Source organism: Trichocoleus desertorum AS-A10, assembly GCF_039962155.1.
Lineage (GTDB): Bacteria > Cyanobacteriota > Cyanobacteriia > FACHB-46 > FACHB-46 > Trichocoleus.
Window position 1 is genome coordinate 173,015 of sequence record NZ_JAMPKN010000004.1, and the last position, 57,671, is coordinate 230,685.

The window sequence follows — 57,671 nt, forward strand, 5'->3', positions numbered from 1 at the left end:
TTCTGTCGTGGTTTGGAAGGGTCGTCGCTCCACAATATTGCGGGCAATCCGGCGCGACAGCCGTTCTTCGCCATAGTTATAGAAGATATTCGCTAGTTCTACCTCATCCCCAAAATTAATCAACTCAGCGGCGGTGAGGTCTTGGCGTTGGTCCATCCGCATGTCGAGACTGGCTTCGTGACGAAAACTGAACCCCCGGTCGGGAATATCAAACTGGGCCGAACTTACGCCTAAATCGGCAATGATGCCGTCAAATCGTAGTTTTCCGGGGTCGTAAGTGGCGAAGTTGCGATGGTAGAACTGGACGCGATCGCCAAACTCAGCCAAATTTGCCTGCGCGGCGGCGATCGCTTGTTCGTCCTGATCTAGGGCTGTGACTTGCACATCCGGTGAGGCTTCTAGGATTAAGCGACTGTGCCCGCCGCCACCCACGGTCACATCTAAATAATGGCCGCCCGCTCGGACTTCCAAGCCTGCAATCAGTTCTCGGCTCAGCACTGAGACATGGACAAAGGCTGGGGTGTCCGAGTTGAGCAGTTCTTGGGAGTCCGTGGTCATGCTGGGTCCTTACCGTCGATAGATCGCTGTGGGCGCTACTTGGCGTAATTTCTTTTCTCTATTTTTGGTGTGCTTGTTCAGCAGCAGGATGTAAGTCTGCTTAGGAAATTCCATGCCATCGGCAATCTGATCAATAAATTTTTGATCGACCTGATCGCTGTTGGTCTCCCAAAACCGCTGCTGGCGCTTCACCGCCAATACATAAAAAGCTTCTTCGGGAAAGTAATGCATCACTTTCCGCACCAAGTATGCCTCTTTCAATTGATCATACCGAGCGAACTGCGTTACCAGAGATTTAATCGCCTCCGCTGAGAAATCATGGGCTTGAAATTCGTCGCTGGCTTGTACAGAAGAACGCTCTCGTCGGGCCAACATCAAGGTTTCGTAGTGCTGTTCCGCCCGTTTCTGATAAATCTGAATTTGCTCTGTTTGCCCTTGGTGGGACAAAAAATTCAGAATCAGTTCGTATCCTGATGAGGCCCAGTCGAAGCGAGCCGCGATCGCCTTTTCGATGTGCTCAATGCCTGCTGCTTCTTGCTGCTCTAGCAACACTTGCCCGAGGGTGTAATGAGCAGCAGCATGCTCAGGGTCCATCGTCAGCACTGCTTCTAACAGAGGAATTGCAGCGGCTGAGTCCCGAACTTCTAAAGTTAATCTGGCTCGCTCCCAAGCTGCTTCTAGCGTCAAAGGCTGACTTTGGGCTTGGGTTTCTAGAACTTGCAACTGTTTCTGGCATTCCTGAAGGTGGGCATATCGCTGCCGCCAAGAAGTTGCCATCTGCTCCTGCCATTGGCGATCGAAATGAGCCGTGAGCTGAGTTAAGGTTGACCCCAACAGCACTCTGGCAGCACTGACCGATACAGGCTGGGGTAGTGTCAGGGGGTGATCAGGTGAGAGCGAGACACCTAGGGCAGAAAGGCGATCGCTGAGGCAAGGATGGGTATCGGCATAATCGGTTTTGCAGGCTAGGGCATGGTTGAGCCATTGCTTAGCAGTTGCAGGCTCCGCAGGCTGGCGTAGGGCTGTGGTCAAGTTGGTAAAGGCGGTGGCGGGTGGCTCAATCTGCTGCTCTACCTGTTGGTAAATTTTAGGCCAATAGGCACTTTCCAAGAATTGAGCTTGAATATTCACGTTAATCAGGGCAGCGGCAGCATGATTCGCTCCTGCTAACTCGGCGGCACAGCGATCGGCTTCATATTCGTTATTGCGGGCGAGGACAAACGAATAAGCATTAAAGAACGGCGCATGCCAGTTAAAAAATCGTTCAAACAGGAACCAAGAACCCTGCTGTTCGCTGTGCTGTAGTCGCTCAAATAGTTGGGCATAGGTTTTACGAACACGGTAGATCCAACCTGAGAAGCGACTGTGATTTCCGGAGAGGTGACCCAGTTCGTGAGCCAGTACTGCCCGGAATTGCTCTAGGGAAAGGGCTTGCAGCAGCGGCAGACCCAACAGCAAGTAATTTTTTTGCCAACCCAACATGCCGAGGCGAGGAACTTGCGCGACAGCCGCGTTGAATTCCTCGGTCACTAACACATGATGAAAACGGGGAGCTTGTAGTTTTGTGGTGAGTTCGTCTAGCAGCGCGAACAGTTGGGGAGCCTGCTGTCGAGACAGAGGTAAGCCTGTAGGTGGTGGAAAGGTGACCCAGAGCGATCGCAGCGCAATTAAAGCGGGAATTAATACCAGAATTGCCAGCTTGATCATGGCGGTATGAATACGACCGCTGAAAAACATGAACCAAGCGATCGCCGCAAACACAGCCAATAGCCCAGCAATTACAGCAAAGATATAGACATATCCCAGCACTGCCAACAAACCCACTCGCATTCTGTAAGTGGCAGGCTGCTGGCGAGCCAATTTTTCTAAACGCTGGATCAACGCTTCAAACTTTTCTTCTGTCCAAGCCATAGCCCCTCCTTCGCCTCAGCAACTGAAGACTGTAATTGGAAATCCTCCATCAGATTTCCCAGCCAACTCTTCAATTCAAGTAGGCGGATTTACTGAATTGGTCGTGCATTGATACTGCTGAATGAGGCTGCGATCGCCTTGACCCATCAATCGTGCTTGATAGTGATAGTTCACAAAATCAATCGGGCTAGCTGAATCACAGCCAATTTTGGGAGCCGCAACTCTCTATAATTAAGAAAATGCAATAAATTGAGTACATAACAGACCGTGCCCATCCGCCACGCTTAGTGACGAGTTGTAGCGACGATTCGGAGAAAAATTTCTTCGTGATGCGCTGCTGACTTGCCATTAACCACAAACCACTGATAGGTGCGGTTGCCGAAACGACGTAAAGGGGAGACTGCTCACCGATGGCAAAGATTGAAACCCGCACAGAACCCATGGTTTTGAACATGGGGCCTCACCATCCCTCCATGCATGGTGTGTTGAGGTTGGTTGTTACCCTGGACGGGGAAGATGTGGTGGACTGCGAGCCAGTGATTGGCTACTTGCACCGTGGCATGGAAAAAATTGCCGAGAACCGTACCAACATCATGTACGTCCCTTACGTCAGCCGTTGGGACTATGCAGCCGGGATGTTTAATGAAGCGGTGACGGTGAATGCTCCCGAAAAGCTGGCCGATATTGCCGTGCCTAAGCGGGCCAGTTATATCCGCGTGATCATGCTGGAGCTGAACCGTATTGCTAACCACTTGCTGTGGCTTGGCCCATTCCTAGCAGACGTAGGAGCACAGACTCCCTTCTTCTACATCTTCCGCGAACGGGAAATGATTTATGACCTGTGGGAGGCCGCGACTGGTTACCGCATGGTCAATAACAACTACTTCCGCATTGGTGGAGTTGCTGCTGACTTGCCCTACGGTTGGGTAGACAAGTGCGAAGACTTCTGCGACTACTTCCTACCTAAAGTGGATGAGTACGAGCGCCTGATCACCGACAACCCCATTTTCCGCCGCCGGGTTGAAGGCTTGGGCACCATTAGCCGCCAAGAAGCGATTAACTGGGGTCTTTCTGGCCCCATGCTGCGGGCTTCTGGCGTGAAATGGGACTTGCGTAAGGTTGATCACTACGAGTGCTACGACGACTTTGACTGGGATGTGCAGTGGGAAACCGCAGGCGATTGCTTTGCCCGCTACATCGTGCGGATTCGGGAGATGCGTGAATCGGTCAAGATTATTCGTCAGGCGATCGCGGGATTGCCAGGTGGCCCTTACGAAAATCTAGAAGCCAAGCGGATGTCTGCGGGTCCCAAATCTGAGTGGAACGAGTTTGACTACCAATTCATTGGTAAGAAGATTGCTCCCACCTTTAAGATCCCCTCGGGCGAACACTACGTCCGAGTCGAGAGCGGTAAAGGCGAATTGGGGATTTACATCGTTGGGGACGACACGGTTTTCCCTTGGCGTTGGAAAATTCGGGCGGCTGACTTCAATAACCTACAAATTTTCCCCCACATTGTCCGCGGTGTGAAGGTTGCGGATATTGTGGCAATTTTGGGTAGCATCGACATCATTATGGGATCGGTCGATCGCTAAATCTCCAGTCATACATTAGTTTCTACGCTGTAATCCGGCGATCGCATGGGGTGGGTGAAAAACCTGCTCCATTTTTTTGTGGCTTTTCCTGTCGCTAGTTCAAGTCAAGGTTCAGTAATGTTCCATAGGTTCACCTCGCTGGGTGAGGCGATCGCTCCCGTAAAAGTCATAGAACTTAAGTATTAATTCTTAGTTCAGCACTCAATTTCAACAGCTCTATGGTTCTGAATCAACGCTACGAGTTGGAGCTGTTAGCCAAGCAAGATTGGTTGCGATTTGGACAGCGTTGGTGCCGTTGACCCATTGAGCCGATTCCCCCAACCCTGGCTTTAGGGAGGTTTTTGACTAATTATGGTCAAGCTTGAAACCAAAACCGAACCCATGATTCTCAACATGGGGCCACATCATCCCACCACCCACGGCTGCTTTCGCTTAGTCGTAACCCTGGATGGCGAAGAGGTGGTAGATTGCGAACCCGTGATTGGTTATCTGCATCGCGGCATGGAAAAGATTGCTGAGAACCGTACCAACCTCATGTACGTGCCCTACGTCAGTCGTTGGGACTATGGGGCGGGCATGTTTAATGAAGCCGTGACGGTGAATGCACCCGAAAAGCTGGCAGATATCCCAGTGCCCAAGCGCGCCAGCTATATCCGGGTGATCATGCTGGAACTGAACCGCATTGCCAATCACTTACTGTGGCTGGGGACGTTCGCGCATGATTTAGGATTAGGTACCCAACCGATTTGGATTTTTCGCGAGCGAGAAATGATTTATGACCTGTGGGAAGCCGCGACTGGTTACCGCATGGTCAACAACAACTACTTCCGCATCGGCGGAGTGGCCGCTGACTTACCCTACGGTTGGATAGATAAGTGCCAAGACTTTTGTGATTATCTGGGGCCACGCTTGGAAGAGTACGAGCGGGTCGTAACCAACAACCCAATCTTCCGCCACCGGGTTGAAGGTGTGGGCACGATTGGTCGAGCCGAAGCGTTGAACTGGGGACTTTCTGGCCCCATGTTACGAGCGACTGGCGTGAAATGGGATCTCCGCAGAGTTGACCATTATGAGTGTTATGACGACTTTGACTGGGACGTGCAGTGGGCGACAGAAGGAGATTGCTTTGCTCGCTACCGCGTCCGTTTAGGGGAAATGCGCGAGTCGATCAAAATCTTGCGCCAAGCGATCGCGGGATTACCCGGTGGCCCTTACGAAAACCTAGAAGCCCAAAGAATCACTGCAGGCCCAAAATCTCAATGGAATGAGTTTGACTACCAATTCATTGGCAAGAAAATTGCTCCCACCTTTAAAGTTCCTGCCGGAGAACACTATGTCCGAGTCGAGAGCGGTAAAGGTGAATTGGGTGTCTATTTAATTGGGGATGATAGCGTTTTCCCTTGGCGTTGGAAAATTCGCGCCGCTGATTTCAACAATCTGCAAATCTTGCCTCACTTACTACGTGGAGTCAAAATCGCTGACATTATGGCAATTTTGGGCAGCATCGACATCATTATGGGTTCAGTCGATCGCTAATTCATGTGACTCACTGCATCAGAAAATGTTGATGGTTCCTATAGTGGCTTCTAGGAGAGTTTTTTAGCTTGGCCGCAGAAACATCTCCTAATCTCAGGAAAACGCATTTTCGTAGCAGAGGCAGTCATGAATTCGATTGGATACCGTTTGGAGCAGTACACAATCAAACGCCCTCAAGAAGTTTTGATTGTCCATGCCGAAGTTGAAGGAGAACCAGACGAAATTACGATTTTTAAGGGCTTTTCTAGTTCCCTCGTGCGCCCTACCGCTTTTGATCCCGAAGTGCCGATGTTGCCAGAAGGGGCCAAAGTTATGGCGATCGATCGCCTAAAAAGCCCTTATACTCCGCAGTCCCCAGTTTATTTAGCCCAAGGGCTAACTTGGGAGCAGATGCAGGTTTTGTTATCCCAGGTAGGCGTTTAGCTTGCTACTTTACGTAAAGATAACTAGTTAAGTTTAAGAATCGGTGAATTACTTACGGATTTTCCGTAATTCCTCCGAAGTAGGGTGAAGATACGCTCTAACCTCTTTCTGTGCCTCAAGGCCTATGCAGGTTCAAAACCCCAGTTCTCCTCATAGCTACGAAATCGCGGTGCCTCAGCCGCATCTATCCAAGCGATCGCTCACTTCCGAAGCAAGTTTTCAGAGGGTGAAGCAGTGGGTGCATGGCGCGAGCATTCGTCGCAAAATTGGTTCTGGCTATGCAGTCGCGATCGGGGTAGCCCTGCTAGGCACAACTGCTGGGTTAACCGTGGGGGACTACTACCAAAATCAAGCGCAGAAACAACTCACTCGCGCTGTAAAGCAAGAGCAACTGCTGAGTGAGCTGCAACGCAATGTACTGCATATGCGCTTGCACCACCACGAGTTTGTGCCGCTCCTAGAGAAACCCGCACTGTTTGAGGCTAAGCACGATCATTTCCTCAGCCATATTGATAAAACTCAGAAGATTCTGCCAAGCCTGCAATCTGTAGCTGCAACTGAGAATTCACCTACTCTCACCCAATTTTTGCAATCCAGTCAGGGGATCGTGCGTGACTACTTCCAGCAAATGGAGGTGTTTCTGAGGGAGACAAATCCCCAAGAGCTTTCAACTACAGAACTCAAAGCTAAGCAGGCTTGGTTGCTTCAGTTTTCTACTAGCGAAGCTTCGCTCAAGTTTGATGGTCTTTTAGATAACTTAGTTCAACTGATTGAAAGCAACCGTCAGGAACAGCAGCGGGCAGAAGTGGCTTTAGCCGATGCCAAAACCCTGCGGACTGAAATCATTGCCCTAAGCATGGTGCTTTCCGTTAGCATTGCGGCTATTTTGGCAGTTTTGACGAGTCGGGCGATCGCTCGCCCCCTAGAATCTGTCACCAAGGTAGCTCAGCGAGCCACTAAGGAATCGAACTTTGAGTTACAAGCGCCCATTACCACCCAAGATGAAGTCGGCTTGTTAGCAGCGGCCTTGAATGGGTTGATGCAGTGCGTCACCGAGCATACCCACGAACTGCAAACTGTACATCAAACGCTAGAGAAACGAGTAGAAGAACGCACAGCAGAGCTTTGGCGCAAGAATGAACAGTTGGCAGAGGCTCACGACCACCTGCAACAGTTGAATGGCGAGCTGGTATCTCAAGCTCATGAGCTACATCAAGCCCTGCAAGAGCTACGTCAAACCCAAGCTCAGTTGATTCAAACCGAGAAAATGTCGAGCTTGGGCCAAATGGTGGCAGGATTTGCCCACGAAATCAATAATCCCATTACTTTCGTGGCAGCCAACCTCAACTATGCCAACACCTATATGACGCAATTGATCAGCCTGGTGCAGCTTTATCAGCAACAATATCCTCATCCTCCTGCGGTTCTCGAAGCGCAAATTGCTGACTTAGATGTTGGTTTTGTCGTAGATGACTTGCCTAAAGTTTTGGCTTCGATGCAAGCGGGAACCGATCGGATTCGCCAACTCGTTCTATCGCTGCGCAACTTTTCACGCCTAGATGAAGCAGAGATGAAGCCAGTGGATATCCATGAAGGCATCGACAACACACTGTTAATTCTGAATCATCGGCTGGCTCCAGAGATTTCAATTGTCAAGCAATACAGCGAGCTGCCCTTAGTTGAGTGCTATCCAGCGCAGCTCAATCAAGTGTTCATGCATCTGCTAAACAATGCGATTGATGCACTGTTATCTAATGCACTGCTATCGCCATCAAATCAGGCGAGGAAGCAGATTACTATTGAAACTGAGGTACTGAAATTTAATCAAATAAAAATCTGTATTGCAGATAACGGTCCAGGTATTTCCAGCGAGTTCAGTAGCAAACTATTTGATCCGTTCTTTACCACCAAACCCGTGGGACAAGGCACAGGATTAGGCTTAGCGATTTGCTACCAAATTATAGAAAAGCATCACGGCAAAATTGAGGTCGCCTCTGAGATAGGGCAAGGCGCGAAGTTTATGATTACCTTGCCAATTCAAGCGATTTCTTCTGCTAATTCAGCGGCATTGCCAGCGAAGGAATTTGTTGAGGTGATCTAAATCAAGCTAGGGACGACCCAAGCGGCTCCTCAATGACTTTGCAGATGCAGGTTACAACCCTAATCCAAGTGGCGATCGCGTTTTAGATCGTGCTTGCACTAGCTAATATGACACATACAGCAAAGCCGTCTATTCCTTGATTTAGGGTAATAGTAATGTTCAAACTTTACTATTTGACTAAAAAATATTTTTCTCCGGAAATGCACTCGGTAGCGCGTTACTTAAACGTATAAACTGAATATTTTGAAAAATCCTACAGATTCATAGCTGGACTGTACACTTTATGCTCTTGGCAGTAGAGCAGCCTCTGAGGGAAAGTGCTATTCTCCACTGTGAGTGTGTTGTGAGTGGAGTGCTTAAATTTATGGTCACATCCCCTGCCCGGACGCAACGTCCTAGCTTAGCTTCGATTTCGATTTCAACGGTACAGTCTGCCCCTTCTGGACCCACAATTCAAAAACAACCGCTTCAACTCAACCTACCAGCTACTCCGCTATTTGGTACTGATGGGATTCGAGGCCATGCGGGTGATTTGTTGAGTGCTCCTTTAGCGCTACAAGTGGGTTTTTGGGCAGGTCTTGTATTGCAATCTCACACGACTGGATCAGGCCCAATTATTTTAGGTCAAGATTCCAGAAATTCTAGCGATATGTTAGCGATGGCGCTCTCTGCGGGCTTGACCGCTGCTGGCCTAGAAGTTTGGAATTTAGGGCTGTGCCCTACTCCCAGTGTTGCTTATCTGGCTCAAACCACCGGAGCGCTGGGTGGTGTGATGATTTCAGCCAGCCACAATCCTCCAGAAGATAACGGCATCAAGTTTTTTGGCCCGGATGGAGCCAAGCTACCCCTAGCAGTCCAAGCTCAAATCGAGGCAGCGCTCCGGGGTAATGCGGTAGATGTGAAGCCGCAACTCCAAGGTGGCGATCGCTGGGGACAGCACTACCATCGGCCAGAACTATTGAGCAAGTATGTGGAGTCGCTACACAAGCCACTACTTCCAGCCGTGAACTTGCAAGGCATGCGGATTGTCTTGGATCTCGCTTGGGGTGCAGCCGCGAACTTAGCGCCTGAGGTATTTACGGCGATGGGTGCTGAGGTGATTTGTCTCCACGACAGTCCAGACGGCGATCGCATTAACGTTAACTGCGGTTCCACCCATCTTGACCCGCTACGGGCAGCAGTGAAGCAGCATAACGCTCATATCGGCTTTGCCTTTGATGGTGATGCCGACCGAGTGCTGGCCGTGGATGCTCAAGGCCGCACTGTGGATGGAGATTACATTCTATATTTCTGGGGCCAAACGCTACGTCAAGCGCAAGAGTTACCCGGCGACACCATCGTTTCGACGGTAATGGCAAACTTGGGCTTCGAGCGGGCTTGGGAAAAACAGGGCGGTAAACTGCTGCGTACTGCGGTGGGGGATCAATATGTCCACGCCGAAATGCTGCGCCAAGATGCCATGTTAGGCGGCGAGCAATCGGGGCACATTCTTTGTCGGCACTATAGCGTCAGTGGGGATGGCCTCCTAACTGCTTTACACCTAGCAGCTCTAGTGCGAGGGGCAGGTACTTCTTTGGCGGATTTAGTCGATCAAAGCTTCCAAACTTATCCCCAGCTACTCAAGAATGTGCGAGTTGAGGATCGCGATCGCCGTTTGAACTGGCAAAACTGTGATGGTTTGCAGAATGCGATCGCTCAAGCCGAAGCTCATATGGGAGACCAAGGCCGAATTTTAGTTCGAGCCTCTGGAACCGAGCCTGTGATTCGAGTCATGGTAGAAGCGGCTAGTGCCGAGTTGGCAACCCACTGGGCAGATAATCTAGTTCTAGCCGTACAAGAGCATTTGACTTAGCACTACTCAGAGTTTATTTTTTGGCAGCACCGATAGCAGCTCGATAGTTTGCTAGGAAATAGAGGGTTGTTGAAGACAGCGAAAGCTACTACAGCAACCCTCTATTCTTAGATTTGCCGAGTCTGATCTTGACAAAGGCTTTTTTGCATGCAGAGATCACATCGATGTTAAATTTTTCCAAGGTTAATAGGGTCAGTTGTTTAAAGCCTTCTTAAAGCCAAGACAAACAGTCGCCGGATCAGAAGCCTAGATGCCACAATTGGTAGGCCCCTCTCCCTACTGCTGATGCCGATACCCTAGCTGTTTCTCAACTTTATTTGGGGTTCTCGCAGAAAGAATCTACGCAATTGGTACAACCCTTTAAATGCCTCTGAAACTACTGCTAGTTTCTCCGCCAGAAAATGCCACTAATTGATTGACCTAATTAGTTGTGGCTCCGCGTCGAGGCTCCGAGTCAAAGTTAAGGAGAGGATCAGCCTCATAGTTTTGCTATGCCCAAATCAAAACTGAAGTCAAAGCAAAAAGCTCTCAATGACGAAGCCCCGCCGCTAACGATGAAGGAGCGGTTGGCTCAGAAACGAAAAGCTGCCCAAGCCCGGAAAGAACTCGTTAACTACACAATTTTTGCCCTTTTACTGTGTGCAGTTGCGGGCTTATGTTTCGGTGTAATTAATGAAGATCCGAAGCCAGGAATTGGCTTAACTGTGGGTCTGCTTTGCCTCAGCCTGTCATTTAAGTATCCGCGTCAGGCAATGTGGGGATTTCTCATCTACCTGCCCTTTGGCGGAACGATCACCTATGCGATTGGCAATAGCCCTTTGCTCCAGTTGGCTAAGGACGCTTTCTTTATCCCAGCTCTCATTGGCACTATTCAGTACTGTCGGCGCGAGCGTCTGCCTTTTCTAATTCCTAAGCAGCTCATGCCAGCATTGGGAATTTTGTTTGCCTATTGTTTACTAGTTCTAGCTTTTATTAACGGCTCTCAACAGATGGCGGCTAATGGAGCTGAGCAGCCATTTGCAATGGGAATTTTGGGCCTCAAGGTTTTGATGGGCTATATCCCTTTAATCGTCTGTGCTTATTACTTAATCCGAGACAAAAAAGATCTCCATTTCCTCCTGCGCCTGCATGTTGTGTTGATTTTGGCATGTTGCGGTCTTGCCTTCATTCAATACACTTTCCTCAAGACAGGCCGTTGTGCTGGAACGGTAGCCTCGGGAGCATCTCTCTTCAAAGCCTCTCTAGACGCAAGATGCTTAGTCGGTGGTTCTCTGCTATATAGCCCTGAGCATGGGCAGATCCGCCTACCTGGAACTTTTGTTGCCCCGTGGCAGTGGGGTTGGTTTCTCATTTCCAGCGGGTTTATCAGCTTTGCTGCGGCCTTCAGCGATCCCTCATTTGTTTGGCGAAATGCTGGGTTGTCAGCAATGGCAGCAACCTTCATTATGTCTACTTTATCGGGCCAAAGAATTGCGTTAGCACTGGTGCCAGTGACCACAGTGATTCTGCTAATCCTTACGGGACAAGTCACTAACCTCAAACGCTTTATTCCCATAGGCGCAGGCTTAGGTCTGATTTTGAGCGTTGCGATGGCAGCCAATCCAGAGGTTGTCCAAGAGCGGATTACTAGTTTTCAAGGACGATGGGAAGCTTCACCCCCTCAAGCCTTCATCATGCAGCAGTTTGAATATGCCGCAGAGCGATCTGGTTTTTTAGGCAAGGGTTTGGGGCGAGCCACGAATGCGGCCCGCTCTTTGGGCAACTCAGAACTCATTGAAACCTACTACCCTAAATTACTTTACGAAATTGGGCCGCTGGGAGTGCTGGCTTTTTTGGTAGTAGCGATCAGCTTGACCATTATTACATTTAAGGCTTATCGCTCTGTGCGCGATCGCAGTTTGAGAAGTTATGGAGCTAGTTTCTGGGTTTTCATCTTATTCATTAGCTTCAATACTTACTACTACCCCTTAGATGTAGACCCAGTGGCTGTTTACTACTGGTTTTTTGCTGGCGTGATTTTGAAGTTGCCAGAATTAGATCGCCAGGAAAAATTACTCAAAGAAGCCTCGGAGGATTTGGTTAGTAAGAAGAAAGGTAGGCGAGCGAAAAAAGCAGCAGCAACTTTATAAGGAACTCAACCGCCGTGAATTGTGAAACTAAAGTGGTTAGAAAGAGATTAGATTGGATTGACCAAACCAAGGGAATTGCAATCTTAGCAGTTATCTTATTCCACTTTTTTCAAAACTACCCTGAGCGCTTTGATTTAGTCGTCGCTTTAGATCGAAATGGGGCTCGCTTCGGATACGCTGCGGTTGATATTTTTTTTGTCATGGCTGGGTTTAATACCAGCTATGCTTTAGCCTCAGCTTTAAAGACAGCTAATTTAACTGAGATATCAGTAGATTGGAAATTGTGGTTAAAGAAGCGAATCTCTCGGCTGTATCCTACTTATTTTCTGGCGGTTGTATCTAGTTTGATGCTCTATCAGTGGTTCGGCCACTTAAAAATCAACTCGATTCAGAACTTTATCCTGAGCTGTATTGGCTTGGCAGGTTATGAGTTTCAATCGATTAACCCTGGTTTTTGGTTTTTTACAGTCATCCTAGAAGCTTATTTGAGCATTCCTCTAATCTTCTATTTTTGTCGGGGTCAGACAGTCAAGATTTTGGAGTTAGGGATTTTAGTTGCTGCCCTAACCAAGGCTCTTTGTTGGGTTCTACCTCAAAGTTCACCGAGTTTCTGGTTTTTGTTGCAAAATAACTTCTTAGGTAGCTACTTTTTTCAACTTTGCCTTGGTTTGTACTGGGGATTTGTTTACTTTGAGAAGCAATCCTTTAGGAGAATTGATTGGCTAGCAGCTATTGGCACTTTTGCGCTTGGTGTTGTAATTTGTGCCGGAATGGTTTTGAGCCAAGTCAGCATCATTTATATGTTTGGGTTTGATGTGCTGCTTTCGCCAATTCTATTCTTGGGACTTTGTGCCCTTCTCCAATTCTTGAGCCAATGGCGATCGCTACAGTGGGGCATGAGCGTTCTTTCGTTACTGGGACTTTACTCATATCAACTATATTTAATTCATCAACCGCTTTTTGTGGTGGCTTTGCGTAGACTCAATCAGTTGCTTGATTTGCCCCCTTATCTTCAACTCGGCTTCTCTGTTTTAGTAGTAGGTTTATTACTTACTATTTATGGATTCTTATTTGTCAAAACAGAAGTTGTTATTCGCAAACAGACTGGAAAATTAGTGAGTAGTCAAGCTTAGATGACCAACCAAACTGAAACTGCAATGAAAAATTCAGATGTTATGGCTTGGCCTTTAATCTCGGTGATTGTTCCCACCTATTGTCGTGAGGAGGCTTTGCGAGACACCCTAGTGGATGTCATGGCGCAGGACTACCCTAACTTTGAAGTGTTGGTGGTAGACCAAACTCGTACCCACGAGCCTGCGACTGAAGCCTACTTGGAGCAACTAGCCACAGCAGGCAAGATTCAGTGGTTCCGGGTGGATTGGGCCAGCTTGCCCGGAGCGCGAAACTACGCCGTGCGGCGCTCTACGGGTGACATTATTTTGTTCATTGATGACGATGTGCAGCTTACGCCTGGTTTTCTAGCAACGCATGCCCGCAACTATGTGGAACAGCCAGATGTGGGGGCTGTGGCGGGTCGTGTCTTCGATCGCATGAAGCTGACTGAGTCGAAGAAAACTCGCGTCATTGAATATTTGCCCCCCGAAGCGATGGACCCAGGAATAGCCTGGTATCACATTGATTTGGTTCACACGATTAAACCTCAGCAAGTGTTGACCGCGAGAGGCTGTAATATGTCCTTTCGGCGGGAGTTATTTGAGCAGCATGGCCTGCACTTTGATGAGCGCTTTCGAGGTAGCGCTGTGCGAGAGGAGTCTGACTTTTGCTTGCATATTCGCCAAACGGGCTATCACATTTGGTACGACCCAGAAGCTCATCTGGTGCATTTAGGAGAAGAAACGGGAGGTTGTCACGATATCAGCACGCGATCGCTGCAATATCAACTCACTTTCTACCACAATCACTTCTTGCTAGGGCTGAAGAATCTCACCCCACGCCAAGCTCTACGGTTGTTTGCTCGCCTATTCGACTGTCACGTTTTAGGTCGGCCACCTTGCCACAAGAGCGGCTCTCCCCTAAAGATCCTGAGTCGCGCGGGGTTCTATTTCTTAGGATTCCTGAGTGCTGTTTGGACTTTGATTAAATCTATCTGGGATGATGGTCAAACCTATACACGCTTGGATCAGAACGTTAAAGTGACACAGGCACCCGTGGCCAGCCAATCGTTAGATGAACAAGCTACAGCTGTTAGCTCCATGAAGTCTTAGCAGATGTAGTTCAGACTAAAAGGTAAAGGTAGGGTTCAACGAGTAAATTCTAAACAGCCATGAGAATTTTAGTAGCTAGCCATACCTATATCGTTGATCTCAATTGTGAGAAGTTGCGATCGCTGGCCCGATTGGAGCCAGATGTTGAGGTAACAATTGTGGTGCCTCAACGGTGGCGGCCTGGAGGCGTGCAAAATACCATTATTGAAACTCAGCCTCGCCAAGAAGGTCCGTTCCGGATTGTCCCGGTTTCTAATTTGAGCCAAAACAATCAAGGGCTGCTTTGTTTTGGGCAAGATTTGGTGACCTTGCTACGCCAGTTTCGACCCCAGATTATTCAAGTAGAGCAGGGATCAAAGGCGATCGGCTATAGCCAACTGATTACGCTAAACCGTCTGCTAGGCCTAAAAGCTAAAAACCTATTTTTTACTTGGTGGAATCTACCTTACAGCCTCAAGTTTCCCATCTCCGCCATTGAAGCTTATAACTTGCGCCATACCGATGGGTTGGTGGCTGGAAATCAGGATGGCGTGGAAATCTTGCAGCAGCATGGTTACAAAGGCCCTGCCCGTGTGATGCCGCAATTGGGAGTAGATGAAACTTTATTTCGACCCCAACTTCAGCCAGAACTAGCGGCTCAGCTTGGCATTCAACCGTCTGAGTTTGTGGTGGGCTTTGTCGGGCGCTTTGTGGAAGAAAAAGGGCTGCTAACCCTAGGGAAAGCCTTAGCAGGTTTGCACGATCGCCCCTGGAAATGGATGCTCTTGGGCCGAGGTCCACTAAAAGATACTCTCTTAAACTGGGCGCAGCAAGAAGGCTTAGCAGATCGGTTGATTTGGGTGGAGAGTGTCCCGCACGATCAGGTGCAGCGGTACATCAATTTAATGAGCACCTTGGTGCTGCCTTCGGAAACCACCTATCAATTCAAAACCTTAACCTCAGTGGGCTGGAAAGAGCAATTTGGCCATGTGCTGATTGAGGCGATGGCTTGCCAAGTTCCGGTGATTGGGTCGGATTCTGGGGAAATTCCCTATGTGATTGGGGATGCGGGCTTAGTCTTTCCAGAAGGAAATGCTGAAGCGTTGCAAGATTGCTTGCGGCAGTTGATGGAGCAACCGGAGTTGGCAACCAACTTGGCGAAGCGAGGGTACGAACGAGTTCTTAACCAGTACACTAACCAAGCTCTGGCTAGCCAGTTATTGAGCTTTTACAAGGAGTTGCTTGTCGCGTGAACCAGCCTCTGCGGGTTTTGCAAATTGTGCCTTCTATTTCGCTGGTATATGGTGGGCCGAGCCAGATGGTGTTGGGTTTATCCGGTGCCCTAGCCGCTCAGGGTGTAGAGGTGACGATCCTGACTACGGATTCCAATGGGGATGCAGGCCAAGCCCCGTTAGAAGTGCCCCTCGATCGCCCTGTAGAACAAGATGGCTATCAAATCCGCTACTTTCGTTGCTCACCCTTCCGCCGCTACAAATTCTCTTTGGACTTGCTGCAATGGCTGGCTAAACAGGCTCACTCCTTCGACTTGGCCCATATTCACGCCTTGTTTTCTCCGGTGAGTACAGCAGCAGCTACGATCGCGCGATCGCAAAAATTACCATATTTATTGCGTCCGCTGGGAACTCTTGATCCCGCTGATCTACGCAAGAAAAAGCAGCTAAAGCAGATTTATGCAGCGTTGCTAGAGCGGCCTAATTTGGCTGGGGCTGCGGCAATACATTTCACCAGTGACCAAGAAGCCAAAATTTCCGAGCGTTTTGGGCTGACCACGAAAGATTTAGTCATGCCGCTGGGTGTGAGCTTGCCAGAGTTGTCTGCTCACCCCGAAGCGATTCGCGCTCAGTTAGGCATTCCTAGCGATCGCCCCCTAGTTTTATTTATGTCGCGAATTGACCCCAAAAAAGGGTTGGATCTGCTGTTACCTGCTTTAGAAAATCTATTAGCAGAAAAAATAGAATTTCATTTTGTCCTGGCGGGGGGAAACCCCCAAGACCCAGATTATGAAGCGGCAATTCGGAACCAAATTCAAGCTTCCTCGCTCGCTCCCCACACGACGGTAACTGGGTTCGCCTCTGGGGAAACGAAAGCTGCCTTGCTGCAAAGTGCTGATTTGTTTGTGCTGCCGTCTTACTACGAAAACTTTGGCATTGCGGTGGCGGAAGCGATGGCAATGGGCACGCCTGTGGTGATTTCAGACCAAGTGCATATCTGTGGGGAAGTGCGGCAGGCAGAGGCAGGCTGGGTCGGGCCTTGTGAGGTAGCAGCTTTAACTCATTTGCTCAAGGATGCTTTGAAGGATGTGTCTGAGCGCCAACGTCGAGGTCAACGAGCAAAAACCTATGCTTTGCAGCACTATAGCTGGCCTGCGATCGCTCAACAAATGGTTCAGTCTTACCAAAAAATTTTGGCGACAACCGCACGCTAGTTTTTGCTGAAATAGCTCGTGAATGGATTGCGCAGGCTTAAAAGTAGCGCATCAAGTCTGAGAAGCTATAGCAACTGATGATCAGCAATAAGACGGCAGTGACCTGGGTAATCCGAGGTTGCGAGGAAGGGATGAGGGCTTCCCGGACTAAAGTGGAGATGGCTGCTCCAATGGCAAAACTCAAACTTAGGACTAAATAAGGCCAGCCTTTCGTGAGGCCCCAGACCACATCGCTGGCCCCCCATACGAGTAGGAGGGCGATCGCTAACAGGAGCATCAATAATTCCACAAATTGGGGTGGGTTACTGCTACTCGCCAGTGCTAGGGTGTCCCACCAGGATTGCCAGCGTCTCATCTCGCCACCACTTTAATCACTACAGCTCATTATGGCTTGAACCTGTTTTGGGTTAAGCGTTTCAGAACTGACCGTAGGATAGTCCAACTGTTTTGATTTGGCTACCTGCCTTGGGGTGGGAGTTATTTATGTTGCTTTGCGTAGGTTCTCCGGCAGAACCAAGAGCTTGGGGGCACTCGCCCCCAAACCCCCGCTGAAGGACGGCTGCGTCCTCCAGACCTCCTCCAGAAGGGGTTTTAGCTGCTTGGTGTCGTGCTAGGTCGCTGTATAAATACTTTATTGCTCTCTTTCGCCCTCCAATGCTGAGGAAAATTTCCTCTCTGCTTCCTCCAGCATTGGGGGGCTAGGGGGATAAGTATTCATTTGTGCTGAAAGTTTCCTATGGGACTGGTTTTGTAAGCAAGCTATGGCTTCGTCTAGCTCTACTTGGGGGAAATTTTGGTAAAAACGGCTGACGCTGGAGAATTCTGCGGGAGTGGCTAAGAGGATCAGGCGATCGCACCATTGGTGAAGCCAATTTACCAGTTCTAGGGGGGCGACTGGGGCGCAAATCCAGATTTGGGCGGGTTGCTGTTGGCGGAGGGCTTGAGTGGCGACGGCGATGGTCATGCCTGTAGCGATGCCGTCGTCTACTAAAATGGCGATTGTTCCTTTGGGTTCGACCTGGGGACGGATGGGGCCAAATTGAGTCAGTTGCAGTTGAGCTTTCTCTAGCGTCGCTTGCAAGGCGGCCTGATAAATTTTGGTGCGATGAAGATGCCAAGGTCGAGGCTGGGTCCACAAGATTTCTCCTGTGGCGGCAACGGCTCCAATGGCTAGCTCTGGGTCTTCAGGGCGAGTGATTTTCTTGGCAATGACTACGTCAAGGGGACAGTTGAGTTTCTCGGCGATCGCAGCAGCGACTGGAATTCCACCACGAGGTAGGCCGTAAACGATCGGTTGAGCGGTGGCAAGCGTGGGCCAATCTAGTTCGGTTGCCGCTGTTTTCAATCGGGTGAATTCCTCGAAAACTGCCAGGGCTAGTTCATGGCCAACTGCTTCGCGATCGCGAAATAGCGGAGAAGGTAACATTCATCCCTCCAGCGCTCGGCAATAGTGTTGTCACTATCTTGGCTGATGTAACCCGTTATCTACAAGTGATCCAAATAATACTAAAGCTGGACATTCCACCTAGCGACAGCTCTCAAGCGTGAGGAATTGGTTCTAGAATTTATAAATCTTAAGTGAATTGAGTTTGCTTACAAATTTTTTTCCATCCTGATACTTTGGGATAGGAAAATTCTGATACATCTGCCGTCAAGATTCATGTCCAGCGAAGAACAAATTAGCCTTTTTGATGTTTCAGGTCTTCCCGCATCTCCTGCACCTGCGGACTTTGACCCAGACTTGATTCCCACGAGTGCAAAGGTACCCATTCCAGCGGGCACCTACAGCGCGATGGAGCAAATGGCTGTCCATTGCAACCAGTGCCAACGCTGCGATTTAGGTGCTAGCCGTACCCATGCAGTGGTGGGGCGAGGAAATCTGCAAGCGCCCATCATGATCATTGGTGAAGGCCCCGGACAAAATGAGGATGAAACAGGTTTGCCTTTTGTCGGGCGGGCTGGACAACTTCTAGAAAAGATTTTGGAATCGGTGCGCTTGACCACGGAGGCAGATGTCTACATTTGCAATATGGTCAAGTGTCGTCCTCCTGGCAACCGCACTCCAACACCAGATGAAACAGAAGCTTGTCGCCCTTACCTGATGGAGCAAATCCGGATGGTAGATCCCAAAATTATTTTGTTGACGGGTGCTACAGCGGTGCGGGGGGTCACAGGGGATAAACGCGGCATCACTAAGATTCGCGGTCAATGGCTAGAGTGGGAAGGCCATCTTTGTATGCCGATTTTGCACCCGGCTTATCTATTGCGCAATCCATCGCGGGAACCGGGAAGCCCAAAGTGGCAAATGTGGCAGGATATTCAAGTGGTACGGACGAAGCTGGATGAGATTAGAGGCGTTTCTGCGCCGATTAGTCCACAGTCAGGAGATTAGTTTAGAGGGGTCGAATTCGTCCAGCACGGCAGTCTCGCAGCCAAGTGCGGATGGCTTGGCCTGTGACTCCTTGAGTGCTATTTTCTGGGGGTGAAGGCGGACGGGTGGCAGGATAGGGACCAAAGTGAGAAAACATCATGGCTAATCGCCAGCCACTCACGGTTTGGGTTAGAAAAACCCAATGATAACCTTGCAACTGAATGATTTTTCCAGCTGTGTACTGGCGCTCCAGAGTAGTGAAGAAGACCTGGTGGACTCCTTCTGCTTCTGGTGAAGACGCTGACTGGTCAACGCCAGGCCCTAAAGCTAAGGGTTCAAAATCTGGGGGGCTGGTGAGGAGCACATAGGGAGCGGAGGTAGTAGAGCGATCGCGCCGGAAGAGCCGCTGGTGGACTCGGTTCATATAGCCGGGTAAATCGCGCAGGAGCAAGGCCACTACAGGTTGAAATTCACTCGGACAAGCAGCCAGCCCAGGGAGCGTAATGGGAGACGAGGGACGCTGCTCTACAGGAAAACTCGGAGGTTTGTCAGTCGCGATCGCCCCTAGCTGAAAATTCAACCCGCAAAGAATCAGGATTCCTAACTTAGCGACGCTCCATGACCGCATCTACGGATCTCCTCACGCTAGGCCACAACTGCCAATTCATCAGAAATTCGAGCAAAGGCGGCTTCTGGGTCAGGAGCAGCCGTAATCGGACGACCAATCACTAGGTAACTGGCTCCTGCCTGTAAAGCTGCGGCTGGGGTCATGGCTCTTTTCTGATCCCCTGCTTCTGCCCAAGTCGGACGCACCCCAGGACAAACCAAGAGGAAGTTGTCACCACAAGTTTGTCGCAGTTGTTCAGCCTCCTGAGGAGAACAAACTGCTCCTGCCAAGCCGCTTTCCTGAGCTAGGAGAGCCATCTGTAAGGCATATTCTGGCAGCTCTAAAGGCACTTTCAGCTCAAAAGCTAACATCCGGGATGAAAGGCTGGTCAAGAGCGTGACTGCAATCAATTTCGGCGCAGGTAGACCCGCTGCGATCGCTCCTGCTTCAGCCGCAGCCTGAGATGCCTCTAACGCGGTTTTCCCCGCTGTGGCATGCACTGTGAGCAAATCTACGCCATATTTGGCTGCGGCTCGGCATGCTCCCGCCATCGTATTCGGAATGTCGTGCAGCTTTAGGTCTAAAAAGATGCGTTTCTCCCGCTCTTTCAAGGCGGTCAAGATGCTAGGGCCACTGCTGACAAATAGCTCTAGTCCCACCTTCCAGAAACTAACTTGAGGCAAGCGCTCTACTAAGGCAATCGCTTCTGCCTCGGTGGGTACATCTAGAGGCACAATAATCTTTTCTGCGACTGATTTTTCTGTGGCTGACTTTTCTGTGACTGACATTGGGCCTCACGGTACGAGACGGACAAAGTTCTTTTTGCCGAGCTGTAACACTCGTCCGTGCAACTCCTCTGGGGAGCTGAAGGTGAGGTCTGCTTGATCTACGCGATCGCCCTCCAGCCTGACAGCTCCGCCTTGAATTTGTCGCCGCGCTTCTGAGCTGGTTTTGCAGAGACCGCTGGCACTAACTAAGTAAAACAGCTTGGCAGGAAATTGGATTTCTGTCAGAGAAAATTCTCGAACCGCGTTACCTTGAGCGGTGCCCCCACCGATTAAATCTAAGGCAGCTTTTTGAGCGTTAACAGCGGCTTCTGACCCGTGGTACTGGCTGACAACATCAAGAGCCAAGAGCTTCTGGCGATCGCGCGGATTTTCGGGCAACTCATCTAAGGCGCGAGCAGTTAGTAGCTCGCAGTACTGAGGTAACAGTGCATCGGGTACTTTTTCTAGCTTCGAGTACATAGTCAAGGGGTCTTCGAGCAAGCCAATGTAGTTGCCTAAAGACTTCGACATTTTCTGAGTTCCATCGGTGCCAATCAAAATCGGCACTAACAAGCCAAATTGAGGCGTTTGTCCAAAGTGGCGTTGTAAATCTCGGCCCACGGCAATATTGAATTTCTGGTCAGTGCCGCCCAGTTCCACATCTGCTTGCACTGCTACCGAGTCGTAGCCCTGCATCAAGGGATAGAGAAATTCATGCAGATAAATTGGATTGCCCCGCTCGTAGCGTTCCGCAAAGCCTTCTTTTGCAAGCATCTGCCCCACCGTCATGGTTGAGAGCAGTTCTAAAATTTTTGACAAGTCAAGATTGGCGAGCCACTCGGAGTTATAGCGAATTTCTAAGCGACCTGGTGTGTCGAAGTCTAGGATCGGTCGGACTTGATCCAGATAAGTTTGAGCGTTTTGAGCTACGTCTGCTGGCGTTAACTGTCGGCGCACTTCAGACTTACCAGTGGGATCACCAATTTGAGCGGTGAAATCTCCAATAATTAAAACAGCAGTGTGGCCAGCATCTTGAAAAGCCCGGAGCTTGCGTACGGGAATACTATGGCCCAAGTGAATTTCTGCTCCAGTCGGATCGATACCAAACTTAACTCGCAACGGCCTGTCTGCTTGAGCTAAGCGTTGGATTAGATTTTCATCTGGATCATCACTATCGGGTCGGTTTGGGAATATTTCACTCGTCCCCCGGTCTAGCCATGCCAGGCTTTGCTCAACACGAGATGCTTCAAGAGAGGTCATACTTTGCAATGTGGCAACGGGGTTCGCTAAACTCACTGGAATAAAAAGGCTGGAGATACGAAAAATTTAGATTTGGGCAAACTTGGGCAGACTGTGTGCCCAGCCGTTATGTGGTAAAGCCTCAACAGTCAGACTACTATATTGCCAACATTTCAGAAATACTTACCTTGACTCCACCTTGATCTTGAACTTCAATTCGCGCTTCTCAATCTCCAGATTGAGGTTAATCTATTCCTTATTTGCTTTGATCGTCTCACCTAAGATAGTTGAACCCGCAGATTTAAGTCGGGATCTTTAGACGCTCACCTAGCTGCGATCGCAGTTAAAATTCTCCGGAAGCCCCCGCTTCGGAATGCTTGATCTTAAATAACGCCTTTTGTGTTGAGGAAGTGAAATCGCCGTGTCATCTAACACCATCGGACAGAAAAAACCGGCTAACCCAGCACCGATGCTGCAATTTGTGCAGGCAGTTGCCAAAGTGACAGGAGGCACCCTCCTGGGAATCACCATGCTATCTAGCTCTGTGCTGGCTGGGGGGTTAGTTGGTTTAGCGATTAGCTTCCGTAACCTCCCTGATGTGCGGGTACTGCGTAGCTATGTTCCTACCGAAACCACCCACGTCTATGACATCAAAGGCAAGCTGCTCTCTAGCATCCACGGAGAGGCAAACCGGGAAGTGGTGCCCCTAGACAAAATCTCTCCTGACTTAAAGCGAGCTGTAATCGCGATTGAGGATAGTCACTTCTACTCGCACCACGGCATCAACCCAGTCGGCGTAACCCGAGCTTTCATGGCTAACTTGGAGCAGGGCAGAACCGTGGAGGGGGGCTCCACCGTAACCATGCAATTGGTCAAAAACTTGTTTCTGTCGCCTAAGCGGGCTTTTAGCCGGAAAGTGGCAGAGGGCGTGCTGGCTCTACGGCTAGAGCAGATTTTGACCAAAAATCAGATTCTTGAAATGTACTTGAATCAGGTTTATTGGGGGCATAACACCTACGGCATTGAAACAGCCTCTGCTAGCTATTTTGGCAAACATGCCTCCGAGCTTAATCTAGCCGAATCCGCCATGATGGCGGGTTTAATTCAGGCTCCCGAAAACTATAGTCCCTTTGTTAGCTATAAGTTGGCTAAGCAGCGTCAACTAACAGTCCTGCGCCGCATGCGGGAACTGCAATGGATCACCCCCCAAGAAGAGGCTGCGGCTCGTAAACAACCGCTGAAATTAGGGCAAATAACTTCTTTCCAAGCCAGCAATATGCCCTATGTAACTGAGGCTGTGGTACAGGAGCTAACTAAACGCTTTGGCCGCGATGCAGTCCTCAAGGGAGGGATGCGGGTGCAGACCACGATTGATACCAAGCTCCAGCGGATTGCTGAGGATACTGTAAGCCGAGGTCACTATCGTCTCTCCTACATGGCCGATCAGATGGCACTGGTCGCTGTTGACCCCAGGACTCACTTTGTCAAGGCGATGGTAGGTGGGGTCGATTATAAGCAGAGCCAGTACAATCGGGCTGTGCAAGCCCTGAGGCAGCCCGGTTCCGCGTTCAAACCATTTGTTTACTATGCTGCCTTGGCCTCTGGTAAATATGGTGCTGACTCGACTGTTTATGACTCGCCTGTGAGCTATCCAGATGGCTACGAATACTATTCGCCTCAGAACTACGATGGCACCTTTGCAGGGGCGATGAGCCTGCGGCGGGCGCTAGAAATGTCACGAAATATTCCAGCGGTGAAGCTGGGGCAAGAAATTGGCCTGAATAAGGTGATTGAAATTTGTCGGACGTTGGGCATTAAAAGCCCAATGGAACCCGTCATTTCTTTGCCTCTCGGTGCAGTTGATTTAACACCTCTAGAAATGGCGGGCTCTTATGCCACTTTTGCTAATAATGGTTGGCACTCCGAGACCACCTTTATTGCTCAGGTTACGGATAGCAGTGGCAATCTACTCTTAGACAATACGCCCAAGCCTCAGCTTGTACTCGACCCTTGGGCCTCAGCTTCGCTGAATAGTGTGTTGCAAGGAGTGATTGAGCGCGGAACGGCCACCTCAGCCCGCCTCGATCGCCCTGCTGCTGGTAAGACAGGCACAACTTCTTCCGAGCGGGATATTTGGTTTGTTGGCTATGTACCGCAGCTTTCGGTAGCCGTTTGGGTAGGAAATGATAACTACGCTCCGCTCGGATATGGAGCCACAGGAGGAACTCTAGTCGCTCCGATCTGGCGCGATTTCATGGAACAAGCGCTTCGAGGCGTACCCGCACAGAGTTTCCGCCCCGCTTCGGACTTTGAGCGGCCTTAAGAGGGCTATAGAGCACCTCAGAGTAGCCGCGCTCAGAGGCCAACCAATATAACGCAGCGTCGGGGAAAGTAGAAAACAGCGATCGCCCTAGTAGTTATGCTGCTTTTGGGCGATCGCTGACTTCTCCCTTAGCTTGCTGTGCTTTTATCGACTGCGATTCTTGAAGCAATGCCTCATGCTTGAGCAAGCGAAGTATTAGGCCGCCTGAATTGTTGATGCTTCAAGTTTGATGAGTTTAAAGCGCATAATAATAGCAATTCTTATTAGCGTCAGGAGTATTCCTCGATACTTTTAGATTGAAATTGTGAGTTCTTAAATTCGATGCAGTAGAACCATCTTTTTAAGTATTGCAGCGGTCCTTGCCTAGGAAGGAATTATCACTATTTTGGTTAAGAGTAAGTTAACTCGGCCTGCCTCCACAAAAGCCCTAGCCTATTGATATCAATCCTATTAGATCAGTTCTATAGAAACTTCTGTAAAAAGAAATTTTTTTGTATAGATGTTGTTAACATTAGACTGAATTTCTGGAGAGATCGGATATGATCGCTACCGAAGCTAGATTCAGTATTTAGAGCGAGAATGTAGTTTTTGAACTATTACTCTGGCCTAATAGGAACTGGCAGGCTATTGAGTTCGTTTGGTTTGGAGAGAATTGTGACTATTTACGTTGGCAACCTGGCTTTTCAGGCTACTGAAGAGGATCTAAAGGAGATCTTTGCGGAATACGGCAAAGTCAGTCGAGTTAGCCTCCCTACAGACCGTGAGACAGGAAGAAAACGGGGTTTTGCGTTTGTCGAAATGGAAGATGACGCAAAAGAAGACGCCGCGATCGCTGAGCTTGATGGGGCAGAGTGGTTAGGTCGAGAGCTAAAAGTTAATAAAGCTAAGCCACGGGAAAGTAGTGGTGCTTCCTCGAGAAGTCGCTACTAAGCCGCTACAGTTACAGATCAATTTAGCAATCGACTGCAATGCCTAAATTGAGTTGACTCAGTTAGGTGGTCGACGTGATGTAGCGCTTCGCAAATAATTTTTCTTTGTGCCCTAGAGTTTTTCTAATTAAGGCTCTTGGGGCACAAAGAATTAAGTGAATTGAAGAGTCAAGGATTAGGGGAGCAAAACTCTTACCCTAAATTTTGCTCTGCTGGTCAATTAAGTCAGATGATTACCGATGGCCGAGAAATTGACTCGCCAGGTTAACGACATCTCCCACATCAACCCCGCCACTTCGGTTGGTGTCTAAAAAGGAACCCAGCACGGGATTTAAATTTTGTGGGTTTTGAGTATTGGTGCCACTCCCCAAAAGATTTAAGACAATAGGAACTAAAATTGGCAGCATCGCTTGAATGGTTTGAGCGTTCAGCCCAGTTTGTTGAGCTGTTTCTTGAGTGACTTGCTGCTGCTGTCCTGGTGTAAACAAACTCTGCACTGCTTGGGGATTTGCCTGGGTGCCGCCGAATTGATTGACGATCGCTTGAGCCTGCTCTGGACCTGCGATCGCTTGCTTCTCCTGCAACGCTGAGCGGACATGGTTGCCCACAATCGACAAAACTGATTGCATCACCGCCGGATTCGAGCCAGAACTTTGGCTCAGTTGCTGAACGACATTGACAATGCCGCCTAGTTGACCATGATTAGCTTGTTGGTTTGGGTTATCGATGGCGCTGACGATTTGGTCAAAAAGTCCCATAGTTTTTCCTTGTTTACTGAACTACTACTTGAGTCCCAAAGGTCTTAGCCTTCTTGCCTGCCGCTTGCATGACAAAGCGACCGTTCACTCATTCGTCTAAAATTTTGCCTGCTCCGGAATAACTTCGCGTCTAGCTATTAGCAGAGGTTGCCAATCTCACGACTAGAGACGATTAGAATGAAAAGCATCGGCCTGCCAGTAGCCATGCCAGTTGCCATATTTGCTGAGCGATCGCCGTTTGAGTTCGTGCCATCAAGCAAGGTTAGGCTGAGTTCATGCCTTCGTCGCGCCTGATCATATTGATTGTCGGCCTCACCTTATTGCTGGGGCTGATGTTGTGGCTGATTGATTCGCTCTCTCGGCTATACTACACAATCGCGTTTACCGCCCCTCTCCTAGCCAATCTACTGCTCCTACTGCTGATTGTCTTGCTAGGGGTGCTGGTGGCTGCGTTTGTTTACTACTTGCTCGTATTGCCACAACTGCAAAAGCGCCAAGCTCGCCGACCCCAACCCAAGCTGCCAACCGCCAAAGCAGATGTAGCCGAAAAAAACTTACGAGCGGTGCGGCAGCAAGTAGCCCAAATTCAGGATGAGGTAGCGCGTCAAGCCTTGATCAACCGTTCTCGTACCATTGAGCAAAATCTCTCCCGGCGAGAACTGCGAGTCGTGGTGTTTGGTACAGGATCGGCAGGCAAAACTTCGATTGTGAATGCCTTGATTGGTCGGGTCGTCGGGCAAGTCGGAGCCCCGATGGGAACGACGGATGTGGGAGCGACTTATCACCTGAAGCTGAAAAAATTGAATCGAGAAATCTGGGTGACGGACACTCCAGGCATTCTAGAAGCGGGAGTAGCGGGAACTGAACGCGAACAGAGAGCCCGCCAATTGGCCACTGAAGCTGATTTGCTACTCTTTATTCTCGATAACGACCTGCGACAGTCTGAATACGAACCATTGCGGCGATTGGCCGAGATTGGGAAGCGATCGCTGGTGGTTCTGAACAAAACTGATTTGTATCCCGATCCAGACCGAGAAACCATTTTGGCCCGTTTGCGCGATCGCCTGCGAGATCTCGTAGCAGCTGCCGATATTGTGGCGGTAGCGGCTCAGCCTCAAACCGTGCGGCTCGAAAGTGGCGACTGGTTGCAACCAGAACCGGAGATTATGCCGTTGCTCAAGCGGATGGCGGCGGTGTTGCGGGCTGAGGGCGAAGACTTAGTAGCTGACAATATCCTGCTGCAATCTCAGCGTTTGGGTGACGAAGCCCGGACGCTAATTGACACTGAACGTCGTCGCCAAGCCGATAAGATTGTCGAGCGGTTTCAATGGATTGGAGCAGGGGTGATTGCGGTGACCCCATTGCCCGTGATCGATTTGCTGGCTACTGCGGCGGTGAATGCCCAGATGGTGGTGGAGATTGGTCAGGTGTATGGCTGCGACATTAACGCCGATCGAGGCAAGGAACTGGCCCTTTCCCTAGCGAAAACCCTGGCTAGCCTAGGCATTGTCAAAGGCGCGATCGATTTGATTTCAACTGCTTTGCGATTGAATGTAGCCACTTTTTTAGTTGGGAAAGCGATTCAGGGAGTCAGTGCTGCTTACCTAACGCGGATTGCAGGCAAGAGCTTTATTGAATACTTTCGCCACGATCAGAATTGGGGAGACGGCGGCATGACGGAAGTGGTGCAGCGGCAATTTCAGCTCAACCGCCGTGATGAGTTTGTCAAAGCGTTTATTCAAGAAGCGATCGCTCGTGTGGTTAGACCCCTGACAGAAGATGCCACAGCAGGGGAGCCGCTAGAGGTAGAACCGAAAGATCGTCGATAGGGGCTGGAATCATCTCCCCGCGAAAGTCTAAAAATTGCACCACCAGCAAGTAAGCAATGCTGAGCACGACAGCAATTACTCCGGTGATGATAGCGACAAACTTAGAGCGGTCCATGCCTCTTACCCATAACTAAAACTGCATCTGATTACCCTTACCCTTCCACTCTGCCATAGGCAGACCCTAGCTGGACGATAGAAATGTGTGATTTCCTGCATGAGTTGGTTTAGAGAAAGCGAGTGGGGACACACAAGGGGTGATTTTGGGCCCGATGACGCGGATTGAAAATTAATTCCTTGTATAAAAATCTACGATTCCTGTAATCGGTTTCCTAGTGTTTGTATCTTTAAAAACAGATTTGTAAAGTTCATTATTCTTTCATCGTGTCTTTACGATTAATTTTTAGCCAATCTCCCCATCTCTATTAAAAATTGAAAGGTGGGGTATCTCTATCCGTAGAATTAAATACTAAGTATCAATGAATACCAGCAGTGTGTTTCGGCAAATTATTGAAGAGATTGACCAAATTAAACCCAGTATTCAGTTGCAGCTTCCGGCTAACCCGAGGTCAGTCAAGCAACAAATTCAAAAAATTACCTTAGCTCAGAAAAAGCTGCGAGAAATTGAAGAACGAGTTTATTTGTTTGGCAATCGAGGCGGCAACGGCTCAGCTTATCGCACTTATCTAAGCGTGAAGGCTTTAATTCACGGCATGATTCACGATGGGAATCACTTTAAGCTTCTAGCTGAAGAATATTTTGTCGATCCAGAGGGCACAGTGACGTTGTTGCATGATGCCTACCAAAGAGATTTGGAACTCCGGTATCGTATCCACCACCTCCAAGCTTTAGGATTGAGTCAAAGCCAAATTATTTTTGCTATCTGGCGAGTCAAGGCTGAAAGCGACAAGGCATATCAGGTAGCAACTAAAGAGTACCAACGCCTTACAGGTAGTCGCCAAGCGGTACCAGAACGGGTATAAGCAGCGATCGCGATCGCTAAATGTTGGAGAAGCTAAGAAAGTCACGCCAGGTGAGCTGAAAAGCTAATTTCGTTTTAGTTTGTAAGATGAGGATGGTTCTAAGGATACCGACTCATGGCAGCGAGCGTGCTAAAGCGAAACAACGTTAATCAGTTGGGCGATGGCAAACAAACCATCATTTTTGCCCACGGTTTTGGCTCCGACCAAAGTGCTTGGCGGCATCAAGTCGCTGCCTTTGCCCCCAATTTTCGGATTGTTTTGTTTGATCATGTGGGAGCGGGTCAATCCGATTTCTCGGCCTACAGCCCCCGTCGCTACAGCAGTCTCTATAGTTATGCAGAAGATTTATTAGATTTATGTGCTGAGCTAAAGCTTAAGCAAGCGGTTTTGGTGGCTCACTCAGTCAGTGGGATGGCTAGTTTGCTGGCAGCTTTAGTAGAGCCTGATCGATTTAGCCAACTGGTTTTTATTAGTGCTTCTCCTCGCTATCTCAATGATGCAGGTTATTTCGGTGGATTTGAGCAAGCTGATTTAGATGCACTTTATGCCGCGATGGCCTCTAACTACTATGCTTGGGCGAGTGGTTTTGCGCCCATTGTGATGGGTAATCCGGATAAACCGGAACTAGCTCTGGAATTTGCCAAGACTTTGGCGCAGATTCGGCCTGATATTGCCCAAGCGGTGGCTCGCGTGATCTTTCAGTCGGACCACCGAGCTGAGTTAGGGCGGCTCAACATCCCGACTGTGATTTTACAATCGAATAATGATATTGCGGTGCCACCCCAGGTGGGGCAGTATTTGGCAGATCATATCCCCTCTGGTCGGCTTGTCCCTATTGCCGCTGAAGGACATTTGCCTCACCTCAGTGCTCCAGAGACAGTTACCCAAGCGATCGCTGCATGTTTGGCTACTTAACAACTTCCTGGTTGCAGTTGTCTCTACGTCATCCTGACTGGTTGCCTACTTTTCGGCCTGTTTTGCTGACGCTGGCGATGAGCGGCTGCGGCGGGTTAGTCGTATTGGGGGACGCATCTGATTTGTGGGTGGGATTAGTTTTAGGGTTAGGGCTCCTCTTGCCACTGCCACCGCTGATGTTGCTGCTAGGTGCAGGAATGGGGTTGGCGGTTGTCTTGGAGCCAGAACCCATTATCTGGCAGGCGATCGCTTGGGGTATTTCTGTCGCCTTGATCGTAGGGTTGCGGCGATTTTGCCAAAAGATTGAGTGGCGGCTGGCTTCACAAGCGCTACTAGCCAAGCTAACCGAAGTAGAGACTTTAGCGACACCTGATGCTTTGTTGAGGCGGGTGCTGGTGTCTCTGCAAGAGGTGACGGTTGCCGATGCGGCGATCGCTTTGCGTCAGTTGGATGAGGTGACAGCAGAGGCATTGGTCTGCTTACCAGAAACGGCTCTACCCAATGCCCTGACCACACCTAGTTTATTTGCCACTGCGATCGCCCAAAATCGCTGCCTTTATTACACAGATTATGCTTCTACGCCAGAAGCGTCCCGCGTTCTACTCGCTCAAGGTGCCCAGTCTGTCGCTATTTTGCCCTTGCAACATCCTGGGGGTTTTCAAGGGGCCATTTTACTGATCTGGCAGCGTCGAATCGCCATTCCAGTTCACATGCAGCAGTTGATTGAATCTGTAATTGGAGAATTACGCACTCTGTTGCAGTTCAATGACATCACCTTGAATCTCGATAAACTGCAAGCTCGGTTTGAAGCCATCCTCGAAACTATCCATCAAGGTGTGGTGTTTGTGGATGAAAGTGGTGAGCAGGGCTGGGTTAACTTAGCGGCTGCGATCCATCTTGGCTTAAGTCCAGGGGCGATCGATCCGCCGCTTCTGGCCGCTGCAATGGCGCAGTTAAGGTCTAGCGCCGACAACCAAGCTGAAATTGCGACTCAAGCGGCACAGTTTTTCTCGCAACCGCGCTCGGAGATTCGTAACTGGAACTGGATCTATAGTCAGCCTCAGCCCAAAGTGTTGAGCTTTTCTAGCACCATGACTCAGGTCCGCAACGTACCGGGACGGCTCTGGGTGATCGATGACATTACAGAGCGCTACTTTGCCCAGCGTCAGCTTTTGGAGCAGACTGAAGAACTCTCACGCGCAAATCAGGCGCTAGCTCAAGCAAAAGTAGTGGCAGAAGCGGCTACCCAAGCTAAAAGTGAATTCCTAGCTAATATGAGCCACGAAATCCGGACACCCATGAATGCGGTGATTGGGTTCACAGATTTACTGTTAGCGACTGACCTTGACTCATATCAACAGGATTTAACCGCCACGATTCGTAGTAGTGGGGACAGCCTGCTAACAATTATTAATGACATTTTGGACTTCTCTAAAATTGAATCTGGCAAGCTAAAGCTAGAGTTGGCTCCGTTGGAGCTACGCAACTGTGTAGAAGCATCTCTAGATTTGCTGGCTCCTAAAGCTGCTGAAAAAGCCATTGAACTGGTCTGTTGGATTGAGCCGACAACACCAAAATGGATCGTGGGAGATGCCACCCGATTGCGCCAAATCTTGGTGAACCTATTAGGTAATGCCGTCAAGTTTACCGAGTCAGGAGAAGTGGTGGTTTCGGTACAGGCTCGCCCTCTGGCAACAAGTTCTGCTAGCCAAACTTATGAAATCCAGTTTGCGGTTAAGGATACAGGCATCGGGATTCCTACAGACCGCCGCGATCGCTTGTTTAAGTCGTTTAGTCAGGTGGATGCTTCGACCACTCGACAGTATGGCGGCACCGGGTTGGGTCTAGCCATTGGCAAGCAGCTCAGCGACATGATGGGTGGGCGCATGTGGGTTGAGAGCACCGTTAATCAAGGCTCTACCTTTTACTTCACACTGATCGCAACAGCCGCAACAGCAGATTTGGTCGGCTCCCCGTCTGAAACTTCTCTGAAGCAGTTCTCTCTGTTGTCGGGTAAACGATCGTTGATCGTAGATGACAATGCCGCGAGTCGTCAGGCTTTAGCGGGACACATGCAATTGTGGGGAATGGATTGTTGTACGGCTGCCTCTGGAGCTGAGGCGCTGGCGTGGCTGCACCAGGCAGAAAGGTTTGATCTGGCGGTGATTGATGTGCAAATGCCAGAGAAGGATGGTCTGGCATTTGCCCAGGAATTACGACAACTGCCCCAGTTTCAAACTTTACCTGTGGTGCTATTGACGACCTTGGGCAATCTAGACCCCAACAAAGTTGCCCTAATCAAAGACAGAGTAGCCCTAGTCAATAAACCCGTGAAGCAGTTGCAGCTTGGACAAGCTTTGTTGCAGGTGCTAAATCAAGGTTCACCCCAAACTAACCACTATCCTGCCTCACCACCTCTTTCTCCTCAAGTGCCTCATCTTCCCCTGCGGATTCTGATGGCCGAAGACAATCGGGTGAACCAGAAGGTGATTCTGAGTGGACTCAAACAGTGGGGATATGAAATCGATGTCGTCAACAATGGGCGAGAAGCGATCGCAGCGCTGCAACAACGCAGTTACGACGTGATCTTGATGGATGTGCAGATGCCAGAAATGGATGGCCTAACGGCAACTCGCTATATCTGTCAAAATTGGTCCTCTGCTACCCGCCCCCGCATTATTGCCATGACTGCCAATGCCATGCAGGGCGATCGCGAAGCCTGCTTAGCGGCGGGGATGAGTGACTACTTAGTCAAACCCATCCGATTGGCAGCGCTAGCGGAATTGCTCAGGCAAGGCTGGCAAGCTCCAGAGTCAGCGCTAGCAAAGGTGAATCAAGCTGCGGTTTTACCGGATCAACCCTTGAATCCAGGTACAGAACTAGCCCTAACCCCAGTGACGACTATGCCTACCGAATGGGATACCAAGGGCGCATTAGATGCCAAGGCGATCGCAGCGCTGCAAGAAATGTTAGGTGAAAATGCGGCTGAAATGCTGGCCGTGGTGATTCATAACTATCTGGAAGATGCCCCCAAAATGATCGCCCAAATCCAAGCGGCTGTACAGCAACAAGATGCCGCAGCGCTGCGATATGCCGCTCATAGCTTAAAAGGTTGCAGCGCCACCTTAGGAGCTGTGACTCTGGCTCAGTTGTGCCAAGAATTAGAGGTGATAGGGCGTACAGGTATGATGGCAACAGACTGGCAAGTCAGCTTGCCTCAATTGCGGCATCTAGAGGCTGAATACGAACGAGTTAAAGCGACTTTGAACCTAGAACTGCAAACTTGTTAACGATGACCAGTGTGTTCCCCTTCTCTGATTCTCCCCTCGTCTTGTTGATCGACGATGACCGCTCGATGCGCCTTCTGTTGGCTCAAGCGATTAAGCAAGAGGGCTACCAGGTTGTAGAAGCGAAAGATGGAAAAGAAGGACTGACGCTTTACCAGCAAGTGCATCCAGACATTATTCTCATGGATGCCTTGATGCCTATTATGGATGGCTTTGCTTGCTGTGCCCAACTACGCACCCTGCCAGGAGGCGATCGCGTCCCTGTTTTGATGATTACCTGCTTAGATGACCCTGCTTCGGTGGATCAAGCCTTCGTCGCTGGAGCCACGGATTATGTCACCAAGCCGATCCATTGGGCAGTGTTGCGGCAACGGGTGCGAAGACTGTTAGAAACGAACCGCACTACCGCAGAACTACAGCAGCAGACAGAACGTGCCCGTCGGAGTGAAGATCAGCTCAGGCTAGCGCTAGAAGCGGCCCATATGGGCACTTGGAATTGGGACATGAGCAGTGGGCAAGTGATGATGTCGGCCACCACAGCCCATAACCTAGGGCTAGCTCCTACCGTCCTCACTCGCAGCTCAGAAGATTTGCTAGCAATGGTGTATCCGGAGGATGCTGCGGTTGTGAGTCAAGCAACGGAGGCAGCGATCGCCTCTGGTACTAGCCTAGATATTGAGTTACGGGTGAAATGGCCTGATGACAGCATTCATTGGGTTGCGGCTAAAGGTCAAGGAGATTACGACGCCAACGGTCAGATTATCCGGATGCTAGGCGTCACGATGGATATCACCGAGCGCAAGCAAGCCGAACAGAAAATTCGAGAGCAAGCAGCGCTTCTGAATGTCACGACCGATGCGATCGTGGTGCAAGATCTCGATAGCCAAATTGTGTTTTGGAACCAGGGAGCAGAGCGCCTCTACGGCTGGTTGGCTAGCGAAGTTATTGGAAAAAATGTCAATGAGTTTTTACCTCAAGCCGCACTGCCGCGTTTCCTTCAAGATCTAACTTGGTTGCAAGAGCATCGAGAGTGGCAGGGTGCATTAAATCAGGTAACTAAAGCGGGAAAAGCTATTGTGGTTGCTAGCCGCTGGACATTGGTGCAGGCCGAGAGCGGCCAACCAAAATCAATCTTGATGGTGAATACCGATATCACAGAGCAAAAAAAATTAGAAGCTCAGTTTCTGCGCTCTCAGCGGCTAGAGAGTGTTGGTACTTTGGCGAGTGGCATTGCTCATGATCTAAATAACTCTCTAGCGCCGATCTTGATGTCGGTACAGTTGCTAGAGAAAAAAGTGCAAGATCCGCAAAGCCGCACCTTACTCTCAATCTTGGAGTCTAACACCAGACGTAGTGCTGATTTGGTGAAGCAGGTACTCTCCTTTGCTAGAGGCTTAGAAGGAGAACATACACTCCTGCAAATTAAGCATTTGTTGGTTGAGATTGAGCAGATGGTGAAACAAACTTTTCCTCGTTCTATCACCATCGCTACAGAGCTGCTGCCGCCAGATTTGTGGGTGATTTTAGGAGATGCGACGCAATTGCATCAGGTCTTGATGAATTTGTGTGTGAATGCTCGTGATGCAATGCCTGAAGGTGGCACGCTCAGCTTGGCAGCCGAGAACTTATGGATCGATGAGAACTATGCTCGCATGTATTTAGATGCCAAGGTTGGCCCTTATGTGGTGCTGACAGTGGCAGATACAGGCATGGGAATTTCGCCGAGCAACTTGGATAAAATCTTTGAACCCTTCTTTACTACGAAGGAGATTGGCAAAGGCACTGGACTGGGGCTGTCTACGGTGATTGGCATTGTTAAAGGTCATGGCGGTTTTGTCACGGTCCATAGCCAAGTAGAGAGAGGGACGGCTTTTAAGGTGTATCTCCCGGCTAAAGCCACGACTTTAGAGCGGCAAGCTGAAGTGCAGCACCACTTACCGAAGGGGCATGGCGAATTGATTTTGGTGGTAGATGACGAAGAACCGATTCGAGAAACCACCAGGATTTCCTTGGAAGCTTATGGCTACAGCGTCATGACTGCCAATGATGGAATTGAGGCGATCGCGGTCTACGCTCAGCACCAACAAGAAGTTAGCGCGGTGTTGATTGACATGATGATGCCATCGATGGATGGCCCCATGACGATTCGGATGCTGCAAAAACTTGATCCGGAAGTCAAAATTATTGCGGTGAGCGGTTTGGTTTCTGGCTATGAGGTGGGTGAAAATAACAGTATTGGGGTTCAAACCTTTTTACCCAAACCTTACACAGCCGAAGAATTATTGAAAAACTTGCAGACTATACTGAATGGCAAGGCTTAAGTTGCGATCGCAACGCTTCAACTTACGGGTTTCGGGCGTCGTATGAGTTTGGTGTCTGGGCAAATTCTGGGGGGACATTACCAAATCATCAGCGCCCTCAGCAATGGCGGATTTGGAGCCACTTTCCTAGCAGAAGACCAGTATTTGCCCAACAAGCCCCGCTGTGTGGTGAAGCAACTGAAGCCACAGGCAAGCGATCCTTTAACGCTAGAAGTTGCCAGACGTTTGTTCGACACCGAAGCGCAAGTGCTGCACCAGTTGGGTAACTACGACCAAATTCCCAGGTTGCTGGCGTACTTTGAGGAAAATCAAGAGTTTTATCTAGTCCAGGAGCTGATTGCGGGGCACGACCTGAGCCAAGAACTGCAACCAGGTGTGCCATGGTCAGAAGCTCAAGCGATCGTGTTGCTGCAAGATGTGTTGCAGACTTTAGAGTTTGTGCATCAGCAACAGGTGATTCATCGTGATGTGAATCCGCGCAATCTAATTCGGCGGCACCAAGACCAAAGGTTAGTCTTGATTGACTTTGGGGCCGTAAAGCAAATCAGCACCACGCTTTTGCAAGCAGGCCAAAGCCCCCGAACCGTGGCGATCGGCACTCCCGGATATTTGCCGATTGAGCAAGCCACAGGAAACCCACAACCCACCAGCGATCTATATGCCTTGGGCATGGTGGCGATTCAAGCGCTGACAGGTTTAGCGCCTCAAGACTTACCCAAAGACCCCAACACAGGGGAGCTACTTTGGCACTCGTCTGCCACGGTGAGTCCTGAGTTGCAAAATATCTTGGATAAGATGGTGCGCTATGACTTTCGCGATCGCTACCAATCGGCCACGCAAGTTTTAGCTGCTCTCAAAGATCTGAAGGCAACTCCAGCGGCTACGGTGGCGATCGCACCCAAACCTCCTTCTCTCCTGCGGACCCAACTGCCGAAACTTGGTTCTTGGCGAAAAAGTGCCTTGCTGGGGGGAGTGGTAGTCACAATTGGAGCGATCGCGGCAGTTTTTGGCGTGCGGTATTTTAACTTCTCCAGTGCCACGGATCTGTACCGTAAAGGAGAAACTCTAGCCGCGCTACAACGCTACCCGGAAGCTTTAGCCGCCTATGACAAAGCGATTCAAATTCGCCAAGATTATCCCGAAGCGTGGAACGGTCGGGGCGAGATGTTGGCTCAGCTTAAGCAGTACCCCAAAGCGCTAGATGCTTACGATCGCGCCATCCAAATCGATCCGAAGTCTTGGGAAAGCTGGAGCGATCGCGGCCTGCTGTTGAACACTTGGCAACGACATAACGAGGCATTGCAGTCTTTTAATCAGGCGATCGCCCTCAACATTGACGCTCCGGAAGCCTGGAACGGTAAAGGCCAAGCCTTGATTGGAGCCAAACGGTACGACGAAGCGATCGCAGCTTTTAAGCAAGCAGTGACGTTGCAGCCAGATTCGGCTCCTGCTTGGTATGGGCAAGGCTGGGCGCTGCACAATCTGCAAAAGTATGATGAGGCGGTGAAAGCCTACGACAAAGCGGTGAAAATCAAGTCGGATTATCACCTAGCTTGGTATAACCGGGGCAATTCGCTGAGTAGTTTGCAGAAGTACCAAGAGGCGATCGCGTCCTACGACAAGGCAGTGCAATTTCAGCCACGCTTTTATCAAGCTTGGTACAGTCGGGGCAATATGCAGAGCAATCTCCAGCAATATGAGGCGGCGCTGGAGTCTTATGAGCAGGTGACGAAGCTCCAGCCCAGCAACTATCTCGCTTTCTACAGTCGGGCTTGGACGCTGCATCGCTTGCAACGCTACGACGAGGCGATCGCGGCTTATGACAAAGCCTTAGACCTGAACCCAAACGATTACTTGGCTTGGTATAACCGGGGCAATGCGCTCTACAACTTGAAGCGTTACGACAAGGCGATCGCGTCTTACGACCAAGCTGTCCAAATCAAACCCGATCACTACGAAAGTTGGTACAGCTTGGGCAATGCCCTAACAAATGTGAAACGCTATCCCGATGCTTTGGCAGCTTATGACAAAGCATTGCAGTACAAGTCGGATTACCGAGAAGCTAGGGAAGCCCGCGATCGACTTAAGCGGCAATTAGACGCCCAAGAGCGGGAGCAAAAATTGGAGGAACCGAAAGTAGAAGGCGATCGGACTTCAGAGGGGCAGGAACTAGAACCACCAGCAGAAGAGCAAAACTCTGATGATCAAGGGACAGAGGGCGATCGGACTTAGGTATTTAAATAAAATACAAAAAATCAAACTGCGAGATTCTTAGTAACAATATCAGTGGCATATATTATGATGCTTCCCTTTACATACACTTGTGATGTGAGCTTGACAGTATATGAGCAGTCGAAGCAGTATCTTGAAGAACAATCAGACATAGCTAAGCAACTCTCAGAATTAGCATGGGCTTACAAAAGTATCGGCAAAGTTATTCCTACAACAACAGAGAATTTATGGTCGGGACATTTTTTCCCTTGGCATGATTCATGGGAAGAAATTCAAGTTTCGTATAATTTGTGCATGCTAGGGTTTTATAAACAAGCAATGACCTCTCTGCGGGGCAGTTTTGAGTTGGGTCTTTTATCGGTGTACTGGAATTTGAATGATGATGGACATGAGATAATCCAGTCTTGGCTTAGATCAGACGAAAATACTCCTCGCTTCGGTGACATTTGGCGAAAACTTGAACAACACCCTAATTTTTTAACATATCAACAGCATCATAATATTAAGCAATCGCTGCTTAATCTTGGGTATCTTCATGATTATGTTCATGCAAAAGGGCATAAGTTTTCAAATGCTTTTGGGATTTCCAAGTCTAACAAGCAAACTTTCGAAAAAACTGCTTTTGATACATGGTTTTCGGCATATAAAGAGGTAGTTGATATACTATGTTCCTTACACTTAGTTAAATATCCAACTGGGGTTATTCGCTTTGATTATTCAGCTAAGTTTGGTATTGATATACCTTTTTTTGGGGGGCTTGATGAATTTGAAGTAGATCGATTAGAGCAAGTTATCGGCCAGGCAGCCTTCCAAATCATTCAATCAATTGCAGCATCAGATTCTACTGTCCAAAATCTGCTCAACTGGATTACAAGCTTACCCGATATATCTGAGGCGGAAGCTCAGACTCAATTAATTGAGGGTGACAAATCCTTGATTAAGGCTATGGGATTTAATAACTGGGCTAATATGATGCATCAATCTATATCAATAGCTGGCAATAAGCTATCCGAGCATGAAACAGCAATTTACAAGCAAAGATTAGAACATTTGCGTCAGTGGTCTGAAGAAAATGGTTATGACAAGCCATTAATAGAAGGATCATCTACATAGCAATTTCAATAAGGCAGACTAATAAAACTCTGGTGCGGATTTAGAGTCTCCTACCACTGCTCCACTCTGCCACTGCTTAGCTAAAACCTGATCGCCTGCTTGGATAACCCTAGTAAAAATGAACCAATTAATACGGGATGCCGATCGCAGTTGAGCGATTAGCAGCGATAGAATCATTAAGGACTGTTTAGCGCTGCCCTTCATGTCTCAACGCTCCCGTTCTGCCAAAAGCAAATCCACCGAGCCTACCAATGGACACCACCCATCCCAGGCAAAGTCAGTGGACCAAAACACCATTCGGATTCGAGGGGCGCGGCAACACAACCTCAAGAACATCGATTTAGAACTACCCCGCGATCGCCTCATCGTCTTTACCGGGGTATCTGGGTCTGGCAAATCTTCTTTAGCGTTTGACACCATTTTCGCCGAAGGGCAGCGGCGCTACGTTGAGTCCCTCAGTGCCTACGCGCGGCAATTTTTGGGCCAAGTCGATAAACCCGACGTCGATGCAATCGAAGGACTCAGCCCCGCCATTTCCATCGACCAAAAATCCACCTCCCACAACCCCCGCTCCACCGTCGGCACCGTTACCGAGATTTACGACTACCTGAGACTCTTGTTCGGGCGGGCAGGCGAACCCCACTGTCCTCACTGCGATCGCTCCATTGCCCCCCAAGCGATCGATCAGATGTGCGATCGCATCATGGAATTGCCCGATCGTACCCGCTTCCAAATTTTGGCTCCCGTGGTTCGGGGCAAGAAGGGCACCCATAAAAAATTGCTCTCTAGCCTCACCTCCGAAGGCTTCGTCCGGGTGCGGGTAAACGGCGAGGTGCGCGACCTCAGCGACTCAATCGAGCTAGAGAAAAACCAAGCCCACAACATCGAAATTGTGGTCGATCGCTTGGTCAAGAAGCCTGACCTAGAAGAACGTCTAGTCGATTCGCTCACTACCTGTTTGCGGCACTCGGAAGGCATCGCTATCATTGATATTCTGTCTGCCTCTGATGCTGAGTCTGGTACAGATTCCAATGTGGTTGCTCTCCCTACAGGTAAAAACGCAGCTAAAAATTCAGTGCCAGTAGCCGCAGAATCTGGTGGTCAGTATGGGCTACCACGAGAACTCGTGTTTTCAGAAAACTTCGCTTGCCCAGAACATGGCGCGGTGATGGAAGAACTGTCCCCTCGTTTGTTCTCCTTTAACTCACCTTACGGTGCTTGCCCCAACTGTCACGGCTTGGGGAGTCACCGCACCTTCTCAGCAGACCTGGTGGTGCCGAATCCAGCTTTGCCCGTCTATGCCGCGATCGCCCCTTGGTCAGACAAAGACAACACCTACTATCTCTCGCTGCTCTACAGCGTCGGGGAAGCCTTCGGTTTTGACATCCAAACACCTTGGAACAAGCTCACCCGCGAGCAACAGCAGATCATCCTGAATGGCTCCAAAGACGCGATCAAAATTGAAGTTGATTCGCGCTATCGCGATCAGAAAAGCTACGTGCGACGGTACGAAGGTGCCCTCAACATTCTCCAGCGCCAGTATGAAGAAGCCAGTTCTGATCTCTACAAGCAAAAGCTAGAGCAATATCTGGTTGATCAACCTTGCGATGTTTGCCAAGGGCGACGGCTGAAGCCAGAATCGCTGAGCGTGCGGCTGGGCCAATACCAGATTACTGAGCTGACTGGCGTTTCTATTCAAGAATGCTTGAGCCGAGTGGAAGGTTTGAAGCTGAGCGATCGCCAAGCCACAATTGGGGATTTGGTGCTGCGAGAAATCAAAGCTCGTTTGCAATTTTTGCTGGATGTGGGTCTAGATTACCTAACGCTCGATCGCACCGCCATGACTCTCTCTGGAGGAGAGGCCCAACGAATTCGTCTCGCTACGCAGATCGGATCGGGTCTTACAGGGGTGCTCTATGTCTTGGATGAACCTAGCATCGGCTTGCACCAGCGAGATAATGGCCGATTGCTCCGTACTCTCGACAAGCTTCGTACCCTGGGCAACACGCTGATTGTGGTCGAGCACGACGAAGAAACCATTCGCGCTGCCGATCACCTCGTAGATATTGGCCCTGGCGCGGGGATTCATGGCGGCCATATTGTTGCCCAAGGTAGCTTTGAGGACATTTTAGCGGCTCCTGATTCCTTGACAGGGGCTTACTTGTCGGGTCGCCAAGTGATTCACACGCCAACCGAACGCCGAGAAGGTAATGGCCGAGCTTTAAAGATTAAAAAGGCTTCTCGCAATAACCTCAAGCAGGTAAGTGTCGAAATTCCTTTAGGCGAATTAGTCTGCGTTACGGGTGTTTCGGGGTCTGGTAAATCCACCCTAATCAATGAGCTGCTCTATCCAGCGCTACAACACCATTTCGGCCATAAAGTTCCCTTCCCCAAGGAAATGGAAGCTCTAGATGGCCTGAATGCCCTCGACAAAGTGATTGTCATCGATCAATCACCGATTGGCCGCACTCCTCGTTCTAACCCTGCCACTTACACAGGCGCGTTTGATGTGATTCGGGATGTGTTTGCGGAGACGATCGAAGCCAAGGCTAGAGGTTACAAACCAGGGCAGTTCTCCTTCAACGTCAAAGGTGGACGCTGTGAAGCCTGCGGTGGTCAGGGGGTGAACGTGATCGAGATGAACTTCCTCCCCGATGTTTATGTGCAATGCGATGTCTGCAAGGGAGCCCGCTACAACCGCGAAACCCTCCAGGTGAAGTACAAGAACAAATCGATCGCCGATGTCCTCAATATGACCGTGGAGGAAGCCTACGAGTTTTTCAAAAACATTCCCCAAGCCTCTAACCGCCTACAAACTCTAGTTGATGTGGGTTTAGGTTATATCCGTCTCGGTCAAACCGCACCCACTCTCTCTGGCGGTGAAGCTCAACGAGTGAAACTAGCCACCGAGCTATCTCGCCGCGCCACAGGTAAAACCCTGTATCTAATTGATGAACCCACGACAGGGCTTTCGTTCTACGATGTCCACAAGTTGCTGGATGTGGTGCAGCGCTTAGTGGACAAGGGCAATTCGGTCTTGGTGATCGAACACAACTTGGATGTGATTCGCTGCTCCGATTGGGTGATTGACCTCGGTCCCGAAGGCGGCGACAAAGGTGGTGAAATTATTGCCGTGGGCACCCCAGAGGAGGTAGCAGAGAACGAGCGATCGCACACCGGGCACTACCTGAAGCAGGTTTTAGAGCAGTACTCCCCCAACTTACCTGCTTAGTACAGCATTCTCTTGGCTTGGCGGCTGAGCAACGTCTTCATTCCTGAGCAATGACTTTAGCAATATCGTTGGCTACTTGGTGACTTCTCCAGTAACTACTGTGAGCGTTGCCGCCATTAAGTAGTGCGGCAAAAGGGGCCGAGACAGGAGTCAGGTTAAATAACTGGGCCAGGAAGTCTAGAGGGCCTACCGTTGGAATCACCACATCTTGGAGATCAAGAAATCCTTTTTTGCCATCTACTAAGTTGTACATCAGCGGATTTAGGAGATAGGCGATCGGATCTCCAGGATGAATGAAATTGCGCCAGGACATCTTCCTGCCATGCCGTTCTGCATAGAGTTTTGCCAGTAGCTGCTGGAGTTCTGGGGTAATGTCATGGGTAGAACCCTTGATTGACTTAGCCTCATCTACGGTCATTTCTGGTTTGCCTTCAGATGCGTCAATCACATCCATCAGGCTAAATAGGGAGATGGGTGAGCCCATTGTATGAATGCTAGAGAGATGAACCCCATCATCGCGATTATCACCCAAGCCAAAAATCGATTTGCGGATTTTCAAGGCGCTGTTTTGGGCTGCGGGAATATCTGCTCGATCCCAACGGGCGGCAAACAAAATATCAAATAAAATGACGGTGCCCCAACTGTGGGTAATTAAGTGAACGCGATCGCGCTTCGTGTCAGCGTGTTTTTGTAGCTCTTCTAAGGCATCATCCAATAGCCGATCGGCAACTCGCCTGCCAATATAACGGCTGATATAAAGGGCAGCATCTCCTACAAATCGGAGGATATCGCCCTTACGAAAGTCTTTAAACCAAAGCCGATTAAAATCGTCAGACTGTTGCAGGGTGTTTACTAAATCTTGTTCTTGTCCAACGTTTACATCTCCCCAAAAGCAGTAAATCGGTTTGAGATCAAGATTTTTGCCTTGCAATTGCGGCGAGCGACAGATATTTTCAAACAGTTTTTGGTAATTCTTGTGAGTTTCGTCGCGATCGCGAGTGTTCACTCCATGCACAAAAACGAGGTAATCGGTAGTCATGGCTGATTTTTAATATTCTTTTGGAAGATATTAGAAGGGCTTCTTACCGATGCCTGCCGATTCCAGAATCCGCAAAGAAACTTAAAAACTAATCCTTTTATTGCCTAAGATGAGGCTGACTTCCTACTTGGGATAGTGCTTCCAACCCTAATTGCCCTAGCTACTATAAGGGCGAAGTTAGGTTAAGAGGAGCCGTGTGTGCTGGAAGGTTCTTGGACTCATGAATATATCGCAACCAACGGCATTAGGCTGCACTATGTGACGCAAGGCGAAGGGCCGCTGATGTTGATGCTGCACGGTTTTCCGGAGTTTTGGTATTCCTGGCGCAAACAAATCCCGGAATTTGCTAAGGACTACAAAGTCGTAGCGTTGGATCTGCGCGGCTACAACGACAGCGACAAGCCACCAGAGCAATCTGCCTATGTGATGGCTGAATTCATCAAAGATATCAAAGGTGTAATTCAGGAATTGGGGTACGACAAGTGTGTACTGGTGGGCCACGACTGGGGAGGCGCGATCGCCTGGAATTTTGCCTATGCCCATCCAGAAATGCTCGCTCGCCTAATCATCTTGAACTTACCGCACCCAGCCAAGTTCGCCGAAGGACTCCGCACGCCCCAGCAGTTACTCCGCAGTTCCTATATCTTTTTCTTCCAATTACCTTGGCTCCCGGAGTGGCTGATCCAAGCGGGCGATTATCAACCGCTAGAGGCAGCTTTTAAGGGGATGGCAGTGCATAAAGATGCCTTTACCGCAGCGGACATACAAACCTATAAACAGGCAGTGGCTAAACCAGGTGCCCTCACCGCCATGCTGAACTATTATCGGAACGCCTTTCAGCAAGGGTTGTTTAAGCCAGATTGGGGAGTGCTAGAGGTGCCAACTCTGATGATTTGGGGTGAGGAGGATACGGCCCTAGGAAAAGAACTCACCTACGGAACAGAACAATATGTGAGAGATTTTCAGATTAAATATATTCCTGACTGTAGCCATTGGGTGCAACAAGAGCGGCCCCAGCTCGTAAATCAGTACATGCGTGAGTTTTTAGCCAAGAAGTAGTCTTAAGGGTGATTTACTATACCGGAAAAGCTTGTATACCAGTGGTCTGACCTTCAAAGGTAAAACGAAGTCATGAGTCAAGGAAACACCGAAGTTTGCTCTGCTTGTGGTGTCAAAATTTTGAGAATTCCGACTGGCGATCGCGTCTTGTTTTCTATCGGCCCACCGGGGACTAGGGCAACGCTATGGGCTAGGGTTTGCCAATTTACTCAGAAACCAGGCTGCATCAACAAAGATCGAGATGCAGTCGGAGAGATGAAACCGAACGACTACTACCAAGCTGAACTATAGAAAAAGCGATCGCCCTCTTTGAAGCTAGGAGAGCGATCGCTTTTTAATTGAACACTTGGAGGGCAGTTCGCGGTTGAATGCGCTGTAACTACCACTTCAAGAGATTGAACTGTTCCATGTCCACTGTGTCGCGGTTGCGGTAGATAGCTAGCACGATCGCGAGGCCCACTGCTGCCTCTGCTGCCGCGATCGTAATCACAAATACCGTGAATACCTGACCTTTAATCTCTGCGGAGTCGAGGTAGTTCGAGAACGCCATCAAATTTAAGTTGACAGAGTTCAACAGTAATTCGATCGACATCAATACTCGTACCGCGTTCCGGCTGGTGACGAGGCCATAAATGCCAATGCAGAAAAGAGCCGCCGCTAACAGCAAAAAGTATTCAAGTTGCATAGATCTCCTCACGGGTGACTAAACGAATCAACTAAAAGCTTAGAAATTAGCACCATTCATTGAATGGGTCAGGTTAAGGATCTAAGCGATCGCTGGGGGTCACTGGTCCTTCAGCACCCGATTGAGATGATTTGATGCGGCCACCACTTAAAGCGGGAACGGTTTCTCTAGGCCGTTCTTGTAAGGTGAAAACTTGGCGTTGGGTTTGCGGAGTGGAGGTGTCGTCTGGTAGGAACTCACGACGAGCCAGGATAATTGCGCCCACCAAAGCCATCAGCAGTAGAATCGAAGCCAACTCAAACGGCAGCAAAAAGTCGCTGAAGAAGTGCTTTCCGATCACTACAATGGCATCATCTCCAGCACCAGGCGCAGTTGAGAGAGACCAAGGAGTTGAAAGCACCATGGTGCTGAGCAGGGCAAACAAGCTTACACAAACCAATCCGGTCAGTGCCTGCCGCACCCAAGCGTTGGGCATAGGCTTGAAGTCTTCTCGCTTGTTTACCAACATGATGGCAAACAGAATCAAGACGTTGACGGCTCCCACGTAGATAAGCACTTGAGCCGCAGCGACAAAGCCCGCATTCAGCAAAATGTACAGCCCAGCAATGCTGATGAACACACCACCAAGCAAGAAGGCTGAGTAAACGATATTAGACAGCAGTACCACACCAAGAGCTGCCCCAATCATCATCAGACCTAGCAGGCCGAATGAGACAATCTGAACTCCTTCCGCTAGATTCACTATCCTTTGATCTCCTTAGAATGCATGCGCGTCAAGCTAATTACGCTTGGGTCTTCTCAGAATTTTGCTCAAGCTGTTCCGAAATCTCTTCCGGGCGCTGGCCTGCTCGCTGGCTACCGGGGGGCAGATCATGAGGGTCCATGACACCTTTGGGTAAGTAAACCAGCTCTCGTAGCGGTGTCACCATTGGGTCATCTGTGACTTTATACGGCAAGCGACCTAGAGCCACGTTGTCATAGTTCAGTTGGTGGCGATCGTAGGTTGATAGCTCGTAGTCCTCCGTCATCGACAGACAGTTGGTGGGGCAATATTCCACACAGTTACCGCAGAAGATGCAAACTCCAAAGTCGATGCTGTAGTGCTTGAGCTGTTTCTTCTTGGTTTCTTTGTTAAATTCCCAATCGACGACTGGCAGGTTGATTGGACAAACGCGGACGCAAACTTCACAGGAGATACATTTGTCGTACTCAAAGTGAATCCGCCCCCGAAACCGCTCAGAGGGAATTAGTTTTTCGTAGGGATACTGGACTGTAATGGGTCGTCGGCGCATGTGGTCGAAGGTCACAGATAAGCCTTGACCAATGAAGCGAGCGGCTTGTACCGCCTCTTTGGTGTAGTCGCCAACTTGTTTGAGGAACTTGAGCATGGAGTCACCGTTCTTGAAGGATGAAGGATGGAGCTTGCTTCTTGAAGGGAGAGGGATGAAGTCAGGATACAGTTGGCTAACAATTCGATATCCAGCTTCATCCGAGGCTGTTTAAGCTGTAGGTTTAGCTACCCAACCTAGCCACCAAAGGCAAAGGGAAGGGTGAGCTTAAGGGCCGCAGTCAGTAATAAGTTCACCAAGCCTACAGGTAGAAGAAACTTCCATCCTAAGTCGAGGAGTTGGTCAATTCGTACCCGTGGTACTGTCCAACGCAGTAAGATCGCCAGGAAGATCAGGAAATAAGCTTTCAGCAGGGTCATGGTGATGCCCAAAGTTGCAGTGATAATTTGCAACCAAGGCGTCGTTTCGCTAATGCCGAACCAGTTGGAAATTAAACCCAGGGGAATGGGGGATTCCCAACCACCCAGGTATAGCACAGCGACGAAGAGGGCTGAGAGTACCAAGTTGACATAGGAACCGAGATAGAAGAGGCCAAACTTCATTCCGGTGTACTCAGTTTGATAGCCAGCGACCAGTTCTTCTTCCGCTTCTGGTAAGTCAAAGGGGAGGCGCTCACATTCAGCGAGGGCAGCAATCCAGAAAATTAAGAAGCCTACAGGTTGCCGCCAAATATTCCACCCTAGAATGCCGTAGCCCGCTTGTTGGTTGACGATGTCAATCGTGCTGAGGCTGTTCGACATCATCACGATCGCTAAGACCGACAAAGCCAGGGGAATTTCGTAGCTGATTGACTGAGCGGCTGCCCGCAGTCCCCCAATCAAGGAATATTTGTTATTCGAGGCATACCCAGCCATGAGCAAGCCAATGGGGGCAATGCTAGAGAGGGCAATCCAGAGAAAGACGCCAATGTTCAGGTCAGTGATTAACAGATTCTGTCCGAAAGGCACGATTAGGTAGGACAGAAACACCGGAATCACGACGATCGCGGGTCCTAGGGTAAACAGGATGGGGTCGGCTTTGAGCGGAATAATATCCTCTTTCAGGACTAGTTTGAGGCCGTCAGCCACCGGAGCGAGGGCTCCCAAAGGACCAATGAACTCTGGGCCAATCCGTTGTTGGGCGGCGGCTGAGATTTTCCGCTCTAGCCAAACACAAGCCAAGACACCGACGGTAGCGCCTAGAAGCATCACAACCATCGGCAGGGGCAGCCAAACGAGTCTAGCAACATCGGCGGGTAAGCCTAGCTGCACAAGCGCTTGGATAAAACTTCCTTGTAGGTCAATTCCTGGATTCATGTTTTCAATAATGGCGATCGCTGAGTTCGTTCAACCAAATTAAAAGCTGCTGAGTGGGCAACTTCATAGTTTGTGGTCGCTGTCTAAATTCTCAATCCAGCAGCTAACTAGAATGGACTGATCACTTAAGTTTCTTTATGAAGAATGTTTGACTTCTACAGTGCCTAGTATATCGCTGGACGGGCTTGTCAGCGGTCTTAGCCATAAGAAGTTGTACCTATTAAACCCCTAGCATCTTTAACTGAGGATGGCGGCTCTGCCCTCGCTTCAACCCATCTAAAAATCTAATTTGCTAAAACTCTATGGATTCCATAGAAAATTTTTAGCGAGTTGTGAGAGGCGTACTCTCCGTGAATGCGCCTCTCACAACTCATTGGGAATTGCCATACAAAAAACCCCCAAACAACACGCTTGAGGGCTGGAGTTCCTGAAAATCGTCACTTTGCTTATCCTGACAAGCTTGATCCCGAACAGCAAGGGGGGCATGACCCATCACTAGGAGGTCTAGGGGGCGATCGCAGCTAAGTTATAGCGTTGATAGGGAGAACAACTAGCGCTTTTCAATCGGAATGTAGGGCGCTTCGTGAGTCCCGGTATAGATCTGGGTGGGGCGGAAAATGCGGTTTTCGGCCAGTTGTTCTTTCCAGTGAGCCAGCCAGCCAGCTACCCGTGAGATAGCAAAGACAGGCGTAAACAAATCGGTGGGAATGCCCAATTTGCTATAAACCAGACCAGAGTAGAAATCAACGTTGGGGTAAATTCCCTTGGAACCCAGCTTTTCTTCTACAGCTCGCTCTAGCTCGATCGCGATGTCGTAGTATTTGTCTCGACCAAACTTCTCAAATAGCTGCTCAGCCAAGCTTTGCAGAATCGTGGCTCTGGGGTCTTTGACTTTGTAGACGCGGTGTCCAAAGCCCATAATTTTAGCTTTGCGCTCCAAAAGACCATCTAAGTAGGGACGGACATTGGCGACAGAGCCAATTCCTTCTAGCATCGAAACTACCTCTTCATTCGCACCACCGTGGAGGGGGCCTGCCAGAGTGCCAACAGCCGACGCAATGACTGCATAGGGGTCAGTCAGAGTTGAGGCTGTGACCATTGCTGAAAAAGTCGAAGCGTTGATCGTATGCTCGGCGTGTAGTGTCAGGCACACATCAAACACTCTTGCGGCTAGGGGATCTGGTTCCTGCTCATTCAGCATGTACAAGAAGTTAGCTGCGTAGTCTAAATCATCTCTGGGCTGGACTGGGTCGTTACCTTTGCGAATCAGTTCGAATGCTGCCACCATCGTGGGAATCTTAGCTAACAACCGTACCGCTGCCGCCCGAATATAAGCGGGGTTGTGCAGATCACGGCGAGAGTAGAACAAGCCCAAGGCAGCGGCTGAAGCTTGCAGAGCATCCATTGGGTGTCCGCTTTCCGGGAAGCATTTCATCATGTCCCGCACCCGGAATTTCACACGGCGGTGGTACTGAATTTCTTCTTTAAAGGCATCGAGTTCGGCTTTTGTGGGCAGTTCGCCCCAAATCAGCAAATAGGCAGTTTCCAGGAAGGTACTCTTTTCTGCGAGTTCTTCAATCCGGATACCGCGATATTCCAGAATACCGCGCTGACCATCAACGTAACTAATACTGGATTGGGTGGCAGGAATATTTTCTAGACCTGGCCGATACTCGCAGATAGACATGGCTCTACCGTCCGGTTGCTTAAGACATACTGAGGTTATATGGCGACAGGGTGCAGGGGTGGAACTCCTGCGTGAGAGCGGTGCCCTCATACCCCTAGTTCACAACCAATTTGTGAACGCTATATTTAGGCTAACTTACCAGAAAACTGCTAGGGAAGTGTTATAGCAAGAACTTCGGTGGGCTAAGCCAAAATAGAGAACTATTTGCGATCGCCTGACCCGAACCAGGGATTGTTAGCCCAATCACTCCAGCCTTTTTTAATACCAACCCTTCCCGCGCTTGACCCCAAACCAGGGTTTCTGCCCAGTTGCCTAGGTCAGGTTGATGCCCCACGATCGCCAAAGGAGCATTAGGGTGCGATCGCTGCCACTCGTCAAACCAGGCTAGCCAAGCTTCTAAGCTGCCATCAGGCGCTAAATAATCTGACACTTCCAGCCGAGAACTGAGACCTTCAGCTTGCAAAATCTCTGCGGTTTGCTGTGCCCGCACCAGAGGGCTGGTGAGAATCAAGTCAAATTGCAGCTTGAGTTCAACCAAGCGATTGGCAACTTGGCGAGTTTTGCGACGACCCTCCTCGGTTAGGGGGCGCTCCCCATCACGAGTATAGGTGCCCCGCTCCGCTGCAATGCCGTGACGAATGATGTAGAGGTCAGACATAGAAACTTTTCCGATTCAAGGCCCCTCGCAGGAGAGGGGTTTGGGGCGAGGTTAGCTCAACTAAATAAAAGTATCTTCTGGATTCACCAGCCGCAGCAGCTTTTGCTTAATTTGGGCATCAAAGACTTCCCATTTCATCTTGGCGTATTCAGCATTTTCGTTGAAGCCAGAGAGAAATCCCATTGGAATTTCAAACCCGCCTGCGGTGAAGCGACCACCCCCAAAAAAACGGCCTTGGGCATCTTGACCAAAGGCTTCTTTAATAAACTCGTCGGGGTCAAGGGTGATCTTGCTCGTTCGCAAGGAGCCAATCACAACTTCAAGTTCTTCGTCCTCATCGTGGACGATGCCATAAACCATGGCAGTATGGACGTTCTCCTCTGTGACCAAAAAGTCGGCGGCTTGCGGAATAGCATCGCGATCGTCGTAGCGTAGGTAACCCACCCCAGCGATTGAGAAGTTATTTTGCACAATCCGGTTGCGGAGCGATCGCTCAATCACGTCCATCACCCGTTTAGAACGAGCTGACTGAAGGACTGCGTTGAGCAGTTGGGTGTCGTAAAACCGACTCAAGTAGGCCGCTGCAAGAAAGTCTTCCTCTTGGGCCTGCATTAGGGTGTTGGTGTCGGAGCGCAGGCCGTGCATTAGGGCAGTCGCGCACTTGACATGCTGACTAATGCTGCTGTCAAGGTTGAGCAAGCCTGCTTGGAGGTAGTGGGCGCAAATAGTAGCTGTTGCCCGCGTATGAGGGCGAATATCAGAGAATTCTGGATTCAATCCACCCTGCATGCTGTGATGGTCGATTACTACCGTCACTGGGATGCCTGCCTGTTGTACTAGTGTCAGGAGTTGGCTAGTTGTACCTTGGTTATCAATTAGGGCACAACCTTGGTAAATCGATAAATCTTTGGTTTTGGTACTCTGCACCGTCCAGCGCTGCACAGGTAGATTAGTCAGCTTCACTAAGGCAATATTTTCTTGGTGGCTGAGCGTCCCTGCATAAACAATTTCACATTGAATGTTGTACTGCTCAGCAATCAGTTTGTAAGCCCAAGCCGAAGAGAGGGCATCTGGGTCGGGAAAATCTTGGAGGATGATCAGCTGGCGTTCGCCTTGATGCCGCTCTAAATTTTGGCGGAGCGCTTCTACTTTTTGATCCTTGGAATCTAACGCGCGTTGGGCTTGGCGATCGCCAACATTTGGGATGGCTCGAACCTCTGGATACTCAACTGCTGGATATTCGACAGACTTGGCTTCCACAATGGTTTCTGCTGCTGATTCTGAGTTTAGAACGATATTGTTGCGAGACCTAAGCGAGTTAGACGACATACTGGCACAAAGTTGGGTTTAGGAGTCTCGTATCCCAATCGCGGCAATGCTACAAACTGGCAGAAATCAGCGATTGAGCCGTTGATCTGTACACCCTGATCTTCGCAAAAAACTCGTAGAACGACATACTGCTCGCAGAGTATCTACGAAGCAGTAGAGACCAGCGCTTCATCCATAGATAATGGGAGGGGTGGGCCTCTCATAACCCATCTGGGATTGCTAGATCAGCAATTAAAAACCCCGCGCTTACTTGCACACGGGGGTCAGATACCAATCACATATTTACGCCATTCCTGATGTCCGCCGTTCTTGACATGCTTTGTGACTTCGAAGTAAAGGCCACTGTGGGGTTTGCGCGGTGGATAGTCTAGAGGCATATTGGCTTCTTTCGGAGTGCGGTTGCCTTTTTTGACATTACAACGAACACAAGCAGTCACGATATTTTCCCAACTGTCATCCCCGCCGCGCGATCGCGGAATCACATGATCGAGGGTTAGGTCATCACCTGTGTAGCCACAGTATTGACAAGAGTGACTATCTCGGTGGAGGATATTTCGTCGGGTGAGTGGAATTTCCTTGTAAGGCACCCGGACATAATGCCGCAGCCGGATCACCGTTGGCAGTGGAAAATCAGAGTAGACACATTTGCCGTTGTGTTCTACCTGTTCTGCTTTGCCTTTGAGAAGTAAAACGATCGCCCGTCGCCAGCTCGTAATGTTGAGTGGTTCGTAGGAGGCGTTTAGCACCAGAACCTTGCTCATTGATGGTTGACAGAGAGAATATTTTCACAGATAGTAACACAGCTCACATCTGCTCTGCCGCGTCTACTAGTGGGATCAAGCCTAACTTAGGCAGCCTTAATGCCAGAAGCGGTTTTTCTACCTACCAAAAGATAAGTTTTCATCTCTCCCCTACCCTTAATCGGAATTTCGCCGCGCTCAATAAATAAATACTTGTCTTGCAAACATTGGTAAGTGCTAGCTGTGACTTGAATGCAGCCCGCTAGACCTTCCGATTCCATGCGGCTGGCAATGTTAACTGTGTCGCCCCAAAGATCATAGATAAACTTTTTGATGCCAATCACGCCTGCTACGACTGGGCCTGTGTTGATGCCAATGCGAATGGGAAAGATTTCGTGCTGCTCTAGATTGAGTTGGGCGATCGCGGTCTGCATATCCAAGGCCATCTCGGCGATCGCTTCCGCGTGATTAGCACAGGGAATGGGCACACCCCCTACAGCCATGTAGGCATCACCGATGGTTTTAATTTTTTCGAGGCCGTGGCGTTCGGCTAAGCGGTCAAAAGCAGAGAAAATTTGATTGAGTAGATTGACCAGTTCAGTGGGTGAGATGCGAGCCGCAAGCTGAGTAAAGTTGACGATGTCGGCAAAGAGTACCGTCACGTCTGGGAAGCTATCCGCGATCGCCCCAGAATTTTGTTTCAGTTTTTCCGCGATCGATGGGGGCAGAATGTTGAGCAACAACTCTTCGGCCTTGGCTTGCTGTAACCGCAGAGCTGCTTCGAACCGCTTGCGATCGGTGATGTCGGCAACAGTGCCTTCGTAGTAGAGGAGTTTCCCTTTGGCATCGCGTACCGCTCGGGCGGTCTCGGAAATCCAAATTAGGTTGCCGTCTCGCCGATAGACTTCCGATTCAAACCGGGACACTACTCCGTCTTGTTCTAAAGCCAGAATAAATTCTGTGCGGCGATCGGGTTCTATATAAAGCTGCTCAGCACTGGTGAGGTTAGCGATCAAATCCTCTGAGCTGCTATAGCCGTAAATTCTTGCTAGGGCTGGGTTGGCGCTGAGGTAGCTGCCATTGGGTGCAGTTTGAAAAATCCCCTCTAAGGAGTTCTCAAAAATGCTGCGATATTTTTCTTCCGCCAGGCGCAGTGCTTCTTCAGCGCGTTTGCGTTGCAGAACAGAGCCGAGTTGAGTAGCGACCGCTGACACCAGTTCCACCAAGCCTCGGTCTTCTTCCCGGGCTTCAAACATAAAGAAGACGAGGATAGCTAACACTTCACCTTCTGCGGTAATGGGCACGCCAAAGCCTGCTTTGAGACCCACCTCTAGGGCAATGTGCACTCGTAAAAAGTGCTGATACGCCTCCTGAGAAACATCCTGAATCCACTCTGGTTGTTTGGAGAGCCAAACTCGTCCTGGTAAGCCTGCTCCTAAGGGAAAGGTGAAAGCTTCACTGAGGCGGCGGAAGTCCCGCATGATTGGAGAATTGCTGTACCAAGCAGGACTGAGTTCCAACGCAACTCGCTCTGGGCAGGAAATCCAGGCTTCCCCGTAATCCCAATCCGTGGCTTCACAAACTTTGGTGAGAGCGACTTCGAGAGCCGTGGCGAAGTCCTCTGCTTCGCTAATTGCCTGAGTGACATTTTGCAGTAATTGGACGGCTGTGGCTGCTTGCTTTCGCTTCGTGATGTCGTGAAGCGTACCAGATAGTCCTACAACTCGCTCTTTGGCATCTAAGGTGGCTTGAGCTTCTAGCTCCATCCAGCAAAGCTTGCCGTCTTTGGTCAGCAACCGCACTTCAGCCCGATAGTCCGGGGCTTGCTGAGTCATCAACCGCTGAAATTGCTGCCGATGGTAGGGGCGATCCTCCGGGTGAATGTAGCTGAGAAAATGTTGGCCTAGACTTTCTTCTACGGCAAATCCAGCGATCCTGCTCCATGCAGGATTCAAAAACTGCCAAACTCCTGCCCCATCAGTTTGAAAAATCACTTCTTTGATGTTATCTACCACCAGCCGATAGTTTTCCTGGCTGTGACGCAGTTGCCACTGGGACTTGCCCAACGCCTCTAGCATTTGGTTAATCGCAGACCCCAAATTAGACAATTCATCGGAGCCGAGAGACGCGACTCGCAGCGAGAAATCTCTAGATGAGCTAATCTTGCTGACTTCACCCATCAGGTGGCCTAGCCGTCGTAGCACCAGTCGCTCTAGCAGTAAGAGTGTCCCAATGCCGAACCCTAAACCAATAATGAGCAAGGTTAGTAACAGATAACGTTGGCTGGCTTGCCCTTGCTGATAAATTCGTCTCGGTAACTCTACGCGCAAGAGAATGGCTGGTTTGCCGTTGAGGTCGTTGATGAGGGTATAGCCTGCGATCGCCTCTGAGCTTAAGGGCTGAACAAAAATGCGATCGCCCTTTCCAGAAAGAGTTTGAGTGCTGAGGCTGGTTCTAGCCGTGGCTAAATCAGGAGGTAGCTGCGGAGCATCAATGCGATAAGCCGTGAGCGAAAGATGAGTAATATTAGCCAGACGTTGAACCGTAGCGCTGTCTAAGTAGCGCCCCATCAAAAGAGTGCCTTGTGCCGGTCCTTTGCCTTCCCCGGTCAAGATTAAACTGGAGGCAACTAACATAGGGCCCTCTGGCAAGAGCACCACCCCTGCTAGCCGATTGGTGGCGCTAGGCGGTTGTAGCAGGGAAGGATGCGCTGCTAAGTAGCTCTGAATGCTAGGCGGAATCGCGGTGAGGTGCTGAGTTTTGGAGTCGAAGCTTTTGCCAAAGATGGTTTTCCCTGAAAGCTGAGTGTAGAGCATCAGGTTGACTTGGAGGCGGGTGATCGTGGCTGCGTTGAGGTTGGCGGTGAGATAGGTGCTGTTGCCGTCCTGCACAAATTGATAAGTATCGTTCCACTCAGCCCAGTCATGAACGGTAAAGTTCAGTTTGTCAATTTCTGCATCAAAGGCATCGATCGCCCGCTCGACATTGCGTTGCGTATCTTCTGCTTCTAGCTTGGCAAAACTACCCAGCAAAATGGTGGAGGAGCTAGTGTAGAGGACTCCTACCAGACCTACTAGAGCTACGCTAATCAGTAGCAGAGTTCGCTGGCGCAGTTTCATTGAATTCCCTTCACAGAATTCGGCATTATTGACTCTTGCATCAGATTTCTCTCCGCTTCAGATGTAGTAACTTCTGATACTTTCTGGCGGCAGCTTCAGACTCAACCATGATTTCGCTTGCCTCGCTGTATAAGCCTGAGGAAACTCAGCATACGTTTACCTCTATCTCAAATCAATATCCTGAACTGTGTCTTTGTCTCAGTAAAACTGCTGAATTTGTTCATAACTTCTTCATTTAGGCTCTGTACTTAAAGTTATTTTGTTTGTCCTAACGGAATGGTGCTGCTGATCGGTGGATAGTGCAGACAAACTTGTGACAATCCGGCGCACTGGTTAAACTGCTGGTAAATTTTATTAACTCGTCTTGACTCCTAGCTTTAGAGAGGGTCGAGGTGGGGACTAAAACGCTACGGTGCGGTAAGTCTATTCGGACGATGTGCCTAGAGTCGTAGAGCTGAAGTGGTGTGAGTGGAAGGAGGGAAGGAATATGTTGAGCTGGGAGCCAGATTTAAGAACTGCCTCTATACAACGTGAGGTGCCGAGAGAACCTCTGTGTGAGCGGGCTTGGGTAGAAGTAGATTTGAGTGCCTTGGCTTACAACATTCGGCAGCTTAAGAGTTTGCTAGCGCCCAAAACAGCGCTAATGGCAGTGGTGAAAGCAGATGCTTATGGCCACGGTGCGGTGACTGTGGCGGAGACGGTGTTGCAGCATGGTGCGGCTTGGTTAGGAGTCGCCACAATTCCCGAAGGCATTGCCCTGCGAGAAGCAGGCATTGAAGCACCCATTTTGGTTTTAGGGGCGACTTACAGCCCAGAGCAAATCCGCGCGATCGCTCACTGGCAACTGCAACCAACGTTAGGTAGCCCCAAGCAGGCACTGGTGTTCTCAGAAACTCTGAGTGACATGTCCCAACCTCAACCATTACCTGTCCATATCAAACTCGATACAGGGATGTCTCGTTTAGGGACTCCTTGGCAACAGGCGATCGCCTTTGTGCAGTTGGTAGAACGCTTACCTCATTTAAAAATAGTCAGCATTTACTCGCATTTAGCGACTGCTGATAGCCCTAACCCCACCGTGATGCGGTTGCAACAGGAACGATTTGAAGCCGCGATCGCCCAACTGCAAGCCACAGGAATAGCTTTACCTCGGCTGCATCTCGCCAATTCGGCGGCTACCCTGACAGATGCAAATTTGCACTATGACTTAGTACGAGTCGGCCTAGCAATGTATGGTCTTTATCCCGCGCCCCATCTGCAACCTGTAGTAGACCTGAAGCCAGCGCTGCAAGTGAAGGCGCGAATTACCCAAGTGAAAACAATCCAGCCAGGTACAGGAGTCAGCTACAGCCACAAGTTCGTCGCTGACCGAGAAATGACGATCGCGGTGGTAGGAATCGGTTACGCGGATGGCGTGCCGCGCAATTTATCCAACCAACTGACTGGACTGATCCGAGGGCGACGGGTGCGACAGTTGGGCGCGGTGACAATGGACCAACTCATGGTTGATGTGACGGGTATTCCCAACCTGGAGGCTGGGGAAGTGGTGACACTGTTGGGGCAGGATGGCCGCGATCGCATTACCGCCGATGACTGGGCCACAACCTTAGGCACGATTTCTTGGGAAATTCTTTGTGGGTTTAAGCATCGTTTGCCACGGGTCGCTGTAGGACAAAGCTAGGTGTCCGGTGTACTACCAAAAACCAGGTAGATCTTCTTGGGGTAACTCGCGATCGCCAAACTTGGAAGGAGGGCGATCGCTACTCCAAGCCCACCAAGCATAACCACATTGGCATTGGTAAAACTCTTGCCATTTGCGACGATGGTTTTCGGTATACACGGGCGATCGGCGGTTAAGCCAAACTTGTTGAGCTTCTAGGCTGGGTGCATGACATTGAGGGCAATGAAACTCATGGGCGTGAGTCGCTGATTGAGTCCAGTCAGGCGCAATGGGATCGAAAGCGTCCATGCCAAAGGTTGTTGAGATTAACTGTTTATTATTAACGCGATTGTCCTGCTGTTTCCCAAAGGAAATGAAATTTGTCGGCTCACTGACAGTAAATCTTAAAGTTTCAGGGAATTCCGATCTGGATCGCCCTACTTAAGGTTTCACTAGAACCGAAGTGCTATTTTCTATAGACTTCTGGGCAACTTTATCAGTGGACTGTGATATTTCTAACAAGCAGGGAATATTGCTGCCAACTCTGAATTGAAGAGATTTTGACGGGTCAACCTGCACCATCAGCAGACGAACTAAGCCTATGAGCTACCTAAATTTACTTTCTTTTCTCGGCATTTTTGGTCTCTGTGCGGTCGCTTGGCTATTCTCTGAAAACCGGAGCCTACGTGTTTTTCCTTGGCGGGTGGTGATAGCAGGCATTCTATTGCAACTCGTGCTGGGAGCCTTGGTGTTTTTGTTTCCTCCTACTAGAGCGGCACTCCAAGGATTTAGTAGTTTATTAGATAGTGTATTTTTGGCCGCAGATACGGGGGCGAGCTTTGTCTTCGGCAAAAACCTCGTACCCTTGCCTACCAGACCTGCGGATGTCAATTTAGGCTACATTTTTGCCTTTCGCGCCTTGCCCACAGTCATCTTCTTTTCTGGCTTGATGGCCTTGCTCTACAACATTGGCGTCATCCAGGTTATTACTAATATTTTTGCCAAGGTTTTTTACGCGGTCATGCGCCTGAGCGGGGCAGAGGCCCTGAGTGGAGCTGCTAATATCTTCGTCGGCATTGAGGCGGCGATTGTGGTGAAGCCTTACCTGCCCAAAATGACGCGCAGTGAACTCTGTGCCATTCTGTCTTGCTGTTTTGGCACCGCTGCTTCCTCGACCTTGGCGATCTACGTCAGCTTCCTGCGGCCTGTCTTCCCCAACATTCTGGGACACTTGGTTTCAGCCTCGATTATTGCCATTCCTGCTTGCTTTGTCCTGTCCAAGATCTTAGTGCCAGAAACCGAAGTTCCCTTGACAGCGGGCGGCATTCCGATGGAGTCAAAAGCCACGACCCGGAAAGAAGCAGCGGTTGTAGAGTCAGATTTTGAGGACGCG

The 57,671-nt window shown here is 49.7% G+C and carries 45 protein-coding genes (2 of these 45 running past the window's edge); 25 read left to right on the forward strand and 20 right to left on the reverse strand.

Going from position 1 to position 57,671, the window contains the following annotated elements; translation table 11 throughout:
* Together rsmH and NDA01_RS09265 are read right to left on the reverse strand one after the other, a co-directional pair.
* Positions 1-558, reverse strand: partial view of a 16S rRNA (cytosine(1402)-N(4))-methyltransferase RsmH gene (rsmH, locus tag NDA01_RS09260; RefSeq protein ID WP_348227727.1) — the 5' portion only. It extends 342 nt beyond the left edge of the window; only the first 558 of its 900 coding nucleotides appear in the window; the start codon lies at positions 556-558; its stop codon lies off the left edge, out of view.
* A gap of 9 nt (positions 559-567) precedes the next feature.
* Complete coding sequence (locus NDA01_RS09265) at positions 568-2,469, reverse strand: M48 family metalloprotease (protein ID WP_348227728.1); 1,902 nt, start codon at positions 2,467-2,469, stop codon at positions 568-570.
* A gap of 410 nt (positions 2,470-2,879) precedes the next feature.
* Between NDA01_RS09265 and NDA01_RS09270 the strand changes: the two genes are divergently transcribed.
* From NDA01_RS09270 to hpsP, 10 genes are all read left to right on the forward strand, one after another.
* Positions 2,880-4,064: an NAD(P)H-quinone oxidoreductase subunit H gene (locus tag NDA01_RS09270; RefSeq protein ID WP_190435752.1), complete on the forward strand. Its 1,185-nt coding sequence runs from the start codon at positions 2,880-2,882 to the stop codon at positions 4,062-4,064.
* Positions 4,065-4,415: 351 nt separating this feature from the next.
* Positions 4,416-5,600: an NAD(P)H-quinone oxidoreductase subunit H gene (locus tag NDA01_RS09275; RefSeq protein ID WP_348227729.1), complete on the forward strand. Its 1,185-nt coding sequence runs from the start codon at positions 4,416-4,418 to the stop codon at positions 5,598-5,600.
* Between the two features lie 126 nt (positions 5,601-5,726).
* Positions 5,727-6,023 carry a DUF7734 family protein gene (locus NDA01_RS09280; protein ID WP_348227730.1) on the forward strand — a complete coding sequence of 99 codons (297 nt, stop codon included), beginning with the start codon at positions 5,727-5,729 and terminating at the stop codon, positions 6,021-6,023.
* 124 nt (positions 6,024-6,147) lie between these two features.
* Positions 6,148-8,124, forward strand: a complete 1,977-nt coding sequence (locus NDA01_RS09285; protein WP_348227731.1) for a sensor histidine kinase — start codon at positions 6,148-6,150, stop codon at positions 8,122-8,124.
* Positions 8,125-8,488: 364 nt separating this feature from the next.
* A complete protein-coding gene (gene glmM, locus NDA01_RS09290; protein WP_348227732.1) occupies positions 8,489-9,976 on the forward strand; it encodes a phosphoglucosamine mutase in 1,488 nt (495 codons plus the stop codon).
* A 491-nt stretch (positions 9,977-10,467) separates the two neighbouring features.
* Complete coding sequence (gene hpsL / locus NDA01_RS09295; protein WP_348227733.1) at positions 10,468-12,105, forward strand: hormogonium polysaccharide biosynthesis protein HpsL; 1,638 nt, start codon at positions 10,468-10,470, stop codon at positions 12,103-12,105.
* A 14-nt stretch (positions 12,106-12,119) separates the two neighbouring features.
* The gene (locus NDA01_RS09300; RefSeq protein ID WP_348227734.1) at positions 12,120-13,238 is read left to right on the forward strand and encodes an acyltransferase family protein; all 1,119 of its coding nucleotides are present in this window, start codon (positions 12,120-12,122) and stop codon (positions 13,236-13,238) included.
* A 24-nt stretch (positions 13,239-13,262) separates the two neighbouring features.
* A complete protein-coding gene (hpsN, locus tag NDA01_RS09305) occupies positions 13,263-14,330 on the forward strand; it encodes a hormogonium polysaccharide biosynthesis glycosyltransferase HpsN (protein ID WP_348227735.1) in 1,068 nt (355 codons plus the stop codon).
* 59 nt (positions 14,331-14,389) lie between these two features.
* On the forward strand, positions 14,390-15,562 hold the full coding sequence (gene hpsO, locus NDA01_RS09310; protein WP_348227736.1) for a hormogonium polysaccharide biosynthesis glycosyltransferase HpsO: 1,173 nt from the start codon (positions 14,390-14,392) through the stop codon (positions 15,560-15,562).
* A complete protein-coding gene (hpsP, locus tag NDA01_RS09315) occupies positions 15,559-16,755 on the forward strand; it encodes a hormogonium polysaccharide biosynthesis glycosyltransferase HpsP (protein WP_431193356.1) in 1,197 nt (398 codons plus the stop codon). The genes hpsO and hpsP overlap by 4 nt, the downstream gene beginning before the upstream one ends.
* Positions 16,756-16,792: 37 nt before the next feature.
* On the opposite strand, the gene NDA01_RS09320 is transcribed toward hpsP, so the two are convergent.
* Together NDA01_RS09320 and NDA01_RS09325 are read right to left on the reverse strand one after the other, a co-directional pair.
* The gene (locus NDA01_RS09320; RefSeq protein WP_348227737.1) at positions 16,793-17,110 is read right to left on the reverse strand and encodes a hypothetical protein; all 318 of its coding nucleotides are present in this window, start codon (positions 17,108-17,110) and stop codon (positions 16,793-16,795) included.
* Positions 17,111-17,386: 276 nt separating this feature from the next.
* The gene (locus NDA01_RS09325) at positions 17,387-18,181 is read right to left on the reverse strand and encodes a phosphoribosyltransferase (protein WP_348227738.1); all 795 of its coding nucleotides are present in this window, start codon (positions 18,179-18,181) and stop codon (positions 17,387-17,389) included.
* A gap of 234 nt (positions 18,182-18,415) precedes the next feature.
* Between NDA01_RS09325 and NDA01_RS09330 the strand changes: the two genes are divergently transcribed.
* Positions 18,416-19,147, forward strand: coding sequence for a uracil-DNA glycosylase (locus NDA01_RS09330; RefSeq protein WP_348227739.1), 732 nt, complete (start codon positions 18,416-18,418; stop codon positions 19,145-19,147).
* A 1-nt stretch (position 19,148) separates the two neighbouring features.
* On the opposite strand, the gene NDA01_RS09335 is transcribed toward NDA01_RS09330, so the two are convergent.
* From NDA01_RS09335 to tyrS, 3 genes are read right to left on the reverse strand one after another with little or no spacing between them, the layout of a single operon-like run.
* On the reverse strand, positions 19,149-19,754 hold the full coding sequence (locus NDA01_RS09335) for a hypothetical protein (protein ID WP_348227740.1): 606 nt from the start codon (positions 19,752-19,754) through the stop codon (positions 19,149-19,151).
* Between the two features lie 17 nt (positions 19,755-19,771).
* The gene (gene pyrF, locus NDA01_RS09340; RefSeq protein ID WP_348227741.1) at positions 19,772-20,521 is read right to left on the reverse strand and encodes an orotidine-5'-phosphate decarboxylase; all 750 of its coding nucleotides are present in this window, start codon (positions 20,519-20,521) and stop codon (positions 19,772-19,774) included.
* Between the two features lie 6 nt (positions 20,522-20,527).
* Positions 20,528-21,760, reverse strand: coding sequence for a tyrosine--tRNA ligase (tyrS, locus tag NDA01_RS09345; RefSeq protein WP_348227742.1), 1,233 nt, complete (start codon positions 21,758-21,760; stop codon positions 20,528-20,530).
* Between the two features lie 400 nt (positions 21,761-22,160).
* Between tyrS and NDA01_RS09350 the strand changes: the two genes are divergently transcribed.
* Together NDA01_RS09350 and rbp are read left to right on the forward strand one after the other, a co-directional pair.
* On the forward strand, positions 22,161-24,062 hold the full coding sequence (locus NDA01_RS09350; RefSeq protein ID WP_348227743.1) for a transglycosylase domain-containing protein: 1,902 nt from the start codon (positions 22,161-22,163) through the stop codon (positions 24,060-24,062).
* A gap of 654 nt (positions 24,063-24,716) precedes the next feature.
* Complete coding sequence (gene rbp / locus NDA01_RS09355) at positions 24,717-24,992, forward strand: RNA-binding regulator (protein WP_190435714.1); 276 nt, start codon at positions 24,717-24,719, stop codon at positions 24,990-24,992.
* Between the two features lie 232 nt (positions 24,993-25,224).
* Here rbp and NDA01_RS09360 read toward each other — a convergent pair whose 3' ends face one another.
* A complete protein-coding gene (locus NDA01_RS09360) occupies positions 25,225-25,749 on the reverse strand; it encodes a DUF937 domain-containing protein (protein ID WP_190549579.1) in 525 nt (174 codons plus the stop codon).
* 275 nt (positions 25,750-26,024) lie between these two features.
* On the opposite strand from NDA01_RS09360, the gene NDA01_RS09365 reads away from it, so the two are divergent.
* From NDA01_RS09365 to NDA01_RS09395, 7 genes are all read left to right on the forward strand, one after another.
* Positions 26,025-27,578, forward strand: coding sequence for a YcjF family protein (locus NDA01_RS09365; RefSeq protein ID WP_348227744.1), 1,554 nt, complete (start codon positions 26,025-26,027; stop codon positions 27,576-27,578).
* A gap of 476 nt (positions 27,579-28,054) precedes the next feature.
* The gene (locus NDA01_RS09370) at positions 28,055-28,558 is read left to right on the forward strand and encodes a hypothetical protein (protein ID WP_348227745.1); all 504 of its coding nucleotides are present in this window, start codon (positions 28,055-28,057) and stop codon (positions 28,556-28,558) included.
* 114 nt (positions 28,559-28,672) lie between these two features.
* Positions 28,673-29,473 (forward strand): alpha/beta fold hydrolase, encoded by an 801-nt coding sequence (locus NDA01_RS09375; RefSeq protein WP_190435700.1) that lies wholly within the window; start codon positions 28,673-28,675, stop codon positions 29,471-29,473.
* Entirely contained in the window at positions 29,458-32,763 is a 3,306-nt protein-coding gene (locus NDA01_RS09380) for a hybrid sensor histidine kinase/response regulator (protein WP_348227746.1), read from the forward strand. Before NDA01_RS09375 ends, NDA01_RS09380 begins: the two co-directional genes overlap by 16 nt.
* A 2-nt stretch (positions 32,764-32,765) precedes the next feature.
* Positions 32,766-35,081 carry a hybrid sensor histidine kinase/response regulator gene (locus NDA01_RS09385; protein ID WP_348227747.1) on the forward strand — a complete coding sequence of 772 codons (2,316 nt, stop codon included), beginning with the start codon at positions 32,766-32,768 and terminating at the stop codon, positions 35,079-35,081.
* 42 nt (positions 35,082-35,123) lie between these two features.
* A complete protein-coding gene (locus tag NDA01_RS09390) occupies positions 35,124-37,313 on the forward strand; it encodes a tetratricopeptide repeat protein (protein WP_348227748.1) in 2,190 nt (729 codons plus the stop codon).
* Between the two features lie 54 nt (positions 37,314-37,367).
* Positions 37,368-38,426, forward strand: a complete 1,059-nt coding sequence (locus tag NDA01_RS09395; protein ID WP_348227749.1) for a hypothetical protein — start codon at positions 37,368-37,370, stop codon at positions 38,424-38,426.
* A gap of 18 nt (positions 38,427-38,444) precedes the next feature.
* On the opposite strand, the gene NDA01_RS09400 is transcribed toward NDA01_RS09395, so the two are convergent.
* Positions 38,445-38,630, reverse strand: coding sequence for a hypothetical protein (locus tag NDA01_RS09400; RefSeq protein ID WP_348227750.1), 186 nt, complete (start codon positions 38,628-38,630; stop codon positions 38,445-38,447).
* Between NDA01_RS09400 and uvrA the strand changes: the two genes are divergently transcribed.
* On the forward strand, positions 38,629-41,658 hold the full coding sequence (gene uvrA / locus NDA01_RS09405; protein ID WP_348227751.1) for an excinuclease ABC subunit UvrA: 3,030 nt from the start codon (positions 38,629-38,631) through the stop codon (positions 41,656-41,658). The genes NDA01_RS09400 and uvrA overlap by 2 nt on opposite strands.
* A gap of 37 nt (positions 41,659-41,695) precedes the next feature.
* On the opposite strand, the gene NDA01_RS09410 is transcribed toward uvrA, so the two are convergent.
* On the reverse strand, positions 41,696-42,697 hold the full coding sequence (locus NDA01_RS09410; RefSeq protein ID WP_348227752.1) for a hypothetical protein: 1,002 nt from the start codon (positions 42,695-42,697) through the stop codon (positions 41,696-41,698).
* 198 nt (positions 42,698-42,895) lie between these two features.
* On the opposite strand from NDA01_RS09410, the gene NDA01_RS09415 reads away from it, so the two are divergent.
* Positions 42,896-43,756, forward strand: coding sequence for an alpha/beta fold hydrolase (locus tag NDA01_RS09415; protein ID WP_348227753.1), 861 nt, complete (start codon positions 42,896-42,898; stop codon positions 43,754-43,756).
* A gap of 72 nt (positions 43,757-43,828) precedes the next feature.
* Positions 43,829-44,047 carry an NblD family protein gene (gene nblD, locus NDA01_RS09420; protein ID WP_348227754.1) on the forward strand — a complete coding sequence of 73 codons (219 nt, stop codon included), beginning with the start codon at positions 43,829-43,831 and terminating at the stop codon, positions 44,045-44,047.
* An 88-nt stretch (positions 44,048-44,135) separates the two neighbouring features.
* Here nblD and nuoK read toward each other — a convergent pair whose 3' ends face one another.
* The 9 genes from nuoK to NDA01_RS09465 form a co-directional block, all read right to left on the reverse strand.
* Positions 44,136-44,441, reverse strand: a complete 306-nt coding sequence (nuoK, locus tag NDA01_RS09425; protein WP_190435677.1) for an NADH-quinone oxidoreductase subunit NuoK — start codon at positions 44,439-44,441, stop codon at positions 44,136-44,138.
* A gap of 73 nt (positions 44,442-44,514) precedes the next feature.
* On the reverse strand, positions 44,515-45,183 hold the full coding sequence (locus NDA01_RS09430; protein ID WP_190435672.1) for an NADH-quinone oxidoreductase subunit J: 669 nt from the start codon (positions 45,181-45,183) through the stop codon (positions 44,515-44,517).
* 40 nt (positions 45,184-45,223) lie between these two features.
* Positions 45,224-45,829 (reverse strand): NAD(P)H-quinone oxidoreductase subunit I, encoded by a 606-nt coding sequence (gene ndhI, locus NDA01_RS09435; RefSeq protein ID WP_190435669.1) that lies wholly within the window; start codon positions 45,827-45,829, stop codon positions 45,224-45,226.
* A gap of 137 nt (positions 45,830-45,966) precedes the next feature.
* A complete protein-coding gene (nuoH, locus tag NDA01_RS09440) occupies positions 45,967-47,085 on the reverse strand; it encodes an NADH-quinone oxidoreductase subunit NuoH (protein WP_190435666.1) in 1,119 nt (372 codons plus the stop codon).
* Positions 47,086-47,635: 550 nt separating this feature from the next.
* Complete coding sequence (locus NDA01_RS09445) at positions 47,636-48,772, reverse strand: citrate synthase (protein WP_348227755.1); 1,137 nt, start codon at positions 48,770-48,772, stop codon at positions 47,636-47,638.
* Positions 48,773-48,932: 160 nt separating this feature from the next.
* Positions 48,933-49,430 (reverse strand): phosphohistidine phosphatase SixA, encoded by a 498-nt coding sequence (gene sixA, locus NDA01_RS09450; RefSeq protein WP_348227756.1) that lies wholly within the window; start codon positions 49,428-49,430, stop codon positions 48,933-48,935.
* Positions 49,431-49,490: 60 nt separating this feature from the next.
* Entirely contained in the window at positions 49,491-50,759 is a 1,269-nt protein-coding gene (locus NDA01_RS09455) for a DHH family phosphoesterase (RefSeq protein ID WP_348227757.1), read from the reverse strand.
* Positions 50,760-51,022: 263 nt separating this feature from the next.
* Positions 51,023-51,520, reverse strand: coding sequence for an HNH endonuclease (locus NDA01_RS09460; RefSeq protein ID WP_190435653.1), 498 nt, complete (start codon positions 51,518-51,520; stop codon positions 51,023-51,025).
* Positions 51,521-51,606: 86 nt separating this feature from the next.
* The gene (locus NDA01_RS09465) at positions 51,607-54,618 is read right to left on the reverse strand and encodes an adenylate/guanylate cyclase domain-containing protein (RefSeq protein ID WP_348227758.1); all 3,012 of its coding nucleotides are present in this window, start codon (positions 54,616-54,618) and stop codon (positions 51,607-51,609) included.
* 487 nt (positions 54,619-55,105) lie between these two features.
* Between NDA01_RS09465 and alr the strand changes: the two genes are divergently transcribed.
* The gene (gene alr, locus NDA01_RS09470) at positions 55,106-56,299 is read left to right on the forward strand and encodes an alanine racemase (RefSeq protein ID WP_348227759.1); all 1,194 of its coding nucleotides are present in this window, start codon (positions 55,106-55,108) and stop codon (positions 56,297-56,299) included.
* 12 nt (positions 56,300-56,311) lie between these two features.
* Here alr and NDA01_RS09475 read toward each other — a convergent pair whose 3' ends face one another.
* A complete protein-coding gene (locus NDA01_RS09475) occupies positions 56,312-56,587 on the reverse strand; it encodes a hypothetical protein (RefSeq protein ID WP_348227760.1) in 276 nt (91 codons plus the stop codon).
* Positions 56,588-56,879: 292 nt separating this feature from the next.
* Here NDA01_RS09475 and NDA01_RS09480 point away from each other — a divergent pair, with 292 nt between their 5' ends.
* A protein-coding gene (locus NDA01_RS09480) for a NupC/NupG family nucleoside CNT transporter (protein ID WP_348227761.1) crosses the window boundary here: on the forward strand, positions 56,880-57,671 show its 5' end (the start). The gene runs 939 nt beyond the window's last position; the window shows 792 of its 1,731 coding nt (coding positions 1-792); its start codon is at positions 56,880-56,882; its stop codon lies off the right edge, out of view.

Bases quoted from the DNA above. Each gene is read 5' to 3' on its own strand.
- NDA01_RS09265 (WP_348227728.1), bottom strand. From the start codon at position 2,469: ATGGCTTGGACAGAAGAAAAGTTTGAAGCGTTGATCCAGCGTTTAGAA.
- NDA01_RS09270 (WP_190435752.1), top strand. From the start codon at position 2,880: ATGGCAAAGATTGAAACCCGCACAGAACCCATGGTTTTGAACATGGGG.
- NDA01_RS09275 (WP_348227729.1), top strand. From the start codon at position 4,416: ATGGTCAAGCTTGAAACCAAAACCGAACCCATGATTCTCAACATGGGG.
- NDA01_RS09280 (WP_348227730.1), top strand. From the start codon at position 5,727: ATGAATTCGATTGGATACCGTTTGGAGCAGTACACAATCAAACGCCCT.
- NDA01_RS09285 (WP_348227731.1), top strand. From the start codon at position 6,148: ATGCAGGTTCAAAACCCCAGTTCTCCTCATAGCTACGAAATCGCGGTG.
- glmM (WP_348227732.1), top strand. From the start codon at position 8,489: ATGGTCACATCCCCTGCCCGGACGCAACGTCCTAGCTTAGCTTCGATT.
- hpsL (WP_348227733.1), top strand. From the start codon at position 10,468: ATGCCCAAATCAAAACTGAAGTCAAAGCAAAAAGCTCTCAATGACGAA.
- hpsN (WP_348227735.1), top strand. From the start codon at position 13,263: ATGAAAAATTCAGATGTTATGGCTTGGCCTTTAATCTCGGTGATTGTT.
- hpsO (WP_348227736.1), top strand. From the start codon at position 14,390: ATGAGAATTTTAGTAGCTAGCCATACCTATATCGTTGATCTCAATTGT.
- NDA01_RS09320 (WP_348227737.1), bottom strand. From the start codon at position 17,110: ATGAGACGCTGGCAATCCTGGTGGGACACCCTAGCACTGGCGAGTAGC.
- NDA01_RS09325 (WP_348227738.1), bottom strand. From the start codon at position 18,181: ATGTTACCTTCTCCGCTATTTCGCGATCGCGAAGCAGTTGGCCATGAA.
- NDA01_RS09330 (WP_348227739.1), top strand. From the start codon at position 18,416: ATGTCCAGCGAAGAACAAATTAGCCTTTTTGATGTTTCAGGTCTTCCC.
- NDA01_RS09335 (WP_348227740.1), bottom strand. From the start codon at position 19,754: ATGCGGTCATGGAGCGTCGCTAAGTTAGGAATCCTGATTCTTTGCGGG.
- pyrF (WP_348227741.1), bottom strand. From the start codon at position 20,521: ATGTCAGTCACAGAAAAGTCAGCCACAGAAAAATCAGTCGCAGAAAAG.
- tyrS (WP_348227742.1), bottom strand. From the start codon at position 21,760: ATGACCTCTCTTGAAGCATCTCGTGTTGAGCAAAGCCTGGCATGGCTA.
- NDA01_RS09360 (WP_190549579.1), bottom strand. From the start codon at position 25,749: ATGGGACTTTTTGACCAAATCGTCAGCGCCATCGATAACCCAAACCAA.
- NDA01_RS09365 (WP_348227744.1), top strand. From the start codon at position 26,025: ATGCCTTCGTCGCGCCTGATCATATTGATTGTCGGCCTCACCTTATTG.
- NDA01_RS09370 (WP_348227745.1), top strand. From the start codon at position 28,055: ATGAATACCAGCAGTGTGTTTCGGCAAATTATTGAAGAGATTGACCAA.
- NDA01_RS09375 (WP_190435700.1), top strand. From the start codon at position 28,673: ATGGCAGCGAGCGTGCTAAAGCGAAACAACGTTAATCAGTTGGGCGAT.
- NDA01_RS09380 (WP_348227746.1), top strand. From the start codon at position 29,458: ATGTTTGGCTACTTAACAACTTCCTGGTTGCAGTTGTCTCTACGTCAT.
- NDA01_RS09385 (WP_348227747.1), top strand. From the start codon at position 32,766: ATGACCAGTGTGTTCCCCTTCTCTGATTCTCCCCTCGTCTTGTTGATC.
- NDA01_RS09390 (WP_348227748.1), top strand. From the start codon at position 35,124: ATGAGTTTGGTGTCTGGGCAAATTCTGGGGGGACATTACCAAATCATC.
- uvrA (WP_348227751.1), top strand. From the start codon at position 38,629: ATGTCTCAACGCTCCCGTTCTGCCAAAAGCAAATCCACCGAGCCTACC.
- NDA01_RS09400 (WP_348227750.1), bottom strand. From the start codon at position 38,630: ATGAAGGGCAGCGCTAAACAGTCCTTAATGATTCTATCGCTGCTAATC.
- NDA01_RS09410 (WP_348227752.1), bottom strand. From the start codon at position 42,697: ATGACTACCGATTACCTCGTTTTTGTGCATGGAGTGAACACTCGCGAT.
- nblD (WP_348227754.1), top strand. From the start codon at position 43,829: ATGAGTCAAGGAAACACCGAAGTTTGCTCTGCTTGTGGTGTCAAAATT.
- nuoK (WP_190435677.1), bottom strand. From the start codon at position 44,441: ATGCAACTTGAATACTTTTTGCTGTTAGCGGCGGCTCTTTTCTGCATT.
- ndhI (WP_190435669.1), bottom strand. From the start codon at position 45,829: ATGCTCAAGTTCCTCAAACAAGTTGGCGACTACACCAAAGAGGCGGTA.
- nuoH (WP_190435666.1), bottom strand. From the start codon at position 47,085: ATGAATCCAGGAATTGACCTACAAGGAAGTTTTATCCAAGCGCTTGTG.
- NDA01_RS09445 (WP_348227755.1), bottom strand. From the start codon at position 48,772: ATGTCTATCTGCGAGTATCGGCCAGGTCTAGAAAATATTCCTGCCACC.
- sixA (WP_348227756.1), bottom strand. From the start codon at position 49,430: ATGTCTGACCTCTACATCATTCGTCACGGCATTGCAGCGGAGCGGGGC.
- NDA01_RS09455 (WP_348227757.1), bottom strand. From the start codon at position 50,759: ATGTCGTCTAACTCGCTTAGGTCTCGCAACAATATCGTTCTAAACTCA.
- NDA01_RS09460 (WP_190435653.1), bottom strand. From the start codon at position 51,520: ATGAGCAAGGTTCTGGTGCTAAACGCCTCCTACGAACCACTCAACATT.
- NDA01_RS09465 (WP_348227758.1), bottom strand. From the start codon at position 54,618: ATGAAACTGCGCCAGCGAACTCTGCTACTGATTAGCGTAGCTCTAGTA.
- alr (WP_348227759.1), top strand. From the start codon at position 55,106: ATGTTGAGCTGGGAGCCAGATTTAAGAACTGCCTCTATACAACGTGAG.
- NDA01_RS09475 (WP_348227760.1), bottom strand. From the start codon at position 56,587: ATGGACGCTTTCGATCCCATTGCGCCTGACTGGACTCAATCAGCGACT.